Here is a 52,880-nt window from a genome sequence, read left to right as displayed (position 1 = left end):
ATCGTCTGTCCTTCCTTCAGGCCAGACTCTAATCGCTCGTGGAGGAAAATCAGGGGGTCACGTCACGACTTCGACGTCTTCAAGGCCCTCACCGCACTCCGGAATCACGAGGGTGACAGCTATAATCAGGTGCTTCGCCGCCTGCTCGCTCTGCCTGATAACCAAGAAAATGCCTTGAACGCATTGCTCAGCAACTCACAGGCCCACGAGATTGCGAAAGCTCTATCCAATTCGCCCGCACCTAAGAACGCCCTAGCCGCTTTCGCACATGGCGCTTGGTTCAATGGAGTCTTCTTTCCCGACGGAACGAAGCTTCGAGCAACTTACAAGGGCGCCGAGCATTTTGCGGAGATCCGAAACGGCCAATGGGTTGATGCGAATGGGGTCGTGAGGACTAGTCCATCAGATGCTGCAAGTGCGATTTCAGGGACCAACGTAAATGGCTGGCGATTCTGGCATGCATGGCAACCGACCCAAAAAATTTGGCGTCGTTTGGATGACTTCCAGTGATCCAGTCCTTCGCCTGCGCAGAAACCGAGCACATCTGGAACGGCAAGCGCAGCCGCAAGCTGCCCGCCGATATCCAGCAGCGCGCGCTGGCGAAGCTCAACATGATCGATGCGGCTGACACCCTCGACGACCTCAAACTCCCGCCGAGCAACCGTCTGCACGAGCTGGACCGTGACCGCGTCGGTCAGCATTCCGTTTCCATCAACATGAAATGGCGTATATGCTTCCGCTGGGACAACGGAAACGCATACGATGTCGAAATCGTCGACTACCACTGACACCTCGGACTGGCTGCACATCCCCCACGCGGGGGAGATGCTGGTCTCGGAGTTCATGGAGCCTCTGAAGCTCAACACCGCCGCCTTGGCCGATGCCATCGCGGTCGAACCCGCGCGCCTGCAAGCGATGATCGACGGCACCACCCGCATCGACGGTGAGCTGGACCTGCGCCTCTCGCGCTATTTCCGCATGTCGGAAGGCTTCTTCCTGCGACTTCAGACGATTGCCGAACTGCGCGCAGCAAAGCGAGCCCTGAACGGCGAGCTGGAACGGATCACTCCCCGCGCCGCCTGACAGCCTCACCAAGCTGGGCGCAACGCCCTCGCCCGCGCTTGACCCCCGCCCCGCAGGCCTGCCAATCCCCTGTCCCCATGAACACCCGACTCATTGCGCTGCTGGCCGCTGCCGGCACCTTCGCCCTTGCCGCCCCCTCCCTCGCGCAGGACGCGCCCAAGGCGGACAGCGCCGCCAAGTCCGCCGCGCCCTCGCCCGAGGCGCAGGTCCGCTCCCGCGATCTTGTCGGCACCTTCGGCGGGCAGCGCGTGCCCTACAAGGTGACGATGGCCGACACGATCCTTTCGGACGAGAGCGGCAAAGCCGAGGCGGTCATCCTGACCACCTCCTATGTGAAGACCCCCGCCGACCCCGCAAGGCCGGTGTTCTTCCTCTACAATGGCGGGCCCGGTTCGGGCTCGGTGTGGCTCCAGATGGGGGCTTTCGGGCCCAAGCGGGTCGCGATCCCCTCGGACGGCAAGGACGACGGCGCCCTGCCCTACCCGCTGCTCGACAATCCCGACAGCCTGCTCGACGTCGCCGACCTCGTGTTCATCGACCCGCCGGGGACGGGGTTCAGCTATCTGACCCCGGGCACCGATCCCAAGAAGTATTATGGCCTGAGGCAAGACGCGCGCGCGGTGGCACAGGTGATCCGGCGCTGGCTGGCCGACAATGGCCGCTGGTCCTCGCCGAAATACCTCGGCGGAGAGAGCTACGGCACCAGCCGCACCGCGATGGTGGTCGACGAGCTCGAGGGCTCGACCTACAACGACGTGGGATTGAACGGCCTCATCCTGATCTCGACGATCCTCGACTTCGCGGGCCGCGAGCCCACTCCCGGCAACGAGCTGGCCTATATCGTCACCCTGCCGAACATGGCGGCGGCCGCTTACTACCACGGCAAGGTTCAGGCGCCTTCGGTGGAGGCGATCGTCGCCGAGGCGCGCAAATTCGCGATCGGGCCCTTCGCCAGCACGCTCCTGAAGGGCGAGGAACTGCCCGCCGACGAGCGCGCCGCGGTGAGGAAGGAACTGGCGCGGCTCACCGGCCTTTCCGAAACCTATCTCGATGAGGCCAACCTGCGCGTCACCGACCAGCGCTTCTACAAGGAGCTGCTGCGCGACCGGGGGCTGACCATCGGCAGGCTCGACGCGCGCTATACCGGCAAGGACTACGACAACGCCGGCGAGACGCCGGACAATGACCCGAGCTTCTACGGGATCGATGCAGGCTATACCGCCGCGATCAACGTCTGGACGCGCGAGACGCTGGGCTACAAGACCGACCGGAATTACCAGGCGATCGGCAATGTCGGCGGGCAGTGGGACTGGACGCTGGGGAGCGGATGGGGGCGGCAGGCCTATCTCAACATCGCGCCGCTGATCGGGCAGGCGATGCGCCAGAACAGCGGATTGCGGCTGTTCAACGCGCAAGGGTACTACGATTTCGCCACGCCCTTCTTCGGCGCGGAATATTCGCTGAAGCGTTCGGGCGTGCCGCAGGACCGGATCACGTGGAGATATTACGACGCCGGGCACATGATGTATGTCCGCGACGAGGACCGCGCCAAGCTCAGCGCCGATATCCGCGAATTCATCCGCGCGCGATGATCCGGCGCCAGGTGCTGTGCACTGCGCTCGCGCTGGCGGGCGCGCTGGCGGGGTGCAAGCCGCCGCCGACCGATAGCGCGGCGGCGCGGGTCTCGCTGCTCGCGCCCGAGGGAGGGCCGTCCGAACCGATCGCCTCGCCCGATGTGACAGGGGCGGTCTGGGCATCCACTTCCAACCCCCTGCGCCTCGTCTACGGCATTCCCGGCCAGCCGGTGCTGCTCGCGATCGAATGCCGCGACGCGCAGGCCCCCGAGGCGCGGATCAGGATCACCCGTCATGCCCCGGCGGACCCGGGCGCGAGCGCGCTGCTGGCGCTGATCGGCAACGGCTATATCGGGCGCTTCCCCGTCGATGCGGCGAGCCTCGGGGGCCAGCGGGTGTGGGCGGGAGAGGCCCCGGCGCTCACGCCCGAATGGGACGCGCTGAAGCCCGCGCGCGAGGCGACGGTGACAGTGCCGGGCGCGGGCCTCCTGAAGCTCAACCCCAGCCCGCTGCCGATGGCGCTGGTGACCGCGTGCCGGGGCATTCCGCCGCTGGTGCCGCTGCCGGTGCCGTTGGAGGTGCCCAACGTCCCGATGACGCTTTCACCGATCCCCTGACGCCTTCCGCGCCAGCAGATCGGGGGTGAGCACCTGCGGCAATTGCGCGGGCGCGCCCGCGCCGGGCGCATACCACAGGTAAAGCGGCACGCCCGCCGCGCCCTGCGCAGTCAGGAACTGCGTGATCGCCGCATCGCGCCGCGTCCAGTCGCCGACCAGCACCGTGACGCCCGCCTTCTCGAAGGCCGCCCGGGTGCTCTCGCGCTCGATCGAACTCGCCTCGTTGACCTTGCAGGTCACGCACCAATCGGCGGTGAAATAGAGGAACACCGGCTTGCCCTCGCCCCGCGCCTTGGCCAGCGCCTCGGCGCTGAAGGGCTGGCTGGCAAGGATGCTCGCGCGCGCCGTGCCGGCCCTTGCCTCGTAGACATGGGGGAGCGCGATGGCGGCAAAGGCAAGGAAGGGCGCGGCCACCAGCCCGAAGGCGGGCCACGCCATCTTGCCTCCGCGCTGGAGCCTGCCGACCACGAACAGCGCCACCAGCACGCCCAGCACCAGCACCAGCGCGACAATCGCGAAGGGCCGTCCGCCCAGCTGCACCGTCAGCCACACCAGCGCCAGCGCGGTGAGGCCCATCGGGATCGCCATGATCCGCCGGAACCGCTCCATCCACGCGCCGGGCCTTGGCAGCATCCGCCGCAAGGGCGGCACGAAGCCCAGCGCCAGGAACGGCAGCGCCAGCCCCAGCCCCAGCAGCGCGAACAGCACCAGCGCCTGCGGGACCGGCAGCACCAGCGCCGCGCCCAAGGCTGCGGCCATGAAAGGCCCGGTGCACGGCGTCGCCACAAAGGCGGCAAGCAGCCCCGTGGCGAAGGCCCCGGTCTTCTCGCCGCCCATGCTGACCGAGATCGCAGGCAGCTCGAACAGCCCGGCAAAATTGGCGGTGATCGCAGCGGCGAGCACCAGCAGGCCGACCACCACGCCCGGCTGCTGCAACTGGAACGCCCAGCCGACCTGCTCGCCCGCCGCGCGCAGCGCCAGCAGCAATGCGCCGAGGCCCACGCAGGCGAGCACCACGCCCGCAGTATAGGCAAGCCCCTCGGCGCGCGCGCGCCCCTCATTGGCTGCCTCGCGCTCGCCGGCGCGGGCGAGCGCGATCGCCTTCAGGCTCAGGATCGGGAAAACGCAGGGCATGATGTTGAGGATGAGGCCGCCCAAGAGCGCGCCCAGCACCAGCGTCCAGACCGGCGGGGCGGCGCTATTCTGCGGCCCCGCGACCAGTTCGCCCCCCGTCGGCACCGCGCCGAGATCGGCCTTGAACGCGAAGCCGCCCGCATCGCTGTCGCCGAAAGCGAGGATGCCCGAGACGCTGGCGGCCTTGCCGGTCCCGAATTCGTCGAGCGGGATTTCCGCGACCAGCAGGTCGCCCCTGCGGCGGAAGGTCTGCGCCGCGCTGTAGGAGACGAGCCGGTCGTTGGCGATGAACACATGCGGCGCATCGAGCCCCATGGCCTCGGGCAGCGGGATCGCGAGGCGCAGGGTCTTGCCCGAAATCGCGAAGCGCGCGTTGGCATCGAGCAGCGGCGCCGCCGCGGCCCGCCAGCGGGCGAAGTCGCCGCCGGCCTGCGCAGACAGGCGCGCGAATTGCGGCACGCAGATCTGGTCGGTGCAGGCGAGGTAATCGAGCGTGCCCCCCACCGGCCCGCTCCAGCCCTTGACGCTCGGTCCCGGGGTGACCGGCACCAGCACCGTGTAGGGGCCGGCGTAGATGTGGTTCATCAGGCCGCTGACCACCAGCTGCCGGGGCACCGGATAGCGCGCCTCGCCCACCTCCCAATCGGGCGGCAGGTCGAGCTTCAATTGCATCCCCGCCCCCGCATCGCCAGGGTTCGACCAGTAGCCGTGCCATTCGGGGCCCCTGGGCACGAAATGGAGCGCGAGCAGCCATTCCCTGCCCTCGGCAGGCGCGCCCTCGGCGTGGAGCGTGACCGCGATATTGTCCGACCCGATCAGCGGATCGCCGCCTTGGCCGCCCTGCGCGATGGCGGGCGCGGCGAGCATCACGCTTGCGGCCAGCGCAAGCAGCCATGCAAGCAATTGACGCATCGGGGTCGTGAAGATTCTTGCGCGGTGCACTCGCTACCCTCTAGGCATGACAGGCCACATTCGCAATCGGAGCCGCCACGGTGACAGCAACTTCAGACAAGCCCCGCGACCTCGTCATCCTCGGCGGCGGCCTGGTGGGCATGACGCTGGCACTGGCGGCGGCGAAGAAGGGCCTGTCGAGCCACGTCATCGACCGCGCCGACCCGGCCGAACTGACCGCCGAAGGCTTCGATGACCGCGCCACCGCGATCTCGACCGCAAGCTGGCACCTGTTTGCCAATATCGGCATCGCCGAGGGCCTCGAACAATTCGCCTGCGACATCGCTGCCATCGCCGTGACCGACCAGCAGAAGCCCGGCCGCCTCGATTTCGTCCCCGGCGAGGGTGACGGCACCTTGGGCCGGATGTTCCCCAACCGCCGGCTGCGCCTCGCGCTGTTCGAGGCGGCGGCGAAGGAGCCGCTGATCGAATGGACCCCGCTCGCCACGGTCGTCGATCGCCAGCGCAGCGAATATGGCGTTGCCGCAGTGCTGGCCGACGGGCGCACATTCAAGGGCCGGTTGATGGTCGCTGCCGAAGGCCGCCAGTCGCCGACCCGCGATGCGGCCGGCATCTCCATCGCCAAGTGGGATTACAAGCACCGCGCGATCATCTGCGGGCTCACCCACGAACAGCCCCACGGCAATGTCGCCTGGGAAATCTTCTACCCCGCCGGCCCCTTCGCGCTGCTGCCGCTCAACGACGATGCCGACGGCACCCACCGCTGCTCGCTGGTGTGGACCGTGTCGGAGGATGACGCGGCGGGCGTTACCAAACTGGGCGACCGGGCCTTCCTCGCCGAGGTCGAGAAGCGCATGGGGGGCGTGTTGGGCCGCGTGCTCAGCGTCGGCCACCGCTCGTCCTATCCCTTGGGCTTCCACCACACCGCCAGGATCACCGCCGAACGCTTGGCGCTGATCGGGGATTCGGCGCATGGCATCCACCCCATCGCCGGGCAGGGCCTCAACCTCGGCCTCAGGGACGTGGGCGCGCTGGTGGAGGTGCTCGCCGAGGGCGCGCGGCTGGGGCTCGATCCGGGCGATCCAGAAACCTTGAAGCGCTATGAAAACTGGCGCGGGCTCGACAGCTTCATGGTCGCGCTGGCGACCGACGGGCTGACGCGGCTGTTCGGTGTCCCCGGCAAGACGGCCAGCGCAGTGCGCCGCCTCGGCATGGCGGCGGTGCAGCGGACGCCGCTCTTGAAGCAGTTCTTCATGGACGAGGCGCGCGGGGTCTCGGGCGATCTGCCGGAACTGCTGCGGGGGTAGAGTTGCGCATTCTCCGTCACTCCAGCGCAAGCTGGAGCCTAGGGCGGTCCGCACAACATTCCGTTGCTGACTCTGGTGTCGGGAGGACGGGAGAAATCCAACTGCTTCTCTCGAGGCCCAGCTGTTCCCCCCGCCAAGTCTTGCCTCCCGGCTTGGCTGAGAGCGCGATCAGTTTAGCGCAGTGCCTTGCGGTAACAAGTGTCGGCGCTGCGCCGCCCTAGGCCCCAGCGTTCAACCTTCGGTTGTGCTTCGCAACCGCTGGGGTGACGAGATGGGGGTCCGTCCACACTACAGACCATAAGAAAATCAGCGCTTTCCTACACGCCCCTGCCCTGACATGATCCGCCCATGACCCGCGCCGCGCGCCCTTCCTGCCCCGTCCAATCGCCGCCAGAAGGAGGGCAGCTCTTTCGCCCCAGGACAGTGTCTCATTGTCTCCTACACGCGCGGACGGGCCGGCCTAGGGCAGCACCAGCGGGCTCAGCGCGCGCACCGGATTGCCCGCTCCGTCGCGCACCCCGCGCTGGTCGAGCACGGTGGCGGTCTCGATCACTTCCAATGCGTCCATCGCCTTCTTGTAGCGTTCCGCGTCCCTGATCCAGGCTGCCGCCTTGGCCGCGCCGGGCATCCCGCGCACCTCGTCGATCGCGGCCTGGTACCGGCCCTGCTCCAGCGCCCAGCGCGCGCGTTCGAGGCGCTTGGCGGGCTGCGGCGAGGGGGTGGTCTGGCGGCGGAACACGAACAGCTCCTTCAATTCGCGCTTGAAGGCGCCCCACGAGGGGCCCTCGCTCGTCTGCTCGAGCTGCGGCCCGAGCCCCTCGAGCCGGGCGACGAGGCTGTCGAGCCGGACCGGGTTGCGCGCGAAGTCGATGATGGTGCCGACGGCGTTGGGCCACTGGTCGCCGAAGCGCAGGCGCAGCTGGTCGGCAAGGTATCCGAGCTCCGCACCGCGCTCGACCGCGCGGCGGGTGGCGAAGGCGATCAGCAGGCTCTCGGCGCGGGCCGCGTTGCCGGCCGCCGCTTGCGCCTGGAGGTCGAGCCGGGTGAGGCGCTGCTCGGCGGCGGCAAGGCGCTGGTCGATGCCGCCCTGCTGCTCGGCGACCTGTTCGACCTTGGCGGCAGCCGCAGCAAGCGGCGTGGGGCTCGGGCCAAGTGCAGGGACGGGTGCGGCAGCGGCGGCGGGCGAGGCGGCGGGGGCGAGGGGCTGCTGTGCAGGGGTTCCGGCGAGGTTGTACCACACCGCTCCGCCCGCCAGCCCCGCGCCGAGCGCGAAGGCAAGCAAGACGGCGACCAGCGCGCCGCGCATCGATCCGCCCGCGCGCGGCGGGGTGTTCAGCGATGGTTGTGGCTGCGATGCCATGGCGATCCGTTCTTGCGACCTGTGCTCTGCTGGCCCCAGCGCACGCTGCTACGGCTGCCGGGGCGGGATGGGGGGAATGGAGCGTGCCTCATCGCACAAGTCAAATGCCAATTGCAGCAAGGTGCCCTCGTCGGGCCGGGCGGCCGTGTGGACCCCGGCCCAGCCCTCGCCGGCGGCCGCCGCGATGCGCGGGCCGAGGGCGGCGAGGGTGATGCGGGCGCGGGCAAGGCCGAGCCGGTCGCACTCGGCGGCAAAGTGGCTGGCGGTAGCGGCCGAGTGCAGCAGCACCAGCGCCTCGCCCGACCCCAGCAGGGGGGCTGCCGGATCAAGCGGCAGGGGCGCGGAGCGGTAGGCGATCACCTCGGCGAAGGTGACGCCTGCGGGCGGCACGAGCGGCACATGCTCCTCGCCCGCGATGCGCAGCAGGTGGCGGGGGGGCGCGATGGCATCGAGCACGCCCTGGAGGCCGCCGCTGCCGGTCATGGCGACGCTCAGCCCGGCGGCCCGCGCGGCCGCCGCGGTCGCCTCGCCCACGGCGAAGACCGGCTTGGCGGCGAGGCGGGCGAGGTGCGGCCCGCCGTGGAGGATGGCGTTGGCGCTGCCGATCAGCAGGCCGTCGATGCCGGCAGGATCGGGGCAGTCCCAGGCGAGCGGGCGGATCGCCGAGAGCGGCAGGCCGGTGATCGCGGCGCCGCCGGTGCGGGCCTTGTCCAGCGTCGCGCTCAGCCCGGGCTCGGGCCGCACGGCGAGCAGGCGGAAGCTCAAACGCCCGCCCGGAAGTGGGCGGTGATGCTCTCGGGAGCGCGGGCGAGGAGGTCGGCGGCGAGCGCCCCGAGCGCGGCATGATCGCCACGGGCAAAGGCGGCGCTGCCCTCGATCCGCGCGGCCCCGTCGGGCGAGAACAGGGCGGCGCGCATGCGCAGGGTCTCGCCCGCACCCTCGCACAGCACCGCGACCGGCGAGTGGCAGGTGCCCCCGAGCGCTGCGAGCAGGGCGCGCTCGGCCTCCAGTTCGGCGCGGGTGGGGGCATGGTCGATGGCGGCGAGGAGCGCGGTGGTGGCAGCGTCATCGGCGCGGCACTCGATGGCGATGACGCCTTGGGCGGCGGCGGGGATCCACTCGTCCGGCGACAAGGGCGTGCCCACCGCGGACTGATCGAGCCGTTCGAGCCCGGCAGCCGCGAGGAAGGTCACATCGGCCTCGCCCTCGGCGAGCTTCCTGAGGCGCGTTGCGACGTTGCCGCGGAAGGTCACGACCTTGCAATCGGGCCTCAGGTTGAGGAGCTGGGCCGCCCGCCGCGGCGCGCTGGTGCCGACGGTGGCGCCGTGCGGGATCGCGGCGATGCTGGCCGCGCCCACCAGGCTGTCACGCCGGTCGGCGCGCGGCAGGAAGGCGGGGAAGTGGAAGGCCTGCGGGCGGATCGTCTCGACGTCCTTGGCCGAATGCACCGCGATGTCGATCCGCCCCTCGCCGAGCCACTGGTCGAGCTCCTTGGTCCACAGCGCCTTGCCGCCGATCTCGGCAAGCGGGCGGTCGAGCACCTTGTCGCCGCTCGCCAGCACGGGGACAAGCTCGACCGCATCCTCGGCCCAGCCGTGGGCGGCGCACAGGCGTGCGCGGGTCTCGAAGGCTTGCGCCATCGCCAGCGGGGAATTGCGGGTGCCGAGGCGGATGATGGGTGCGGTTCGTTGAGGTTCAGTCATGGCCGCGCTTGCTCTAGCCCGCACAAGGACTAGATGGAAGCCGGATGGGCTCAGCAGCACACACATCTGACACCGCAGCACCCGGGCGCCTTGTTCTGGGGATCGAATCGAGCTGCGACGAGACCGCGGTCGCGCTGGTGCGCGGCGACGGGACGATCGTGGCGCAGGCGATCGCCAGCCAGGAGGCCGAACATGCCCCCTATGGCGGCGTCGTGCCCGAGATCGCCGCGCGCGCCCATGCCGAGCGGCTGGCGCCCATGCTCGCGAAGGTGATGGGCGATGCGGGCATCGCCCTCGACAAGGTCGACGCCATCGCCGCGACCGCCGGGCCGGGGCTGATCGGCGGGGTCATGGTCGGGCTGGTGAGCGCCAAGGCACTGGCGATGGCATCGGGCAAGCCGCTGCTGGCGGTCAACCATCTGGAGGGCCACGCGCTCTCGCCCCGGCTCGCCGATGCCGGGCTGGCCTTTCCCTATCTGCTGCTGCTCGTCTCGGGCGGGCATTGCCAGATCCTCGCCGTCACGGGCGTCGGCCAATACCGCCGCCTTGCCACCACCATCGACGACGCGCTGGGCGAGGCCTTCGACAAGACCGCCAAGATCTTGGCGCTCGGCTATCCCGGAGGCCCCGCAGTGGAACGGCTGGCGCTGGAGGGCGATCCCAAGGCCGTGCCCCTGCCCCGCCCCCTCAAGGGCTCGGCCGAACCGCACTTCTCCTTCGCCGGGCTCAAGAGCGCGGTGCTGCGCGCGGTGGAGAGCGGCGCGCACCGCCCTGCCGATATCGCGGCGAGCTTCCAGCAGGCGGCGGTGGAATGCCTGATCGACCGGCTGGAACTGGCGCTCGGGCGCGCGGGCCCCTTCCCGGCGCTGGTGGTTGCGGGCGGCGTGGCCGCCAACAAGACGGTGCGCGCGGCGCTCGAAGCCCTTGCAGCGAGGCACGCGATGCGCTTCACCGCCCCGCCGCTGGCCCTGTGCACCGATAACGCGGCGATGATCGCCTGGGCGGGGATCGAACGCCTCGCGCAGGAGGGCGAGGGCTTTGCCGGCGACCCGCTCGATTTCGTCGCCCGCCCGCGCTGGCCGCTCGATCCGGCTGCCGAGGCGGTGCGCGGGGCAGGATACAAGGCATGAGCGGCGTGGGCACGACCGGCGTGGGCATGAGCGACCTCGAAACCATCGGCGTCATCGGCGCGGGCGCATGGGGCACGGCGCTGGCCCAGATGCTGAGCTGCGACGGGCGCGAGGTGATCCTGTGGGCCTATGAGCCCGAGGTGGTCGAAGCGGTCAACGCCGGACACCGCAACCCGCTCTACCTGCCCTCGGCGACCCTTGCCCCGACCATCCGCGCGACAGCGGAGCTGGCGGACCTCGCGCAACTCGACACCGTGCTGGTCGTGACCCCTGCGCAGGTGCTCGGCCGCGTGCTGGCGAGCCTTCCCGCCTACCCCCGCGATCTGGTGCTGTGCTCCAAGGGCATCGAGGCAGGGACCGGCAGGCTGATGAACGACGTCGCCCGCGAGGCGGCGCCGGGCAGCGCGGTCGCGGTCCTTTCCGGCCCGACCTTCGCGCACGAGGTCGCCGCTGGCCTCCCCACCGCCGTCACCCTCGCCTGCTCGGGAGGCCGCGAACAGTGGGAGCGCCTCGCCCCCGCGCTCGCGCGGCCCGCCTTCCGGCCCTATTACTCCGACGATGTCGCGGGCGCCGAGATCGGCGGCGCGGTCAAGAATGTGCTCGCCATCGCCTGCGGTGTGGTCGAAGGCCTCGGCCTCGGCCAGAACGCGCGCGCGGCACTGATTGCGCGCGGCTATGCCGAGATGCTGCGCTTCGGCGAGGCGCTGGGCGCGCGGGCCGAGACGCTCTCGGGCCTGTGCGGGCTGGGCGATCTGGTGCTGACCTGTTCCTCGACCTCGAGCCGCAACTTCAGCCTCGGCAAGGCGCTGGGAGAATCGGGGGGCGAAGGCGCTTCGGCTGCCGGCCTCATGGCCGACCGCCGCACCGTTGCCGAGGGCGCGCATACCGCCCCCGTGCTCGCCGGACTGGCGCAAGAACGCGGCATCCCGATGCCGATCGTCGCCGCAGTCGATGCGATCCTCAAGGGCGAGGATGCGCGCGCCGTGGTTGCCGGCTTGCTCGCCCGCCCGCTGAAAGCCGAGCGCGACGGGGCCGAACGGGACCAGCGCGCTTGACCACGCTTCCCGCCGCCTCCCCTGCCGCCCCTCCCGCCGCAGACGACACCGACGATCTCGCCAGGCTCGCCAAGGGCGGGCGCACCAATACGCTGGGCTTCGTGATCCGGCTGATCGCGCGCATCCCCTTCCTCGTCATCGCCACCCGCCTTTACGGTGCCGAGGCGCTGGGCCGCTTCGCTTCGGCGCTGGTGCTGATCGAGATCATCGCGCTGGTGTGCTCGCTGGGCGAGAAGCGCGGCCTTGCGCAGCGCCTGTCCGAGGGCGCGGGCGAGGACCGCGGGGCCGAGACCAATCTCGTCTACGATGGCATCCTGCTGGCGCTCGGCTATTCGGCGGTGGCGGCGGGGGTGCTGCTGGTTTTCCCCGAGCCGATGTTCCCCAACGGGATGAACTCAGCCTGGGACATCTGGCTGGTCGCCACCATCCCCGCCTTTGCCGTCACCGAGATCCTGCTCGCAGCGCAAGCCTACCGCTTCGATATCGCGACCACGGTGCGCGCCCGCGCGATCATCGAGCCGTGGACGATCTCGATCGGCGCAGGGGTGTTCTTCACCCTGCCCGCCACGCGCGAGAGCGGGCTGGCGCTGGCCTATATCGTCTCGATCTTCGCCGCCTTGCTGACCACCGCCTGGCCGTTCCTGCGCACCTATGGCCTGCCGCGCGGCTGGCAGCCGCGCCCGCGGGCGATGGCGGCGATGGCGGCGCGCGCCTTCCCGCTGGTCGGCGCCGACGCGATCGAGCGCGGCACGCGGCTGCTCGACATCTTCATCCTCGGCCTGTTCGCGCCGCCGCAGGCGGTGGGCATCTATTATGCCGCCCAGCAGATCGCGTCCCTTCCGCAGAAGCTCAAGACCAGCTTCGAGCCGATCCTCTCGCCGGTCATCACCAAGAACCTGCGCACCGGCAACATGGCGGCGATCGCCGCGCAGGTGCGGCAGGTGGGGTTCTGGATCATCGCCGTGCAGCTGGGCATCGCGCTGATGCTCGGCGTGCCGGGCGAGGCGGTGATGGGGCTGTGGGGGCCGGACTATGTCGCGGGCACCGCCGCGCTCGCCCTGCTGCTCGCCGCCGAGGTCGCCGCCTCGATGGCGGTCGTCTCGGAAAGCGTGCTGGTCTATATCGCCAGGAAGCGCAATCTGGCGATCTCGGTCGCGATCATCGGCTTGCAGGCGGGCCTGACGATCGCGCTGATCGAGGCGGCGGACCGCCTCGGGCTCGGCAACGGCTTCGAGGCGGCAGGCGCGGCCGGCGCGCTGATGGTGGCGCTGGCGGTTTCGAGCCTGGTGAAGGCGCTGCTCTTGAAGCGGCTGCTGGGCGCTCCGGTCTCCAACTGGCGCTGGGCGCTGGTCCACGCCGCTGCCCCTGCGGTGGTGGTAGGCTATGCCTTCACCTGGGCGCCCGAATGGGCCGAGCTCGTCCTCGGCATCCCCGCAGTGCTCGGCGTCTATGCGCTGGTGGTGTGGCGGCGCGGCTTCGGCGAGGACGACAAGGTCTTGTTCCGCAAGCAGGTTGTCCCCGATCCGGCGACCGACCTCGCCTGAAGCCTTGCACCAACCTGGTGCATGGGCGAAGCGCGCGCAGACTGCTAAAGCGCCCGACTTCTTAGCGATTCCCACCGGAGACCCCCGCCCCCATGTCCGCCGATCTGACCGCCTATCTCCCGCTGATCCTCATCGCGCTGGCCCTTCTGGCGGTGCTGGTGTGGATCATCAGCCGCACCAGTCGCCGCGCCCGGGTGACGGGCGAGGAGGGCGCGCCCGGCATTTTCCGCGACGTGCTGGAGGACGGCGCGGCCCCTGCCCAGCGCAACCAGGCGCTGATCGACGCGCCGCGCGGGATCGAGATCATCCAGGGCGAGCTGTCGGCGATGGCCAATGCGCAGGTCACCTCCGCCGCGCCGCTCGGCACCGACGAGGAGGCCGGACCCGCCCCCGACCCCGCGCCCGCGCCCGCGCCGGCCGCCGCGGGTCCGGCCGACGACCTCACCCGCATCAAGGGCCTCGGCCCCAAGCTTGCTGCCTTGCTCGGCGAATTCGGCATCACCACCTTCGCCCAGATCGCCGCCTGGACCCCCGAGGAGATCGAGCGCATCGACGCCAGGCTCGGCCGTTTCTCGGGCCGTATCAACCGCGACCAGTGGGTCGAGCAGGCGCGATTTCTCGCTGCGGGAGACGAGGCGGGCTTCACCGCAAGATTCGGCAATAATGGATGAGATTCCGCGCAGTTTGACGTCCAAACCGTGATACAGTCCCGCTCATGGGATTCGTTAACACGGGAGAGAACCGATGACTTTGCGAATCTTGGTGGCCGAAGACGAGTACATAACCGGCTTCGATCTGTGCGATACCTTCGAAGAAGCGGGTTACGAGGTGGAAGGGCCGCATGCCGGGATTTCCTCGGCGATGCTCGCCTGCCAGAAGGAACGCCCCGATGTGGCGCTGCTCGATATCGAGCTGGCTGACGGGCTGAGCCTGGAACTGGCGCAGAAGCTCATCGACGAGAATGTGCCGGTGATCCTCCATTCCGATCCCGAGGACACGCGCGCGCTGGCGATGCGCTTTCCCACGGCGACGACGCTGGTGAAGCCCTGCCCGCCGGCCGAACTGCTCGGCGCGGTGAGCCGCGCGCTGACCCCGGCCTGAGCGGCAACCACGCTCCGCCCCTTGCTCCCCCGCCTGAACCCTGCAATGGCTGGGACGAGCAAGACAGGCAGGAGCAATTGCGTGTGGCTGTAAGGCAAGCAGGCGCCCCCATGCCGGGATTTGCCGTCACGGGCCTCGGGCCGATTGGCCCGCAAGGCTGGACGGCCGCCCGCAGCGGAAGCGAAGCTGAACCGCGCCAGGCGGGACACCGGGCCGAAAGGCCGCGTGAGCGAGGATGTCGCGCGCCGGATGGGGTGCGGAAAGCAAAAGCATGAAACTCTACGGCTACTTCCGCTCGTCCACCTCCTACCGCCTGCGCATTGCCCTTAACCTCAAGGGCCTCGCCTACGAGAACATCCCTGTCGATCTGCGCACCGGCGAAAACAAGGATGCCGCCTTCACGCAGCGCAATCCCTTCGGCTCGCTTCCGATGCTCGAAGCGGGCGGGCGTGACCGCGCGCAATCGATGGCGCTGCTCGAATGGCTTGACGAGGCCTATCCGGCTCCGCCCTTCCTGCCTGCCGATATCGAGGCGCGCTACACGGCACGCGAACTCGCCTACGGGATCGCGACCGAAATCCACGCGGTGAACAACCTGCCGGTGCTCAAATATCTGAAAGACCCGCTCGGCCATACCCAGGACGAGATCGACATCTGGTACCGCACCTGGCTGAAGCGCACGCTCGATCCGGTCGAAGCCCGCCTCACACAGCTGGGGACGGGGGATTTCCTCCACGCCGGCGCGCCGGGGCTGTTCGAGATCGTGCTGGTCCCGCAGCTCGCCAACGCGCGGCGCTTTGCCTACGACCTGTCGGCAAGCCCCCACATGACCCGCATCGAGGCCGCCTGCCTCGCGCTCCCCGCCTTTGCAGCGGCGCACCCCGACAGGCAGATCGACGCGGTATAAATACATAGGTCTCGGGAGGACAAGACATGAAACTCGCAACCCTCGACAACGGCACGCGCGACGGGATGCTGGTGGTGGTCAGCAAGGACCTCACCCGCTGCTGTGCGGCAGGCTACATCGCGCCGACCATGCAGGCCGCGCTCGACAACTGGGAGCGGGTCGCGCCCGAGCTCGAAGTGCTCGCCCGCGATGTCGAGCACGAGGCGGTGCCGTGCGAGCGCTTCCACGAACGCCAGGCGCACTCGCCCCTGCCGCGCGCCTACCAGTGGGCCGATGGCAGCGCCTATATCAACCACGTGGAGCTCGTCCGGCAGGCGCGCGGGGCCAAGGTGCCCGAGCGTTTCTACCACGACCCGCTGATGTATCAGGGCGGATCGGACAGCTTCCTGCGTCCGCGTCAGGACATCCCGCTTAGCGACCCTGCCTGGGGCTGCGACATGGAGGGCGAGATCGCCTGCATCACCGGCGATGTGCCGATGGGGGTGACGCCGGAGGAGGCTGCCGCGCATATCCGCCTGCTGATGCTGGTCAACGACGTTTCCTTGCGCGGCCTGATCCCGGCCGAGCTGGAAAAGGGCTTCGGCTTCTTCCAGTCCAAGCCCGCCAGCGCCTTCTCGCCGGTCGCGGTGACGCCCGACGAGCTGGGCGATGCCTGGGCGGACTGCCTGATCCACCTGCCGCTGAGGGTTGAACTGAACGGTGCGCCCTTCGGCCGGGCAAATGCCGGGGCGGACGCGACCTTCAACCTCGCGCAGCTGGTGGCGCACGCGGCCAGGACCCGCAATCTTGCTGCGGGCACGATCATCGGCACCGGCACGGTCTCGAACAAGGGCGCCGATGGCGGGCCGGGCAAGCCGGTCAGCGAAGGCGGCGCGGGCTATTCGTGCATCGCCGAAATCCGCATGATCGAGACCATCGAGGACGGCGCGCCCAGGACCCCCTTCATGCAAGCGGGCGACGCGGTGCGGATCGAGATGCGCGATCGCGACAATCATTCGATCTTCGGCGCGATCGAACAGCACGTTGTCGCCGTATAGGGGCTTGTCCCGATCCCGCCCGACCCCACCTAGGCCTCCTGCCCATCCCCCCTGAAGGAACGCTCCATGACCGCCGCCTACCCGACCCTCAAGATGTTCATTGCCGGCCAGTGGGTGGAAAACGGCGATGCGGGGGTGATGGATGTCGTGAACCCGGCGACCGGTGCCGCCATCGCGCAGTGCCCCAAGGCGGGCCCCGCCCAGCTCGATGCCGCATTGAAGGCGGCAGGCTATGCCTTCCCGGCGTGGAGCGCGACCTCGGGGGCGGAGCGTCACGCCATCCTGCGCCGCGCTGCCGATCTGCTGCGCGAGCGGGCGCCGGAGATCGCAAGGGTTGTCACGGCCGAAATGGGCAAGCCGCGCGCGCAGGCGCTGGGCGAGATCACCGGCTCGGTCGATGTGCTCCACTTCCTCGGCGAGGAAGCCAAGCGCCGCGGCGGCCGGCTGATCCCGACGCGCGGGACCCAGCTGATCGCGCAGATGGTGACGCATGAGCCGATTGGCCCGGCGGTGCTGCTCACCCCGTGGAACTTCCCGGTGAACCTGCCTGCCAAGAAGATCGCGGGCGCGCTCGCGGCCGGGTGCACCGCGATCCTGAAACCGGCCGAAAACACGCCGGGCAGCGCACAGCTGCTGGTCCAGTGCTTCGTCGATGCAGGCGTGCCGGCGGGCGTGCTCAATCTCGTCCATGGCGATCCCGGTCCGATTGCCGAGCGCCTCGTCGCCTCGCCCGTCACCCGCAAGGTGAGCTTCACCGGATCGACCGCGATCGGCAAGCAGCTGGGCGCGCTCGCGGCGACCCACATGAAGCGGTTTGCGCCCGAACTGGGCGGGCACGCGCCGGTGATCGTCAGCAAGCACGCCGATGTCGCGCGTGCGGCGGTGATGTGCGCGCTGACCAAGTTCCGCAATGCAGGGCAGGTGTGCGTCTCGCCGACCCGTTTTCTGGTGGCGCGCGAGATCTACGACAGCTTCGTCGCCGATTTTGCCGCGGTCGCGAGCAAGCTCAAGGTCGGCGATCCGGGCGCGGACGATAGCGTCGACATGGGCCCGCTCGCCCACGCAAGGCGCATTGCCGCGATGCAGCAGGTGGTCGCCGATACGGGCGGGACCCGCGGCGAGGTGGTGACCGGCGGCGCGGCGATCGAGGGCAGCGGGTTCTTCTTCCAGCCCACCGTCATCGCCAACCCCGCGCCCGACAGCCGCTTCATGACCGAAGAGCCGTTCGGCCCCATCGCCGGGATCGTCCCCTTCGACACGATCGAGGATGCGGTCGGCATCGCCAACAGCCTGCGCTACGGCCTTGCCGCTTATGCCTTCTCGGGCAATCTCGACGAGGCGCATTACCTCGGCCGCAGCCTGCGGGCCGGGATGGTGGGGATCAACCAGCTTATCGTCTCTTCACCCGAAACCCCGTTCGGCGGGGTCGGCGACAGCGGCTTCGGATCGGAAGGCGGAGAGGAAGGTTACCTCGCCTTCACCGACACCAAGCTGGTGATGCTGGCGAAATCTGGCGGTTAGCCGAGAAAGCGCGAGAGCAGGGACCGGGGCTGCTGTTCCATCGGCTGGATGCGGCCATAGCGCGCCTGGCGCGATGCCTCGTCGTAAAAACAGACAGTGCGGCGCATCGGATCTGGCCGGCTCGACCAGAAAGTCGGTTTTTCCATCAGTCGCGTCCCCGAATCGCGTATTTTTAAGTTGCAGTAGCTAACACCAAAGCTGTGGATAAACGAGTCGTATCGTGCGCCTGCGCAAATTTCCTTAGGCGGGCGTCAATATCCTGAAGCATGTCCATCCGGGTTTGTTCCCGGGGTGTGGCAAAAAACCCCCTAGGGCCCGGTGCGACGGGCTCCGGCGGCGCGCACTTCGGCCAGCGTGGGGTAGCCGTTGACCGCCATCAGCAGGTCCGCCTCGGCAAGGATCGAGCGGAGCACCCACGCCGCGCCCTCGGCCCCGCCAAGCGCGAGACCATAGGTGTAGGGCCGCCCGACACCGACCGCGCGGGCACCCAGCGCGAGCGCCTTGACAGCATCGGTGCCCGATCGGATTCCGCTGTCAAACAGCACCGGGGTGTCGCCTGATGCCGCGACCACATCGGCCAGGAGGTCGATGGTCGCGATCCCGCCATTGGCCTGCCGCCCGCCATGGTTCGAGCAATAGACCGCGTCCGCCCCGCAATCGACCGCGCGGCGCGCGTCGTCGGGGTGGCAGATGCCCTTCAGCACGATGGGGAGCCTGGTCACGGACTTGAACCACGCCATGTCCTCCCACGTCAGCACCTGGCCGAAGGTGGCCGCCCAGGTGAAGATCGCGGCGGCCGGGTCTTCCTCGGGCGGGCGCGCCAGGAGCGAGCGGAACACGGGGTCGGTGAAGTAGTTCTGGAGCACCTTGCCCCGCAGCTGCGGGAAATTCGAGGCGTTGAGATCGCGCGGCCGCCAGCCGGTCACCCAGGTATCGAGCGTCACCACCAGCGCCGTGTAGCCGGCGTCCTCGGCGCGGCGGATCAGGCTTGTCGCCAGTTCGCGGTTCTTGGGCGTATAGAGCTGGAACCACGCAGGCGTCTCCCCGCAGGCCGCCTTCACCTCCTCGAGCGGATCATTGGCGAGGGTCGAGGCGCAGAAGGGCACCCCCGTCAGCGCCGAGGCGCGCGCGGCGGCGAGGTCGCCATGGCGGTCCTGCGAGGCTTCTCCGTTCAAACCGATGGGGGCCATGAACAGCGGCGTCGGGTAGCGGTGACCGAAGAGTTCGATCGAAAGGTCGCGCGTCGAACAATCGACCATCATGCGCGGCACCATGCCCCAATGGTGGAAGGCGGCCGCGTTCTGGTCCTGCGTATGCTCGTCCCCGCATCCGCCGGCGACATAATTGGTGAGCATCGGCCCCAGAGCCTGATGCGCGCGCTTTTCGAGGCCGGCGAAATCGACCGGCCAGGTGGGCAGGATGCCGCGCAGTCCGGCGTTGTAGATCTCGTTCTGCATCGCGCCGTAATTGGTCATGGCGGTTGGTCTCTCCCTGTGTCTTTGCACGGAAGATCAGCCGATGCGGTGCGTCAGGGCAAGGGGTTTTCGGGAGCATCGCGCGGAAAAGTGGGCACCGGTTTTCCGCTCAAGCGATGCGACAGCCAAAGCCTAGAACAGGCGTTGCAGGCGCGGGCGCAGGCGCAGGAAGCGCAAGTACAGCGCTTCGAGCAGACGCAGCACGAGGGGGTTGCTCGCCGCCAGCCCCAGCGGGCGCAGCACCGGGATCGCGCGCCACATCGCGGCGAAGGCCGCCGCGCCATCATGGATCACCCCGTCCTCTTCGGCATGGAAGCGCGCCAGCAGCTGCGCGCGGTCGACGGGGCAGGAGGGGTCCGCGCCGCTCGCGACATCGACGAAGGCGATGGCCCCGCGCCGGTCCAATCGCCGCATCAGCGCGATCTCGCGCAGGCACAGCGGGCAGGCGCCGTCATACCAGACCTTGACCGGGCCGCTCATGGCGCGATCCACAGGCGGATGATCCAGGCAACCGCGCCCAGCACCGCGACGCTGGCGGCCCAGATGCCGATCATCCACAGGAAGCGTTGCCAGAAGGGGGCGTCCTTGTGCGTTACCGCGTCGCTACTTGAGCGCGGGGGCTGTTCCGGCTCCGGCTCCAAGCTCGTGGGCGCCAGCATCAGTGATACCCCTCGTCCGCCACCTTGCCGCGGAACACCCAATAGGCCCAGGCGGTGTAGGCGAGGATCAGCGGCAGGGTCAGCGCGACGCCCACCAGCATGAAGGCTTGGCTGCGGTAGGGCGCGGCCGCTTCCCAGATGGTGACGCTTTCAGGCACGGCATAGGGCCAGATCGTGACGCCAAGCCCGCTCATGCCGAGGAAAAACAGGGCGATCCCCAGCCAGAAGGGCTTGGAATTGCGGTCCTTGAGGATCGCGCGCAGCATCGAGAGTGCGACGATCGCGGTCAGGATCGGCACCGGGGCGACGTAATAGACCTCCGGCGCCGACAGCCAGCGCGCGGCGTAATCGGCGTTCAAGGCGATGTTGTAGAGGCTCACCGCGCCCATCAGCACGATCGTCGCCGCGCCCCAGCGGATCGCGAGCTTGCGGGCGTGCGCCTGCTCCTCCCCGTCGAGCTTCCAGATCAGCCAGGTGCTCCCCAGCAAGGCATAGCCCGCCACCGTGCCGAGGCCGGTGAGGAGCGTGTAGGGCGTGAGCCAGTCCCACCAGCTGCCCGCATAGGCGCGGCCCTCCACCTCGATGCCTTGCAGCAGCGCGCCCAGCGTCATCCCCTGCGCCAGCGCCGCGACGAGGCTGCCACCCGAAAAGGCCATGTCCCAGAACGCCTGATGCGCAGGATCGCGCCAGCGGTATTCGAAGGCGACCCCGCGAAACACGAGGCCGAGCAGCATCGCGATGATCAGCGGATAGGTCGCCGGAAGGATCACCGCATAGGCGAGCGGGAAGGCCGCGAAGAGGCCCCCTCCCCCCAGCACCAGCCAGGTCTCGTTCCCGTCCCACACCGGCGCGATCGAGTTCATCGCCCGGTCCCGCTCGCGCCCGGCCTTGAAGGTGGGAAAGAGGATGCCGATGCCGAGATCGAACCCGTCCATCACCACATAGGCGAAGACCGCAAAGGCGATGATGAAGGCCCAGACGACGGTGAGGTCCATCACACCGGCTCCTTCTCGTCAGGCGCCTGCGTGGGCAGGGTTTCCGCGCCGCCCGGGTTCTGCGTCGGCCCCGGGGTGATGCCGGCAGTGCGGATCGGGCCGACATCGCCGCGCTTGACCCCGTATTCGCCCGGGTGCGGCGCCTTGCCCATCAGCTTGAGGATATACCACACGCCGATCCCGAAGACGGTGAAGTAGACGAGAATGAAGGCAAGCAGCGATGCGGCGACTGCGGGCGCATCCAGCGGGCTGGCCGCATCGGCAGTCCGCAAGAGCCCGTAGATGACGAAAGGCTGGCGGCCGACCTCGGTGGTGATCCATCCGGCGAGCACCGCGGCAAAGCCCGATGGGCCCATCAGCACGGCGGCGCGGTGCAGCCACGGCATGTCGTAGAGCCGTCCGCGCGCTCTGCCCAACAGGCTCCACAGCCCGATCCCGAGCATGGCAAAGCCGATGCCGACCATGATGCGGAAGCTCCAGAACAGGATGCCGACCGGCGGCTCGCGGTCATCGGGCACGGTGTCGAGGCCCTTCAGGGGCGCGTCCAGCTCGTGCTTGAGGATCAGCGAGGACAGCTTGGGGATCTCGATGGCGTAGCGCACGGTTTTCGCCTCGCTGTCGGGAATGCCGAACAGGATCAGCGGCGCGCCATCGGGGTGGGACTGGTAGTGCCCCTCCATCGCCATCACCTTGGCGGGCTGGTGCTCGAGGGTATTCAATCCGTGCATGTCGCCCGCGAAGATCTGCGCCGGGGTGACGATCGCCGCCATCCACATCGCCATCGAGAACATCTTGCGGGCATGCGGGTTGGCGCGGTCCTTGAGCAGGTGCCATGCGCCCACGGCTCCGACCACGAAGGCGGTGGTCAGATAGGCCGCCATCACCGTGTGGACGAGGCGGTAGGGAAAGCTCAGGTTGAAGATGATCGCGGTCCAGCTCTCGCCGGGCAGGAACTGGCCGTTCTCGCCGATCAGATAGCCGGTCGGCGTCTGCATCCAGCTGTTGACGCTGAGGATCCAGAAGGCCGAAACGAAGGTGCCCAGAGCCACCATGAAGGTCGCGAAGAAGTGCAGCTTCTTGCCGACCTTCTGCATCCCGAACAGCATCACGCCGAGAAAGCCGGCTTCAAGGAAGAAGGCGGTCAGCACCTCGTAGGCCATCAATGGCCCGATCACCGGCCCGGCCTTGTCGGAGAACACCGACCAGTTGGTGCCGAACTGGTAGGACATGACGATCCCCGAGACGACGCCCATCGCAAAGGCGATCGCGAAGATCTTGAGCCAGTATTTGAAGAGGTCGAGATAGACCGGCTTGCCCGTCTTCAGCCACAGCCCCTCGAGCACCATGAGGTAGCTTGCCAGGCCGATCGAGAACGAGGGGAAGAAGAAGTGGAAGCTCACCGTGAAGGCAAACTGGATCCGCGCGAGCAGCAGGGCGTCAAGGTTCTCGAACATGATCGGCAGGTAATCCCATGGCCTCGGCGATCAATTGCAATCGCTGCATGAGCTATACGGTTGGACAGGCAAAGGGTTGCAAACCGTCTCAGCCGCGCGCTTCGAAGGGTCGCGCTATCGCCATTCCGGCGAGCATCGCGGCAAGGAAGATCGCCGCCGCAAGCGGGTCTATGGCGAGCGCGGCAAAGGCCGGGCCGGGGCACAGGCCGGCAATCGCCCAGCCCACGCCGAACAGCGCCGAACCGGCTATCAGAGGCACGGTGATGTCGGAGCGGTCGGGAAGGGAGAAGGCCTCGGCCAAGGCGGGGCGCTGCATCCGGCGCTGGATCGCCCAGGCGATCGCCATCACGGCCACCGCACCGCCCATCACGAAGGCGAGCGTCGGGTCCCAATCACCGAACAGGTCGAGAAAGCCGCGCACCCGTGCCGGATCGGTCATGCCGCCGATGGTGAGCCCTGCTCCGAAAATGGTACCCGAGACCAGCGGGACGACCAGCGCGCGGATCATGGCAGCACCGCAATGCCGAGGGCATTCATCGCCGCCACGGTCGCAAAGCCGGTCGCCATGAAGGTCGCGACCGCCACCAGCGAGCGCTGCGAGAGACGGCTCATCCCGCATACCCCGTGCCCGCTGGTGCAGCCGCTGCCGAGACGGGTGCCGATGCCGACAAGGAGCCCTGCGACAATCAGCGGCAGCGGCCCGGCAAAGGCAGGCGCGGGGTCGCCCGTCAGACGCATCACGACCAGCGTGCCGAGCGGAAGCCCGACGAGAAAGGCGAAGGCCTGCGCACGCGGCAAGGCGCTGTCGGCGATCCCGAAAGCGCGCGCGGCAATCCCCAAGACCCCCGCGATCCGCCCCGCGCCAAGCAGCATCAGCGCAGCGGCAAGGCCGATCAGCACGCCGCCGCCAAGCCCTGCGACCGGCGCGGCATCGGGAAAGCCCGGCAAGGTCATACCGCGTTCACCGGCAGCTTGAGGTAGACGATGCCGTTCTCGTCCGGCGGCGGCAGGTGGCCGGCACGCATGTTGACCTGCACGCTCGGCAGGATCAGGCGCGGCATGGCAAGCCCGGCATCGCGGGCCTCGCGCATCGCGACGAATTCGTCCTCGCTGATCGCGTCATGGGCGTGCACATTGCCCGCGCGCTCGGCGGCAACGGTGGTCTCCCACACATAGTCGCTGCGGCCCTCGGGCAGGTAGTCGTGGCACAGGAACAGCCGCGTGGCAGGCGGGAGCGCGAGGATGCGGCGCAACGAACGGTAGAGGGTGCGCGCGTCGCCGCCCGGGAAATCGGCGCGCGCGGTCCCGTAGTCGGGCATGAACATGGTGTCGCCCACGAACACCGCATCCCCCACCGCATAGGCGATGCAGGCAGGCGTGTGGCCGGGGACGTGGAGGACCGTGACCGTCAGATTGCCGATGGCAAAGCTGTCGCCGTCCTCGAACAGTGCATCGAATTGCGATCCGTCGCAGGCAAATTCGGTGCCGGCGTTGAACAGCTTGCCGAACACCTGCTGGACCCGGGTGATCGCGGCGCCGATAGCGATTTTCCCGCCGAGCTTCTCTTGCAGGTAGGGCGCGGCCGAGAAGTGATCGGCATGGGCATGGGTTTCGAGCAGCCATGTCACTTTCAGATTTTGCAAAGTGACATGCGCAACCACCGCATCGGCAGAGGTGGTGGCGGTGCGGCCCGAGGCCGGATCGAAATCGAGCACCGAGTCGATAATCGCCGCCTCGCGCGTGGCGGGATCGTGGACGACGTGGGTGACAGTGAAGGTGACGGGATCGAAAAAGCTCGCGATTTCGGGACGCAAGGCGGGTTCGGCGAAAGCGCGTTCGGCATTTGCACTGGCCTGATCGAGCGCCGGATCATGTCTGTCCATCGCCGTTCCTCCATTCACTTTCATAAATCGTGTATATATATTGCAATGAGGCCGGTCAAGGACTATGCCCCCGGCATGGATCATCCCGCCCCGCCCCCGCGCATCGGCGACCTCGCCCCCGATTTCGAGGCGCGCAGCACCATCGGCCCGGTCAGGCTCTCCGCCCATCGCGGCCGCTGGCTGGTGCTGTTCTCGCACCCGGCGGACTTCACCCCGGTGTGCACCACCGAGTTTGTCGCCCTCGCCCGCGAGGCCCCGGCCTTCGCGCAGCGCGGCTGCGACCTCATGGCGCTCTCGGTCGACAGCCTCTTTGCCCACTTCGCCTGGCTGCGCATGATCCGCGACCGGTTCGGCGTCGAGGTGCGCTTCCCGATCATCGAGGATCCGACGATGGTCATCGCCCGCGCCTTCGGCATGGTCTGCGCCGCCGACCGCGACAGCGGCGCAGTGAGATCGTCCTTCTTCATCGACCCCCACGGGGTGATCCGGGCGATGACCTGCTATCCGGCCAACCTCGGCCGCTCGATCCCCGAGATGCTGCGCATGCTTGACGGGCTCAGGGCGGTCGATGCGCAAGGCGCGCTCGCGCCCGCCAACTGGCAACCGGGCGACCCGCTGCTCGAGGCGCCCGGCCACGATCTCGACGCGGTGTTCGACGCCGAAGAGGCGACCGCGTGGTTCCTGCGCCAGACGGGGCCTTCGGCGTGAGCATCGCCGAGCCGGCCCTTGTCGAGGCGCTGAAGGCGCTCGCCCACCCGCTGCGCTGGCGCATCCTCGCCGCGCTGGCGGCGGGCGAGCGCAATGTCGGCGAGATCGAGCAGGCGACCGGCATCGGACAGCCCGCGCTCTCGCAGCAATTGGGCGTGCTGCGCAAGGCCGGGCTGGTGGTCACGCGCAAGGATGCCAAGCTGGTGTTCTATGCATTGGCAAGCACCGCCATCGGCGAGGTGACAGGCGCGCTATCCGGCCTCGCGCCGGGCGGTCAGACCGCCGCAATCACCCCCGCCCCGCAACGTATCACCGCCCCCGGGGTCGCAAATTTCGCGCGGCTTTCCTGAGGTCTAGGCCGGCGGCGGGCCGGCCAGCGCGGCACGCAGGCGCCGCCGCACGAGGAAGGGTTCGAGCCGGCGGCCGAACAGATAGACCGCCGCAAAGATGCCCGCGAGCACATAGCCCTCGTCAGGCGAATGACGGCCCTCCTTGTCCTTGGCGTCCTTCTTCTTGTCCTTCTTCTTCTTGCTCGGATCTTCGGGCGCGGGCGCGCCGAGGAATTCGTCGACCGGATTGAGGGTCTTTGCCGCAGGCGGCTTCTTCTCGTCCTTCTTCTCGGCCTTAGCACCGGCCTCGGTGTCGGCAGCTTCCCAGGCTTTGATGGTGATCGCCAGCTGCGAAAAGCCAAGGAACAGCAGCGGCGCAAGGAAGCACAGCAGCAGCGCATGGCTGAACAGGTCGAAGCGCAGCACCGCGCCCGCGCCCGCCTGCTCGATCCACATCCGCCCGCGGGTGAAGGTCGCCAGCTTGTCCTGCGCCTGCGGGTTGCGCTTGGTGTAGGTCAGCACCCCGCCCTCTTCCGACACATCGGTGCCGGGGATTCGCAGCAGCGGATCGATCCGCGCAAAGGCTTCGGCCGCGGGCATCCCGGGATCGATCGGCACCTCGCCGCGCACGCGCCAGATATTGTCGATGAGCGGGAGCTTGAGCCCCGTGACCGCCCGCCGCGGCGCTTCGAGCGTTCCGGCGGTCCCGGTCACTCGGCAGGTTCCAGCGCGGGCTGCATCGCGCCCCCGCTACCGCCGCGAAGGCGCTTGGCAAACCACGCCTTCGTGTCGCGCCAGCCTTCGCGGAAGGGGAACACCATCGTCTCGCCGATATCCATGCGGCGTCCGCCTTCCATGCCCAGCTGTTCCGCCTCGCCATCGACGCAGGTGCCGAAAATGCGGTCCCAGATGATCCACGTCCCCGAATAGTTGCTGCGGGTCGCCTCGTAATCCTGCGAGTGGTGCACCGAGTGGTGTTCGGTGGTGTTGAAGATGAAGCGCCACCAGCGCGGTGTGTTGAAGCGCACGTTGATGTGCTGGTAGACGCCCACGGTCATGCCGATCGCGCCCGCCAGCAGGAAGGCGCGGGGCAGGAAGTCGAAGAAGCCGCCGATCCCCAGTCCGATCAGGAACAGCTCGACCGGATTGCCGACCGCGCCCTTCTGGACATTCAATTGGGTGATGTAGTGGTGCGGCGCATGGGTCAGCCATAGCGGGTGCCAGTTGTGCATCGCGCGGTGCATCCAGTACTGGCCGAAGTCGAAGATCATCGAGATCAGCACGGCCTGCACCAGCAGCGGCAGGCCGGTGAACCAGTCGAACTTCTTCCAGTCAAACGCGCCCTGCACCGCCTCGATTATCGCGCCGTCGCCGATGTAGGCATCGACCATGCGCAGGAAGGTCATGCCGAGCGCGACATAGAACAGATCGGTGGCAAACTCCTTCCACGTCAGCTGCCAGCTGTTGTAGCGCGGATTGACCCATTCGAGCGCCAGCAGCAGCACCGTCCAGCCGAGCCGGATGGCAATCGCGGTCGAAGCGACGGCAAGCCAGTTGGGCGCGTAATACCAGAAGGCAATCGCCGCAAAGAGCATGACGGGCTGGAAATATGTGAAGACGAACTGCTTGACCGGTCCGCCTTCGACCCTGCCGGTATTCTCCCAGCCGACGGTCACGGGCGCATCGGCCCCGATGATCCGCTTGCCAACCTGAACTCCGGCCATGACGCACCCCTGCTGAAAAAACGTTCAAATCCTGCGCCACCAGCCATGACAACCTCGCGCGCGCGAGGAAGTGGGCAAATGACGTAGACCTGTGCGAACCCGAAGCAAGTAACTGAGTTATAACACTGTAGCCGGTCAGTCAGACATGAGTCTGACAGCAATCGCTGTCGCCGCCGCACGGGTTTCTACCCCCAGTTTGCGGAACACCTGTTCGAGGTGCTTGTTGACCGTTCGCGGGCTTATACCAAGAATTTCGCTGATCGTCTTGTTGGTTTTGCCATAGCTCACCCACAGCAGCACTTCGGCCTCGCGGCGGGTGAGGCCGGCCTGCTTCTGAAGCGCGGCGATCTTGCCGTCCTCGCGCACTTCGGTGAGCTTGAGGAGCACCTCGCCCGGCCGGTCGCTGCCAAGCAGCACGAGGTCGATCTCCATGCCGCGCACGCTGGCGCGGATGCTTGCGGCCGGCTGCACCGGCTCGCCCGCAACCAGCGCGGCGACCGCTTCGCCGAGCGCTTCGGGAAGAGCCGCGTTTTCGGGGGTCCAGGCCGGATCGATGGCGACGAACAGGCTCTCTGCCTGCGGGGTCGACCAGGTCAGTACGCCGCCCTCGCCGAGCGCTGCAAGGCTGCGCCCGGCAAAGCCCAGCGCCAGACGCGACCGGTAGGCGCCGCGCGCATTGGCAAGGTGGACGCGGATGCGCGCCAGCAGTTCCTCGACGATGATCGGCTTGCGCACATAATCGACCCCGCCCGTGCCGAGCGCGGCGACGACATGTTCGGGATCGTTGAGGCCGGTGAGGAAGATCACCGGGATATGGGCGGTCCCGGGCGCGCGCTTGATTGCCGTGGTGGTCTCGATCCCGCTCAGCCCGGGCATCACCGCGTCCATCAGGATGAGATCGGGCTGGACCTCGCCGAGCAGTTCGAGCGTCGCCTCGCCGCTGCGCGCGATCAGCACCGTCATGCCTTCGGCATCGAGGGTGTCGACCAGGAACCGGAGCGATTCCGGGTTGTCGTCGACGACGAGGATCGTGTCCCTATGCGGCATCGGCCTGCACCGCTCTGGCAAGATTGGCGAGCGCTTTCAGATCGAAGCTGTCGAGCGCCGCGCGCATCCTTTCGGCGATCTCGCCGGTTTCGGGGGCGAGCGCGGCGAGGCGGTCGATCTCGGCCTCGATCGCGCGGACATGGCCGATGCGCACCAGCCGCTCGATCTCGGCGCAGTGCGCGGCGGCGGCCGGCGCGATGACCCGCGCAAGCGCGCGGGCGGCCGGCATTTCGGGAGCAGCGGCACGCGGCTCTCCGGCGGCGCGCACCCATTCGATGCCGAGCTGGCCCGCGACACAATCGAGCAGGGTCTCGAAGGCGAAGGGCTTCATGACGAAGCTGTCGTGATCGGCTCCTTCGCCCTCGGCGAGCGGGGCCTCGCCCGAGAGCATCACGATCCTGAGCGCCGCGCCGTGGCGGCGGCGCAGCTGTGCGGCGAGCGCCCAGCCGTTCTCGGCCCCCAAGGCCACATCGCACAGTACCAGATCGGGCTGGAACTGTGCGGCCAGCGCCAGCGCGGTTTCGCTGTCGCTGGCGGTGCAGACCTGGAAGCCCAGCGGCTCGAGCAGTCCGCGGACCATGGCAAGGTGCGCCGCGTCATCATCGATCAGCAGCACCCAGCGCTCGCGCCCGATATAGCCGGTGACAGCACCGGCTTGCGGAGCCGGTTCGCACGGCGGCGTGTGCGGCTGCGAGAGCATCAGCCGCACGGTGAAGCGCGATCCTTCGCCCGGCACGCTGTCGAGCCGGATCTCGCCGCCCATGATGTGCACCAGCGCCTGGGTGATGGCGAGACCGAGACCCACGCCGGGCCGCTCGGCCGCCGGGCCCCCGACCCGCTCGAAAGGGGCGAAGATGCGCTGCGCATCGCCGGGCGCGATACCGATGCCGGTGCCGATCACGGTGAAGGTCGCCAGCTCGTTGCGGTAGTCGACCTTGAGCGTCACTGTCCCGTGGTCGGTGAACTTGATCGCGTTGGCGATGAGGTTGATCAGCACCTGGCGCAGCCGCTTGGGATCGGCGTGAACGAACTCGGGCAGGCGTTCCGGCCGCTCCAGCACCAGCGCGAGACCCTTGGCCTGCGCTTGCAGATCGAGCATCGCGATCAGCTGGTCGAGGAACTCGGGGAAGCGGATCGCCTCGCGCGCAAGGGACATCGCCCCGCCTTCGACCTGCGCGATATCGAGCAGCCCTTCGACAAGGTGCGCGAGATGCTCGGCGCTGCGGCGGATCACGCGGGTGGCGGCAAGCGCGTCCCGGCCCTCGGCGCGTTCGATCAGCTGGGCATAGCCGTAGATGGCGTTGAGCGGGGAGCGGATCTCGTGGGCGACGCTGGCGAGGAAGCGGGTCTTGGCCTCGTTGGCAGCCTCGGCGGCATCCTTCGCGGCGGCAAGGCGGGCGAGCGCATCGGCCTCGGGGGATGCGGGATCGCCCCCCTCGCGTTTCAGCCAGTCGAGGATCCGCCCCGCCATGTCGCTACCGCGATGCGATGTAGGCGCGCCAGCCGCCCAGATGGGTGATGTCCTCAGCCCCCGTCAGCGCGCGCGGCTCGGCGACGAAGCCCTTGACGCTGCTGCCGTCGGCAAGCGTCACGGTGCCGATGGCGAGCGGCGGGGGGACCTCGGCGGTGAAGCTGCCGAAGCTGGCAAGGTCGAGCTCGTAGACCTCGAGCGCGATTTCCGCCCCGCCCTCGCCGACATGCACCAGCGCGGGCTTGGGGGGCACGCTATCGGCCATCGCATAGAGCCGGTAGGCGGGCGCAGTGGTGGCCGCGCCAACGAAGTTCGCATTGCGGCTGGTGAGCTGCCAGTGCAGCGGCATGCCTTCGAGGTGGGCGCCGACGACGGCGAGTTTGACGGTGTCCATGCGGTCTCCAAGGTCGAGTGGCGGGAGGGGCTTCAGGTCGGCTACGGACAGATAGGCACCCGCAAGTTCGATCAGGGCCTTGTCGGTATGGGCCGGGCCGATCAGGGTGATGCCGAAGCCGGTGCTGTTGGATTTCGTCCCCGCCGCGACGGCGATGGCGGCCATATCCAACAAATTGACGAAATTGGTGTAGCGCCCGAGGTTGCTGTTCAAGGCCACTGGCGCTTCGAGCAGTTCGGCCACCCGGTAGGTCGTGCCGGTGGTCGGGAAGGCGAGCGCATCGACCCCCTCCCACATGCCCTCGGCGGCCCGGGCGAGCTCGGCGAGGCGATAGATGCCGTTCCACAATTCGGTCGCCTTCATCGCCGAGCCCGGTGCGATCACCTCGCGCACCACGGGGTCGATGGCGAGCGGGTTGCTTTCGAGCAGCGCCGCCACGGCTGCGGTGCGCTCGGCCACCCACGGACCGCCGTAAAGCAGCTGCGCGGCCTCGAGCAGCGGGTCGATGTCGATTGCGACCAGCTCGCCGACCTGCGCCAGCGCCGCGAGCGCGCGGTCATAGAGGAACTCGGCCTCGACATCGCCGAAAAACTGGCGCTGACCCGCAAGCGGCACGCCGATGCGCCGGCCGCCGAGCGCCACATCGGCACGCGGGCGCGAGAAGGCGTCTTGCGCGTCGAACCCGGCGATCACGTCATCGACCAGCGCGGCATCGGCGAGCGCATCGGTGAACACCGTGATGCAATCGAGGCTCCGACAGGCAGGCACCAGCCCGCGCGTGCTCCAGCGGCCCTTGCTGGGCTTGAAACCGACGAGATGGTTGAATGCCGCCGGCACCCGCCCCGATCCCGCCGTGTCGGTGCCCAGCGCAAAGGCCACCAGCCCCGCCGCCGTCGCCACCGCCGAGCCCGAGGAGGACCCGCCGCTCACATAGTCGCGGTTATAGGCGTTTCTCGGAATGCCATAGGGACTGCGCGTGCCGACAAGGCCCGTGGCGAACTGGTCGAGATTGGTCTTGCCGACACAGATCGCGCCTGCCGCCTCGAGCCGCGCGATCACCGTTGCCGAGCGCGCAGGCGCATAGGCGAAGGCCGGACAGGCGGCGGTGGTCTCGAGACCTGCAACGTCGATATTGTCCTTTGCCGCATAGGGCACGCCCGCCAGCGGCAGGCGCTCGCCCGCTGCCACGCGCGCGTCGACGGTGGCGGCGGCCGCGCGCAAGGCGGCAGGATCGGCGCGGGCAATCCACACCTGCGGCTGATGCGCGTCATAGGCGGCAAGGCGCGCGACGGTCTCTTCCATCACGGCGAGTGCCGTCGTCGCACCGCTGTTGACGCCTTGCGCAATCGCGCCGGCGCTGAGGCGGGCAAAGGCGCTCACGAGGCCCTCCGCAATGCCAGCATCGGCGCGCCGGGGTGCACCGACTGGCTCTCGGCAATATAGACCGCCTCGACTGTACCGCTCGCCGGAGCCTCAAAGGGGCATTCCATCTTCATCGCCTCGATCACCGCGATCACCTCGCCTTCGGCCACTTCGTCCCCCGGGCTGACGAGCAGTTTCCACACGCTCCCGCCGAACGGCGCCTCGATGAGGTCCGCGCCCTCGGGGACCTCGATCGCCGCGGCATCCCCCGCGCCGCTGTCCGCGCCGAGCAGCGCGCTGACGCGGTCGAACTCGCCACTCGCTTCCCATGCCGCGCGTTCGGCATCGAAGGCCGCCTGGCGGGCGCCTTCGAAGGCGGCGATGCTGGCGGCGTTGTCCTTGAGGAACTGACGGTAATCGGCGAGGCGGAAGGTGGCCTCCTCGATGCGGATCGAGCGCCGCCCGTGGGGGAAGTCGCGCCGCCACTCGGCAAGCTCCCCGGCGCTGACGGGGAAGAAGCGGATCTGGTCGAAGAACCTGAGCAGCCACGGCTTGCCTTCGGTGAAAGCACCCTCCTGCCGATGCGTGTTCCACACCTGGATGGTGCGCCCGAACAGCTGGTAGCCGCCCGGCCCTTCCATCCCGTAGATGCACATATAGGCCCCGCCGATCCCCACCACATTGGGCGGGGTCCAGGTGCGCGCAGGGTTGTATTTGGTGGTCACCAGCCGGTGACGCGGATCGAGTGGCGTGGCGACGGGCGCGCCCAGATAAACGTCGCCCAAGCCCAGAACCAGATAGCTCGCATCGAAGATCAACTCCTCGACCGCCTTGGCGTCGGGCAGGCCGTTGATGCGGCGGATGAATTCGATGTTGTCGGGGCACCACGGCGCATCGTCGCGCACGGCGGCGATGTATTTGTCGATGGTCTCCTGCGTCGCCGGATCGCGCCAGCTCAGCGGCAGGTGGACGATGCGCGAGGGGGCCTCGAAACCGGCAAGATCGCCCATCGCCTCCTCGGCAGACATCAGCGCCGCGAGCGCGCCGGCCTGGTCGAGCCGCTCGCCATCGAAATGCAGTTGCAGCGAGCGGATGCCGGGGGTGATGTCGATCACGCCGGGAAGCGCTTGTCGCTCCAGCGCCTGCATCAGCGCATGGATGCGGATGCGCAGTTCGATATCGAGCACGATCTCGCCATATTCGACGAGGATGTTGCGGTCGCCCTGCTGGCGATAGGTGGTGCGCGGGCGGGTGGGGCTCGCGGGCAGTTCGGCAAGGATCGGCGAAAGCCCGGCGCGCGCGCGCGGCGCGGCGGTATCGGCGATGCTGACGGGAACGAAGCGCACGCGGTCATCGGGGCTCAGCTGCCCGATCTTCCAGCGATCCTCGGCGATCACCGTGAAGGGGCACACGAAGCCGCCCAATGAACGGCCATCGGGGCCGAGGATGATCGGCATGTCGCCGGTGAAATCGACCGCGCCGATGGCGTAGGGATTGTCGTGGATGTTCGACGGGTGCAGCCCCGCCTCGCCCCCGTCGCGCCGCGCCCATTCGGGCTTGGGGCCGACCAGCCGGACGCCGGTGCGGTTGGAGTTGTAGTGGACCTGCCAATCGGCGGCGAGGAAGGCGTCGATATCGGCAGGCGTGAAGAAATCGGGCGCACCGTGGGGGCCGTAGAGGACGCGCAGCTGCCATTCCCGCCCCAGTTCGGGGAGCGCCGCAGGGGCGGGCTCGCCTCTCGCCCCCTCGCCCAGATGCAGCACATCGCCCGCCACCAGCGCGCGCGCGGCAGGGCCGCCGAACTGGCCGAGGGTGAAGGTTGCAGCCGAGCCGAGATAGGGCACCACATCGAGCCCGCCCGCGACCAGGATATAGCCGCGCATCCCCCCGCCGCTCGCGCGGCCCATGGCAAGGGTCTGGCCTGCGGCAATGGCAATCGGCTCGCCGCGCGGGGCTGGCTCGCCGTCGATGGTCGCACCGAAATCCGCGCCGGTGAGGCAGATCGTGGCCGGAGCCTCGAACAGCAGGGTCGGGCCGCTTGCCGTGACTTCGAGCCCCGCGGCACCCTCGGGATTGCCGAGGATGCGGTTGCCGAGCCGGAAGCTCTTGTCATCCATCGGGCCGCTGGGGGGCACGCCGACGTTCCACAGCCCCAGCCGCCCGGGCCAGTCCTGCACCGAACTCGCCGTCCCCCCGCCGATCACGCGGATCGCGCGGCGCTGGTAGGCGACGCCTTCGAGGAGCCGAGTGGAGACATTGCCGCTGGTGAAGCCTTCATGCCGCACCACCTCGCGCAGCCACCTGAGGTTGGTCTCGATCCCGTCCACGCGGCTGGCACCAAGCGCGGCCTGCATCTTCGCGATGGCCTCCTTGCGGGTTGCCCCCCGCGTGATCAGCTTCGCCAGCATCGGATCGTAGAAGGCGCTGACCTCGCTGCCCGCCATCACCCAGGTCTCGGCGCGGATATCGGCAGGGAAGGCGACATTGGTGAGCGTGCCCACGGTCGGGCGGTAATCCTGTCCCGGGTCCTCGGCGTAGAGGCGGACCTGGACCGAGTGGCCGCAGGTCTGCGGCGCGGGCGCATCCAGCATCGCGAAATCGCCCGCTGCGCCGCGGATCATCCATTCCACAAGGTCGATGCCGGTCACCTCCTCGGTGACGCCGTGTTCGACCTGGAGGCGGGTGTTCATTTCGAGGAAGAAGAAATCGTCGCGCGCCGCGTCGTAAAGGAACTCGACCGTCCCCGCGCTCAGGTATCCGGCCGCCTCCCCGAGCCGCACGGCGGCGGCGATCAGTTCCTCGCGCGTGGCATCGGAGAGGCACGGCGCGGGCGCCTCCTCGACGACCTTCTGGTTGCGCCGCTGGAGCGAGCAATCGCGCTCGCCCAGCGCCATCACGCGGCCCTGCCCGTCCCCGAAAATCTGCACCTCGAGGTGGCGCGCGCGCGGGACATAGCGTTCGAGGAACACGCCGGCATCGCCGAAGCTCGCCTCGCCCTGGCGGACCACGGCGGCAAAGCCTTCGCGCAGCTGCGCTGCGGTCTCGCAGATGCGCATGCCGATGCCGCCGCCGCCGGCAGTGGCCTTGAGGATGACAGGATAGCCGATCCGCGCCGCAGCCTCAGCCGCCTCGTCCGCGCCGGTCAGCAGCCCGGTGCCGGGGGCGAGCGGCAGGCCGTGGGCCGCAGCCAGCGCGCGGGCGGAGTGCTTGAGCCCGAAGGTGCGGATGTTGTCCGGGGTCGGCCCGATGAAGGCGATTCCCGCAGCGGCGCATTGCTCGGCGAAGTCGGCGTTCTCGGCAAGGAAGCCGTAGCCCGGGTGGATCGCGCCTGCGCCCGTCTGCTCGGCCGCAGCCAGGATCGCCGCGACGTTCAGGTAGGAAAGCGCCGCCGGCCCCGGCCCGATGTACACCGCCTCGTCCGCCCCGCTGACGTGGAGCGAGCCTGCGTCCGCGTCCGAATAGACCGCCACCGTCCGCAAGCCCATGCGCTTCGCCGTGCGGATGATCCGCGTCGCGATCGCGCCCCGGTTGGCGATGAGGATGGTGCCCAACGTCACGCTGCGGGCATCTGGGCGACGATCATGCGCACCGGCGTCGGGTTGAAGCCGTTGCAGGGATTGTTGATCTGCGGGCAGTTGGAGACGACGACGATCACGTCCATCTCGGCCCTGAGGTCCACCGTCAGCCCCGGCGCGGAGATGCCGTCGACGATGCCGAGGGTGCCGTCATCCTCCACCGGAACGTTCATGAAGAAGTTGATGTTGGAGACGATGTCGCGCTTGCCGCGCCCCTCGCGCAAGTTCGCCTCGAGGAAATTGTCGACGCAGGCGTGCTGGTGCCTGGTGTGATGCCCGTAGCGCAAGGTGTTGGATTCGCACGAGCACGCGCCGCCGATGGTGTCGTGATATTCGACCGCGCTGGCGATGATGGTCATCAGCGGATTGCCCTCGTTCGAGAGCAGCACGCTGCCGGTCCTGAGGAACAGGTTGCCTTGCGCCGCCACGGTATCCTGCGCCGAGTAACGCTCGGCATCGTCGGCGGCGGCGTAGATCAGGAAATCGACCGCCTGGTTGCCCTCCAGATCGACGATCCGCAGCACCTCGCCCTCCCGCACATGGTGCAGCCACGGGGCGCGCGCGGGCACGATCTCGTCGTGAAGAATGGAGCCTGAGAGGCCGGAGAGGGCCGGGTCTGCGGTCATTTTTATCGTGCATCCAGTCGAAGTTAGCGGCGGTAGTAGTCCTCGGTGTTGAGGTAGGCGCGCAGGCCCTCTGGCGTGGCGGTGCGCACAGGATCATCTTCCGGCGTCACGCCTGCGCGCCATGCGGTGAGGCGCAGCGGGGTCGAGGCATATTCGGGACGCTGGTCGAGCACGTGGGGGCAGTTGGCGATCACCACGATCACCTCCATCTCGGCGCGCAGCACCACCGTGCGGCCGGGCGCGAAGGGGCCGACGAGGGGCGTGATGCTGCCGTCAGCCTCGATCCGCGTGCCCTTGAACAGGTTCACGCAAGGGTGGACATCGCGCCGGGTCAGCCCGTGCTTGGCCGCGCCCAGGATCAGGCGGTCGCGCCCGTTGGGGAAAGCGCCCGAATTGCGGCCTTCGCCGTATTTCCTGAGGTTAGCGGCCGCATTGGAGGCACCGCAGAAGGTGTCATGCCTCCCCGCGCCGTCTTCCACGATGCTCGCCAGCACGCGGCCCATGTCCGACAGCAGCAGCTTGCCCGCGCCCAGATAGGCATTCCACTGGACCTTGACCGTGTCGGCAACATTCAATCGCTCGGTCGGCATCTCGGCGTTGAAGATGTTGAGGCTCGCGCAGGCATCGCCCGCCTTGTCGATCAGCCGCAGCCGGGTGCCCCTTGCGATGCGGCGCGAGGTGTAGCCGCCGGGCGCGACGGTTTCTTCCCACACCAGATCGGCCGCCGCCACGCCCTCGGGCAGATCGTCGACCACGGGGGGCAGGACCGGCATGGTCTCGACCCGCGTGTTCCCTTGTGCGCGGGCGTGTTCGCGGGCGGCTTTCGGATCGGCGGTCGCGCTCATTCGGCCGCCTCCCGAGGAGAAATGGCGCCAGGGAGCACGTCCTGCTCGTGCAGCGGCGGGAGCAGCGCGGTGGTGGTGACCAGCTGCAATTGCTGCACGCCGCGGATCGCCCGCAAGGCATCGCACAGCTGCTTCAGCCGCACCGCCGGGCCCTGCACCAGCAGCACTTCGAGCGACTGGTCTTCCTCGAGGAAGACGTGCTGCGAGGAGATCACCTCCTTGAGGTAATCCCCCTGCGTCTCGGCAAGCTGCTGGCGGACTCGCCCGCCGCCGCCCTGGTAGACGATCGTCACCGTCCCCGCGAGCGTCTCGTCGGGCCGCGTCAGCGCCTCGTGCTCGGCGAGCGCATGGCGGATCAGTTCGGCGATCAGCTGCGAGCGCGACGGGAGCCCGCGCTCTTCGACCATCATGTCGAGCTGGCGGAACAGGTTTGCCGGCAGGCTCATGGACAGGCGCGCCAATCCTGCTGATACGGGCCCGGTGGGTTCGGAGGAGCTCATAGGACCGGCATCTCAATTATTACCTAATGTGTCAATCGTAATACCGACCTCTTCCGCCGCTGCGGCCAGCGGGACGGCTCCGGCCTGTTTGCGGGTCAGTTCGAGGTCATAGACCACGCCGGCCCCGTAGCGCTGCGGGGCGTGCGGATCGTGGCGGCGCTTGTCGAGCGTGAGCACCCGGGTGCCGAGCCCGAAGGCCTCCTTGATGTCGTGGGTGACCATGATGACGGTCAGGCCATTTTCGCGCCACAGGCGGGTGATGAGCGTGTGCATGTCGCCCCGGATGCCCGGATCGAGCGCGCCGAAAGGCTCGTCGAGCAACAGGTTGCGCGGCCGCTTGATCAGCGCCTGCGCGATGGCCAGGCGCTGCTGCATCCCGCCCGACATCTGTGCGGGATAAAGGTGGCGGCTGTCGGCAAGGCCCACTTGCTCGAGCATCGCCTCGGCCTCGGCAATGGCCGCGCGCCTTGCGCTGCCGAACAGCCGCGCGGCAATCGGCGAGGCGGCAAATTCGAGCCCCAGCAGGGTGTTGCCCAGCACCGTCAGATGCGGGAAGACCGAATAGCGCTGGAACACCACGCCGCGGTCCGGTCCGCATTCGGTCGGCAGCGGCGCATCGTCCAATGTGATCCGCCCGCGGCTCGGTTTTTCCTGCCCGAGAATGACGCGCAAGAGGCTGCTCTTGCCCGCGCCCGACGGGCCGATGATCGAGACGAAGCTCTTCTCGGCAATGTCGAGCGAGACGCGTTCGAGCACGACCTTATCGCCATATTCGACCCAGATGTTGCGCAGCGACAGCATCGCTCAGCGCCCTCCCGCGTGGGCCCAGCCGAACAGCCGGCGGCTGCCGTGGAACAGCGCGAGGTCCATCACCACCGCCAGCAGCGCGATCCATGCGACATAGGGGATGATGACGTCCATCGCGAGATAGCGGCGCACGAGGAAGATGCGGTAGCCGAGGCCGACATCGGCGGCGATCGCCTCGGCCGAGATCAGGAACACCCAGGCAGGGCCCAATGACAGCCGCAGCGCCTCGAACAGGCGGGGCAGCGATTGCGGCAGGGCAACGCGCAGGATCACGCCCCAGGAATTCGCGCCGAGGGTGAGCGCCTTGACCACCTGTTCGCGCGGCAGGGCGCCGATATGGCCCGCGACATCGCGGATCATGAAAGGTGCAACGCCGATGACGATCAGCGCCACCTTGGCGGTCTCGCCAAGCCCGAAGACGATGAACAGGATCGGGAGGAGCGCGATCGGCGGGATCACCGCGATGGCGGTCACCAGCGGGCCGAGCGTCGCCCTTACCGGCGGCAGCGCGCCCAGCAAGAGGCCGACCAGCAGCGCACAAAGCGTCGCGATCCCCAGCCCCGCGCCGAGCCGCCACAGGCTGGCGAGGGTGTCGGCCCAGAACAGATACTGGCCGGACAACTGGTCAGGCTCGAACAATAGCCCCGCCATCGCCGCGGCCATGGCGCCGGGAAGCGGCAGGATCTTGTCGGCGGGGTTATCGGCATGGCGCGCGGCGGCGGCGATGACATAGCCCAGTGCCAGCACCAGCAGCGGCGCCGCGCCAAGCAGCAAAGCGCCGCGCCGCCCCGGATTGGCGGTCACCCAGCGCACGGGCCTAGAGCTTTCCGTCCGCGGCGAGCTTCATGTAGGTGTCGTCGAAGCGCAGCGTGACCGCGGCCTTGTCGCCCAGCGTCTTGCCGCCCGGAAATTCCATCCCGACCGCATCGGCCGACTGCGCCCCCTGCCCGAACAACCCTTGCGCGAAGCTGAAATCGCGCACGCGGGTCATGGTGGTGAGCAGATCGCCCGATTGCATGGCGGCCACCGCCGCCTTGGGATCGGTGTAGAGGAAAGTGGTCGCAAGCTGGCCCTCGAAGGCTTCCGGCGTGGTGCCTGCAAGCTTCGCCATCGCGGCGCGCGCGGCGGCGCCTTCGGCATCCTGCCTCGCCATCAGCGCCATCGTCTCGAACCAGATCCCCGCAAGCGCCTTGCCCAAGTTGGGGTTGGCCTTGAGCGTGGCGGTATCGACCACCATCAGATCGAGAATCTCGCCCGGAATGTCGGCGCTGGTGAACACCGTTTTGGTGCCCGCCACGCCCTTCATGGTGGTGACCTGCGGGTTCCAGGCGACCGCGGCGGTGACCTCCGGCGAGGCGAAGGCGGCGGCAATGTCTGCATCCGAGGTGTTGACGGTCTTCACGTCGGCGAGCTTGAGGCCGCTGGTCTCGAGCGCGCGGGCGAGCAGGTAGTGCGAAACCGAGAGTTCGGCGAGATAGACCTGCCGGCCCTTGATCCCCGCAAGCGTTTCCGCGCCCTTCAGGAGCACCGCGTCATTGCCGTTCGAATAGTCGCCGAGGATGATCGCGCTGGTATCCTTGCCGCCCGCGGCCGGGATGGTCAGCGCGTCCATGTTGGCGACCGTCACCCCGTCGATCTTGCCGGCGGTGTACTGGTTGACGCTCTCGATATAGTCGTTGACCTGCACGAACCTGATCGTGATGCCGTATTTGTCGCCCCACTTCTTCACGATCCCGGCCTGCTGCGCATAGGGCCACGGCATCCACCCGGCATAGATCGACCAGCCGATGGCGAATTCGGTCTTGGGCGCGGCGGCCTCTTCTTCCCCGCCGGAACATGCTGTCACCAGCAGCGCGGCGAGGCCGAGGAGGAGGAAGCGGGCTGCCCGGGAGAGGTGGTGGAGCATGATTCGTCCCCTATGTTGCGCCTGCGAACATCCGCCTTGTCGGATCGTTTGTCCACCATGAATTATTACGATCGATTGCAAACGTAATATGGGTGAGATTGGTTCCACGATGGCAGGCATCGCGCCTTCATGCGGCGCGCTCCTCTCCCTCCCCTACCCTCGCATGGAGGCCGATTAGCCATGACCAAAAACGTCGCCCGCCCGCTCGCCGCGATCATCGCCGCGGTGCTCGCCACCTCGGCCTGCGCCGATGACAGCCCGCCCCCGAACGATGCCGTGGGGCCGGTGCCGGACCTTGCCGAAAACGCGCTGAAGGTGCCCGGCTTTGCCGATTTCCTCGCCATCGACGGCGATGCCGTGTGGGTCACCAATGACGGGCGCGTCGAGAAGTGGACACCCGCAGGGCTCGCCGCGAGCACCCCGGTGCCGCGCCCCTGCGGCGCGATGACGACCGCGGCGGGATCGCTGTGGGTCGCCAATTGCAAGGACGGCGATGTCTACCGCATCAACCTTGCCACGGCCGAGGTCGAGGCGAAGATCGCCACCGGCCTCGGCAATCCCAAGGGCGAGACCAATGTGGTCTCCGGCGCGGGGTCGGTGTGGGTGCCGAGCGACCCGGCAGGCAAGGTCGCGCGGATCGATCCGGCGACCAACACCGTGATCGCCACCATCCCGGTCACCGCCGAAACCTGGTACCTCGCCTTCGGCTTCGATGCCGTCTGGGCGGTGTCGAGCGAGGGCGCGTCGCTCGAACGCATCGACCCTGCCACAAACACCGTCACCGGCAAGGTGACGATGGGCAACACTCCGGGCTTCCTCGCGGCGGGCGAAGGCGCGGTGTGGGTGCAGGAACAGGGTGACGGCACGGTCGCCAAGGTCGATCCGGCGGCGCTCGCGATTGTCGGGCGCACCAAGGTGGGGCCGAAACTCAAATGGGGCGATATCGATACTGGCGCTGGCGCGGTGTGGCTGCGCACCACCGAGGACCAGACGATGGTGGTGATCGACGCCGAAAGCCTCGCCATCCGCGCCCGCATGGGGCCAAGCGTGGGCAGCGGCGCGCTGCGCTGGACGCCTGAGGGCGTGTGGACCTCGGCGCATGACAACCAGACGCTGTCATGGTGGAGCAAGCCTGCGCCGAAGTGACAAAAGAAAGCGCGCGGGGATCGGGTCGCTAGAAACCCCGCGCGCTTTCCCTTCTTCTGTCCTCGTGGCGTTGTACCCGAAGGGCCCGAAGATCAGAACTTGTAACCCAGCTCCACCCCGAAGCGCTGGCGGCCGCCGGGCGAGATGAACGAGCCGCCGAATTCGACCGCGGTGATGACCTCGTTCAGATATTTCTCGTTGAACAGGTTCTCGGCATAGGCCGTGACCGACCAGTTCGCTCCCTCGATCCCGACGCGCAGGTCCATCACCCCGAAGGTGTCGCGCCGCGAGATCGAATAGTCGGCATTGCCCACCACCGCCGGCAGCTGGAGCGCCGAGATCGGCAGCAGCCCGCTGAACAGCGTCGGGTTGGTATCGTCCTGCAAGGTGTGGAACCACGTCGGCCCGGTGATGCGGTAATCGGCGCGGGTGATGAAATCGATGCTGTCGGTCACCGGCAGATCGACCTGGGTGCCCAGGTTGATGGTGTAATCTGCGGTATAGGGCGACTTGTTGCCGACCGTCACCGGACGCGAGGCATTGGCCTTGATCTCGCTTTCGGTGACGTTGGCCGAACCGTAGAGCGTCCAGCCCTTGACCGGCTCGACCGTCAGGTTGAGCTCGCCCCCGTAGACCTCGACTTCGTCGATGTTCGAGACCACGCGCAACAGGCCAAAGGCCCCCACGAAGAACTCGAAGAACTGCATGTCGTCGATCTTGGTGTAGTAACCGGCCAGATCGAAGGTGACGACGCCATCGAGCGCCTTGCCCTTGATCCCGGCCTCGAAGGCGCTCGAGGTTTCCTTGCGGTACTGGTCGTTGATCTGGACGTTGGTGCCGATGAACTGGTTGAACGCCGAATTGACGATCGCCGCCGAGCCCTGGTTGTTGAAGCCCCCGGATTTGAAGCCGATCCCCCAGTTGCCGTAGAGGTTGATATCGGGGGTCACTTCGTAACGCAGCGAGATCTTGGGCTGGAACTGGCGGAAGGTTTCCGATTGCGGAGCGATCGGCTGGACCACGCCGCCCACCACCGCCTGACCGGGGTTGATCGGCCCGCCGGTGAAGGGATCGCGCACGGCCGGCACCAGGCTCGCAACATTGCGGTCCTCGATATCGTAACGCCCCGCGACGGTCACGTTGAGGCGATCGGTCAGGTCACCCTCGAGAGAGGCGAACACCGCGTAGACATCGGTCTTGAACGCGTCGTTGTAGAGCTGGGTGGTGGGGTTGGTGGTGTTGGGCGCATTGTAGAGCTGGCGCGTCACCCCCGCCCCCAGATCCGCGCCGAGGCTGACGCCCACCTCGCGGTCGATGTGGAGATAATAGGCGCCCACCTGCCAGTTGAACGGCCCGTCGCCGTTCGATGCCAGCCGGATTTCGCCGCTCACATCCTTCTGGTCGCGGATCTGGAACTGGGTGCCGTCGCAGGTCGTGGGGCTGTAGGGCCCGAAGGTCGATCCGGTCGCGGGGTTGAAGATGAACGGGACCGGGCTGGTGCCGATGAAGGTCGGCGCATTGAGCGGGTAGCCGGCGAGCGCGGTGGTCGAGGCCGCGCAGGCATTGGCCGCCGCGACCGATGCGGGGGTGGCGCCGGGGAAGGTGAAGCGCGCGAAATCGGCCGAGGTGCCGTCGGCGGTCAGCGACTGTTCGACATTGCTGTAGAGCATCCACGCCGTCAGCGTCGCTGCCTCGAACTTGTGCTCGATCTTGGCCGAAGCCTCGAAGGTGGTCTGGTCGTTGGTCGGACGGATGTTCGAATAGAAGTCGAACGGGTGATCGTTGACGTCTTCGAAGAATGCCGGATTCACGCCCGCGAAGTTGGGCAGGTGGAAGGCCGCGTTGAAGTTGATCGAGGCGCCCGACAGGTCGGCAAAGCGCGCCTTCACGTCAAGCTCGGTATCCGGGCCGAGATCGGCGACGAAACGCCCGTCAATGCCCCACACCTCCTGATCGTCGATGGTCGGCGAATTATTGAGGAAGCGGTTGCGGAAGAAGCCGTCGGTGGTGGAGTAATTGCCCGAGATCACCAGCCCGGCACCCTCGCCCACGGGGGCCGCGATATAGGCGCTGGCGAGATAGGTGTTGTCCTGCGCCGCGCGCACCAGCACGCCGCCTTCCAGCGTGTCGCCGGGCTTGAGGGTCTGGAGCACGATCGCGCCGGCGGCCGCGTTGCGACCATAGAGCGCGCCCTGCGGGCCTTTCAGGATTTCGACCTGCCGCAGCGTGCCCTGGTTCTGGTTCAGCTGCGCGGTGTTGGTCTTGAGGATCCCGTCGACCACCAGCGCGACCGAGCTTTCCGCGTCGCGCGCGCCGTTGATGCCGCGGATGTTGATCTGGGTATCGCCCGCTTCGGCGGTGCCGGTGACGATGGTGACGCCGGGCGTCAGCTGGACGAAATCATCGGCGCGCTGGACGCCGCTTTTCTGGAGGGTTTCGGCAGTCAGCACGGTGACCGAAGCGGGCACGTCGGCCAGCGTTTCGGACTGGCGGCGCGCGGTAACGATGATCGCGCCCTCTTCTTCGGCGGCCGGAGCGGCCTCGGGCGCGTCTTGCGCCATGGCGGGCGCGGCAAGGGCAATGGCGCCAAGAGCCGCGCCGGAGGCAAGAGTGAGACGGATATTCATAAGGCGGCTCTCCTGAGAGGGATGCGAGAGGTGGCAGACAAGATCAAACGAGCGGGTTGGCCCCGCTCATGTAGACGTAGACTTCCTGGAATTTGGGCCCGTCGGCACCGGTCCGCAGACGCCAGAAATTGGTGTTGTAGAGCAGCGTCACGCCGCCCTCGTGATCGTGAAGCTCGGCGGTGAAGCAGGCGGTGATGCGCCCGTTCGCCTCATCCACGGTGCAGGTGAAATCGCGGTGGATGATGGTTTTGTAGGCCGCGAAGAAATCCTCGAACATCCGCGCGATCTCGGCCTTGCCGCTGTGGCGGGTGAAGGCGGTCTGCACGCAGAACAGCGCGGTATCGTGGAAGCACGACAGCGCGGCATCGAGGTCCTTGGCATCGACCCGCGCGAAATACTTGTTCAGCGCGAAATCGATCAGCTCGGACCGCGACAAGGTGGGCTCGTACTGCATCAGGCGTCCCCTTCCTTCAGCAGGTTGTCACCCGACATGTAGACATAGACGCGGTGGAACAGCCGGTCCTTGAGGTAGAAGCGGTTGCAGTTCTCGTAGCGCAGCTCATCGCCGCTATTGGGGGTGATGAGCACGGTGAACTGCGAGCAGACCGCGTTGGTCGCAGGGTCCGCAGTATGGACGAAGTTGCCGTGCCAGATGCTCTCGAAATCGGCGAACAGCTTGACGAACATTGCCCGGATCGCCTCACGGCCCTGGTGGACGGTGTTGCTGGTGACTTCGGTCAGCACCGCATCGGCGGTGAAGCAGTCGAGGACCTGGTCCATCACCTTGTTGTCGACCCCGTCGAAATACCGCTTGGTGACGATATCGATATAGAAGGGATAGGGCAGCGGCGTCTGGCCCGCTGCGCCCTCTTGCCAGTCGCTCATCAGTACCAGCCCTTTCGGATATTGGCGTGCATCGGCACTTCGGGTGCAGGGAAGGCCTTCTTCGAGTGGGTGAGGCCCAGTTCGATCAGCGTCTCGAGGTTCTTGTAGGCGACCTGCCCGGGGTTGATGACCGGGACCGGCAGCTCGCTTTGAAGGTAGGCGGCGGACTGATGCATGGTGGTCGATCCCAGGACGATCACGTCCGCGCCGTCCTCCTCGATCGCGCGCAGGGCTTCGGCCTTCAGCTTGGCGAAGACAACTTCCTCCTTGCCCTCGAGCAGTTCGGTGACATCGGGGCGCGTGTCGATCGAGCGCACGCTTGCGCAGCGGCGCTCCCAACCGTGCTGATTCAGCACCTTCTGGTAGAGCGGGAACCACTGCGGCCACATCGTGATGACCGAGAATGTCTTGCCGAGCATCTGCGCGGCGGCAAAGCTTGCCTCGCCCGGGCCGACCACGGGGATGCTGAGCACCGAGCGCAGCGGCCACAGCCCGGAATCGCTGACGGTGTCGATGAGGACGCCGGAATAGCCTTCCTCCTCGGCCGTGACCCCGGCCTGGAAAACCGTCCAGTCCATCAGCAAGGTGTCGTGGTAGGAATCCCCCAGCGCCGCGCCCCAGCGCACCGCCTCGAAGGTGGGGACGAAGCCCGGATGCACGAAATCGGCGGGAAGCTGCTGCGCCCGGTTGGCGACGCCAGCTTCATCCATTGCGATCGGCACGATGACCTTGATGCGCTTCACGGCACTCCCCCGTTGCCTAGGGGTGCCTCGTTATTGTATACAAAACCTATCCGTCAAGTGGATATGTCGAATTCGGTTCTTGCAAGCTTCGAGGTGTGATTTTGTCGCCGCACGGTCTTGCAGGGTGCTGTTAGGCAACACACAAGGAAAGGGATGAACGTGCAGGATTTCCCCGACCAGCCGCCCCTCCCTCGGCAGACTCCCAAGCCATGAGCCGCGCCTCCGAACGCGCCTATGCCAAGATCCGCGCGCATGTACTGAGCGGATCGGTGGCGGCGGGAGAACAGCTCACCGAGGACCAGCTTGCGCAGATCACCGGCGTCAGCCGCACCCCCGTGCGCGAGGCGGTGCGCCGGCTGGAGGACGAGCTGCTGCTGGTACGCTCGGATACCAAGCGCCTGTTCGTCGCCGACTGGAGCCGTGACGACATCGAGGAGATGTTCGTGCTGCGCCAGATGCTCGAATGCCACGCCGCCGAACGCGCGGCCAAGCGCCTCTCGCGCGGGCAGATCGCCGAGCTGGAAGCCTTGAACCGCGACCTCACCGCCGCAGTCGATCAGACCCCGCCCGATGTGGCGCGCTTCCTCGAGGCCAATCGCGCCTTTCACGAAGCGATCATCGATGCCGCGCATTCGCCGCGGCTGGGGCAGCTGCTCGCCCGGCTGGTCGAGGCCCCGGTGGTGCTGCGCACCGCGCGCACCTATTCGCAGAGCGACCTGCGCCAATCCGCGCGCGATCATGACGAACTCGTCGCCGCCTTTGCCGCGCGCGATGGCGACTGGGCGCGCGCGGTGATGGGAAGCCACCTGCGGCGCGCCTTCCACACCTTTGCAAGGGCGGTCGGCCCGGCCAATGATCAGGGCACCGCAGAGCCGTAACAACGCTAGCCGACGATTGCGGTTCCTGCATCTTTTGCGGCTTCAAGCATGATTGCAATTGTATACAAAGCGGGTAATTCAGCCTCCCGGGTTCCGGCAGCAGCAACAGGCGATTCACGATGTCACGCGACTCAATCGAACTGGTCGAGGTCGGCCCGCGCGACGGCTTGCAGAACGAGCCGGACATCATCCCGACCGGAACGAAGCTCGGCCTGATCGATCGCATGATCGGCTACGGCGCGCGCCGGCTGGAGGTGGCGAGCTTCGTCCACCCGCAGCGCGTGCCGCAGATGGCGGATGCCGAAGCGGTGATCGCCGGACTTTCGGACCGCGCCGACTGCACATATGTCGGCCTCGTCCTCAACAAGCGCGGTGTTCTGCGCGCGCTTGCCACCCGCGAGAATGGCGCGCGCGGGATCGATCAGGTCGGCTGCGTGGTGGTCGCCAGCGATACCTTCGGCCAGAAGAACCAGGGACAGACCATTCAGCAGGGCATCGCCGAGACCCGCGAGATGCTGCGCTTCGCCCGCGCAGAAGGCATCCGCGCGCAGGTCACCATCAGCGCCGCCTTCGGCTGCCCCTTCGAGGGCGAGGTGAAGCACGAGACCGTCCTCGCCATCGCCGAGGCCATCGCGCAAGACGCTCCCGAGGAAATCGCGCTCGCCGACACCATCGGGGTCGGCACGCCGCGGGAGGCGGGGGAACTGTTCGGGAAGCTGGGCGCGTTGCTCGGCAGCAAAATCCCGATGCGCGCGCACTTCCACAACACCCGGGGCACCGGCATCGCCAATGCCTGGGAGGCCTACCAGGCCGGCGTGCGCATCTTCGACGCATCCTTGGGCGGGCTCGGCGGCTGCCCCTTCGCCCCGCGCGCGACGGGAAACATCGCGACCGAGGACCTCGTCTACATGATGCAGCGTTCGGGCGTGGACACAGGCATCGATCTCGACGCGGCAATCGCCGCCAACAAGTGGTTTGCGGGTGTGCTGGGGCGGGAACTCCCCTCGGCAGTCGCGCGTGCAGCATAGGCAAGAGGACAGGGCATGACATACAGGCTGGGTGTGGATGTGGGCGGGACTTTCACCGACCTCTTGCTGTTCGATGAGGCGAGCGGCGCTTTCTGGCGGCACAAGACCCCCTCGACCCCGCACGATTCCTCCGAAGGCATCCTCAACGGGGTCAAGGCGATCATGGCGACCGCCGGGATCACGGCGGCCGAGATCAGCTATTTCCTCCATGGCACGACCGTGGCGACCAATGCGGTGCTGGAGGGCAAGGGCGCGAAGGTCGGGCTGGTGACGACGCAGGGTTACCGCGACATCATGCAGATCGCGCGCTCTTATGTGCCCGGCGGCCTTGCCGCGTGGATCGTGTGGCCCAAGCCGCAGCCTTTGGCACGGCTCGAACACACCGTCGAGGTTCCGGGCCGCATGGACGCAGCTGGCCGCGAGGTCGCCCCGCTCGATGAAGACGCGGTGCGCGCGGCGCTGCGCAAATTGAAGGGTGACGGGATCGAGGCGCTGACCGTCAGCCTGATGAACGCCTACCTCAACGGCGCGCACGAGGCCCGCATCGGCCAGATCGCGGCCGAGGAACTCCCCGGCATCCCCGTCTCGCTCTCCCACGAGGTCCTGCCCGAAATGCAGGAATACGAGCGCACCTTGTCGACTGTCGCCAACGCGGCAGTGCGGCCGGTGGTGAGCAAATATGTCTCCAACCTGCGCACCAAGCTGGAAGCCGAGGGGCTGAAGGGCCGCCTCTCGCTGCTCCGTTCCGATGGCGGGTTGATGAGCAGCCAGAAGGCCGAAGAGCACCCGGTCAACATCCTCATGTCCGGCCCCGCCGGCGGGGTGACAGGCGCGCTGTGGGTGGCCAAGAACGCGGGCTTTGAAAACATCCTGACGCTCGATGTCGGCGGCACCTCGACCGATGTGGCGCTGATCCAGGGCCTCGAGCCACGCCGGCAGCGCACCACCGAAGTCGGGCACCTCTCGGTCCGCGCCTCGGCGCTCGACGTGAAGACGGTGGGCGCAGGCGGGGGCTCGATCGCCCACGTGCCGCAGCTCACCGGCGCGCTGCGGGTCGGGCCGGAGAGCGCGGGCGCGGTTCCCGGACCCGTCGCCTACAACAAGGGCGGCACGCTCCCGACGGTGACAGACGCCAATGTGGTGCTCGGCTACCTTCCCGAAGACCTCCTCGGCGGCAGCTTCAAGCTCGACCGCGAGGGCGCCAAGGCGGCGGTGCAGACCATCGCCGATGCGCTCGGCGTCAGCCTGATGGAGGCCGCGCGCGGGATCATCGATATCGTCAATGAAAACATGTTCGGCGCCTTGCGGATGATCAGCGTGCAGCAGGGTTACGACCCGCGCGAATTCGCGCTGATGGGCTTCGGCGGGGCGGGCCCGCTCCATGTCAACGCGGTCGCCCGCCTGATGGGAAGCTGGCCTGCGATCTCGCCCGTCTCCCCCGGCGTGCTGTGCGCCCTGGGCGATGCGACCACCCGCATGCGCACCGAGACCGCGCGCAGTTTTTCGCGCCTTGCCAGGGACACCAGCATCGCCGACCTCGTCACCGTGCTCGATGACATGGCCGAGCAGACCCGCGGCGAGCTGGTCGCGGACGGCATCCCAGACAATCAGATCACCTCGCTGTTCGAGATCGACGTTCGCTACGCGGGCCAGGCCTTCGAAGTGCCGCTGACGATCACGCAGGACATCCTCGAGAAGGACGGGATCGAAGGCATCCTCGCCCGCTTCGACGAGGAGCACTTGAGGCTCTTCACCTTCAACATGGATACCCCGCACGAGATCGTGAACCTGCGCGCGGTGGCACAAGGGCAGGCCCCTGCCCTCCCCGCCGCCGAGCTCCCCAAGGGCGACGGCGATCCTTCGGCGGCGAAAATCCGCGACCACCTCATGTGGATCGGCGGCGAGGAGCGCCCCGCAGTGATCTACGACCGTGCCCGCTTGCGTCAGGGCGACGTGATCGAAGGCCCGGCGATCATCACCGAGATGGATTCGACCACGCTGGTCGAACACGATTGCCGCGCGGCTGTGGACGCTGTCGGAAACATCCTCATCACTCTGAAGACGGAAGGCTAGGACCATGCCGGCTCGCATCATCGAAACCAACCCCATCCCGTTCCAGACGGTCGCCATCGATCCCGTCACGCTCGACATCATCGAGAACGCGCTGCGCAACGCGCGCATCGAGATGGACGCGACTCTCGTGCGCACCGCGATGAGCCCCGGCATCCGCGAACAGGGCGACGCCTTCCCGCTGATCTCCGACCCCGCCGGCAAAATGATCGTCGGCCAGTTCGGCAGCTTCATCGACGGCTTTCTGAAGCAGTATGACGGCACGATCGAGGACGGGGACATGATCTTCCTCTCCGATCCCTATTCCTGCGGCGGCGCGGTCAGCCACTCGAACGACTGGCTGGTGCTCCTGCCCGTATTCAAGGATGGCCGCCTGCTCGCCTACACCGCGATGTTCGGGCACCAGAGCGACATCGGCGGCAGCGTGCCGGGCTCGATGCCGATCGGCGCGTCCTCGATCTTCGAAGAGGGCGTGCGCATCCCGCCGGTGAAGATCTGGAAGCGCGGCGAATATAACGAAGACCTGATGAAGCTGGTGATGCACCAGACCAGGAAGCCCGACTGGTGTCAGGCCGATCTCAACGCCCTGATCGCCAGCTGCCGCGTCGCCGCGCGCCGCGTGATCGAGATGGCCGACCGCTTCGGTGACGATGTCTATGTCTCGGCCACGCAGGAGCTTCTGGCGCGCAACCACCGCGCGATGAAGGCGCTGCTGGCGATGGCGGTCGCCGAGGAGCCGGTCAGCTTCGAGGATTACATCTGCGACGACGGCAAGGGCTACGGCCCCTACAAGATCCGCTGCACCATGTGGCGCGACGGGGACAAGGTGATCCTCGATTTCGCCGGAACGGACCCGCAAAGCGCCGCCTCGATCAACTTTTTCCTCAATGAAAACATGTTCAAGATGTTCTTCGGCATCTACATGATCATGGTCTTCGATCCGCAGATCCTGTTCAATGACGGGTTCTACGATTTGATCGAGGTGCGCATCCCGGAAGGCTCGCTCTTGAAGCCGCACTTTCCCGCCGCGCTGTCGGGCCGCACGCACGCGCTGGGGCGGATCTTCGACATTCTCGGCGGGCTGCTTGGGCAGAAGACGCCGGAATTCCTCAATGCCGCCGGGTTCTCCTCCAGCCCCCACCTGTTCTATTCGGGCTGGGACGCGCGCGAGGACGGGACGCGCGACTGGTTCCAGCTGTTCCAGATCGGCTTTGGCGGCATTCCGGGCAGGCCGCTTGGCGACGGGCCGGACGGGCACTCGCTGTGGCCGGGCTTTACCAATGTTCCCAACGAGTTTCTGGAGCGCTATTTCCCGCTGCGCATCGAGCGATACTCCACCGCGCCTGACAGCGGTGGGGCGGGCCTGCATCGCGGCGGCAACGGCATCCACATGACCTACCGCTTCCTCGCCGATGGCGAGATCGCGATCCATGACGACCGCTGGTTCGTGCCGCCCTGGGGCGTCAACGGCGGGCATCCCGGCGCGCGGGCGCGCAAGGTGCTCGAACGCGCCGACGGGACGCAGGAAATCGTCGGCAACAAGGTCGAGAGCGTCAAGGTGAAGGCGGGCGACCTTCTCCACTTCATCACCTGGGGCGGCGGCGGCTGGGGTGACCCGCTGGCGCGCGATCCCGCGCTGGTGGGCCTCGAAATCCGCCAGGGCCTCGTCACTCCCGAAGGCGCGCGCGCCTATGGCGTGGTCGTGGATAGCGAAGGCGCGGTCGATTATGTCGCCACCGAAGCCCTACGCGCCGAGATCGAGGCCGGGCGCGGCGAACTCCCGCTGTTCGACTATGGCCCCGGCATCGCGGCGCTGCGCGCCAATTGCGAGGCCGAAACGGGCCTTGCCCCCCCCGTCCAGCCGGTGTGGACCACCTTGCGGGAGGCGGCGGAATGAGCGGCGCCCTTGCAGGGATCAGGGTCGTCGAAATGGGCCAGCTGCTGGCGGGCCCCTTCTGCGGGCAATTGCTCGGCGACATGGGCGCAGACGTCGTCAAGATCGAGCCGCCGGGCGCGGGCGATCCGATGCGCAACTGGGGCCAGGGCGACGAGAAGGTGCAATGGGAAGTGATCGCGCGCAACAAGCGCTCGGTCACCTGCAACCTGCGCGTCCCCGAAGGCCAGGCGCTCGCCAAGCGCCTGATTGCCGAAGCCGACGTGTTGATCGAGAACTTCAAGCCCGGCACGCTGGAACGCTGGGGCCTCTCGCCTGCGGAACTCCACGCGCTGAACCCCGGCCTCATCATCGCCCGCATGTCGGGCTACGGCCAGGACGGGCCCTATTCCGACCGCGCCGGCTTCGGCGGGATCGGCGAGGCGATGGGCGGCTGGCGCTACATCGTCGGCGAGCCCGACCGGCCGCCGAGCCGCATGGGCATTTCCATCGGCGATACCCTGTGCGCGACCTATGGCTGCATGGGCGTGCTCGCCGCGCTCCACCACCGCGAGAAGACCGGCGAAGGCCAGGTGGTCGACTCCGCGCTCTATGAAGCGGTGTTGCAGGTGATGGAGGGTCTCGTGCCCGAATATGACCGCAACGGGGTGATCCGCGAGCGTTCGGGCTCGGTGCTGAAGGGCATTGCGCCGTCGAACGTCTATACCTGCAAGGACGGCAGCTACATGATCGGCGCAAATGGCGATGCGATCTTCACGCGGCTGTGCCAGGCCATGGGCCGCCCCGAACTCGCGCAGGACGAACGCTACGCGACCCATATCGCCCGCGGCATCCATCAGGACGAGCTTGACGCGCTGGTCAACGCATGGACCGGCACGCTCACGGTGGATGAAGTCGATGCGCTGATGACCGAGCATTCGATCCCCGCCGGCCGGGTCTATCGTGCACCCGAAATGCTCGCCGATCCGCACTTCCGGGCGCGCGAGGCGATCGTCGAGGTCGAGACACAGAGCCGCGGGCGCATCAAGATGCAGAACGCCTTCCCCAAGCTCTCGAAGACCCCCAGCACCATCCGCCGCCCCGCGCCCGCGGTGCCCGGGCAGGACAATGCCGAGGTGTTTGCCGAGCGGCTCGGGATGGATGCCGCCGAACTCGGGCGGCTGGCGGCAGCCGGGATCATCTGATGGCAGGGCCCTCGGCATCCGACAATTATGCAGGGGTCTACGAGGGGCGGCTCCAGCCGGGAACGCGCCCTGCCCTGCTGATCGTCGACGTCGTGACGGCCTATCTCACCGAGGGCGCGGCGCTGTTCATGCAAGATGCAGCGGCGGCGCGCGACAGCAACGCGCGGCTCGCCGCAGCCGCGCGCGCGGCGGGCGTGCCAGTGGTCTTCACCAATGTCCGCTACAAGCCGGACGGATCTGATGGCGGGGTGTTCTATCGCAAGGTCCCGGTGCTTGCAGCCTTCGTCGAGGGCTCGCCGCTCGGTGCCTTTCCGCCCGAGCTGACCCCGCTTGCCAACGAGCGGGTGGTCACCAAGCAATATCCCAGCGCCTTTTTCGGCACCGGGCTTGCCGAGGCGCTGCACGCCGACGGCATCGATACCCTGCTGATAACCGGCTATTCCACCTCGGGCTGCGTGCGCGCCTCGGCGCTCGATGCGATGCAATACGGCTTCGTGCCGCTGGTGGTGCGCGAAGCCTGCGCCGACCGTCACCCTGGCCCGCACGAGGCGAACCTCTTTGACCTCCAGGCGAAATATGCCGAGGTCATCAGCGAGGCGGAGGCCATGGCCTACCTCGCCCGCTGGGCTGCCTGACGCGGCCGCCGGCCACCCTCAGGACCAGCGCCTGCCAACCCTTGA

52 protein-coding genes are annotated in these 52,880 nt (G+C 67.9%); 23 read left to right on the top strand and 29 right to left on the bottom strand.

Translation table 11 applies throughout. From position 1 onward, the window contains the following. The 5 genes from D620_RS16050 to D620_RS15845 all read left to right on the top strand — a co-directional run. A partial coding sequence (locus tag D620_RS16050) for a DUF4357 domain-containing protein (protein WP_233992059.1) occupies positions 1–510 on the top strand: 510 nt, incomplete at its 5' end. Beyond that, complete coding sequence (locus tag D620_RS0111005) at positions 507–788, top strand: type II toxin-antitoxin system RelE/ParE family toxin (RefSeq protein ID WP_017665865.1); 282 nt, start codon at positions 507–509, stop codon at positions 786–788. The genes D620_RS16050 and D620_RS0111005, both read left to right, overlap by 4 nt. Further along, entirely contained in the window at positions 763–1,083 is a 321-nt protein-coding gene (locus D620_RS0111000; protein ID WP_026092149.1) for a HigA family addiction module antitoxin, read from the top strand. Before D620_RS0111005 ends, D620_RS0111000 begins: the two co-directional genes overlap by 26 nt. Positions 1,084–1,160: 77 nt before the next feature. Continuing rightward, on the top strand, positions 1,161–2,675 hold the full coding sequence (locus tag D620_RS0110995; protein WP_017665863.1) for a S10 family peptidase: 1,515 nt from the start codon (positions 1,161–1,163) through the stop codon (positions 2,673–2,675). Beyond that, positions 2,672–3,274 carry a hypothetical protein gene (locus tag D620_RS15845; protein ID WP_017665862.1) on the top strand — a complete coding sequence of 201 codons (603 nt, stop codon included), beginning with the start codon at positions 2,672–2,674 and terminating at the stop codon, positions 3,272–3,274. Before D620_RS0110995 ends, D620_RS15845 begins: the two co-directional genes overlap by 4 nt. Here D620_RS15845 and D620_RS0110985 read toward each other — a convergent pair. Next, complete coding sequence (locus D620_RS0110985; protein ID WP_051020595.1) at positions 3,260–5,320, bottom strand: protein-disulfide reductase DsbD family protein; 2,061 nt, start codon at positions 5,318–5,320, stop codon at positions 3,260–3,262. The two genes, D620_RS15845 and D620_RS0110985, sit on opposite strands and share 15 nt — an antisense overlap. A gap of 140 nt (positions 5,321–5,460) precedes the next feature. Between D620_RS0110985 and D620_RS0110980 the strand changes: the two genes are divergently transcribed. Then, entirely contained in the window at positions 5,461–6,627 is a 1,167-nt protein-coding gene (locus D620_RS0110980) for an FAD-dependent monooxygenase (RefSeq protein ID WP_155800115.1), read from the top strand. Between the two features lie 460 nt (positions 6,628–7,087). Here D620_RS0110980 and D620_RS0110975 read toward each other — a convergent pair whose 3' ends face one another. From D620_RS0110975 to hemC, 3 genes are read right to left on the bottom strand one after another with little or no spacing between them, the layout of a single operon-like run. Further along, positions 7,088–7,987 (bottom strand): hypothetical protein, encoded by a 900-nt coding sequence (locus tag D620_RS0110975; protein WP_033376617.1) that lies wholly within the window; start codon positions 7,985–7,987, stop codon positions 7,088–7,090. A gap of 48 nt (positions 7,988–8,035) precedes the next feature. Then, on the bottom strand, positions 8,036–8,752 hold the full coding sequence (locus D620_RS15235) for a uroporphyrinogen-III synthase (protein WP_017665858.1): 717 nt from the start codon (positions 8,750–8,752) through the stop codon (positions 8,036–8,038). Then, on the bottom strand, positions 8,749–9,690 hold the full coding sequence (gene hemC, locus D620_RS0110965) for a hydroxymethylbilane synthase (protein ID WP_081596582.1): 942 nt from the start codon (positions 9,688–9,690) through the stop codon (positions 8,749–8,751). The genes D620_RS15235 and hemC overlap by 4 nt, the downstream gene beginning before the upstream one ends. A 44-nt stretch (positions 9,691–9,734) precedes the next feature. Between hemC and tsaD the strand changes: the two genes are divergently transcribed. The 8 genes from tsaD (at position 9,735) to D620_RS0110925 (ending at position 17,985) form a co-directional block, all read left to right on the top strand. Then, the gene (gene tsaD, locus D620_RS0110960) at positions 9,735–10,820 is read left to right on the top strand and encodes a tRNA (adenosine(37)-N6)-threonylcarbamoyltransferase complex transferase subunit TsaD (RefSeq protein WP_017665856.1); all 1,086 of its coding nucleotides are present in this window, start codon (positions 9,735–9,737) and stop codon (positions 10,818–10,820) included. After that, complete coding sequence (locus D620_RS0110955) at positions 10,817–11,875, top strand: NAD(P)H-dependent glycerol-3-phosphate dehydrogenase (protein WP_017665855.1); 1,059 nt, start codon at positions 10,817–10,819, stop codon at positions 11,873–11,875. The genes tsaD and D620_RS0110955 overlap by 4 nt, the downstream gene beginning before the upstream one ends. Further along, entirely contained in the window at positions 11,872–13,419 is a 1,548-nt protein-coding gene (locus D620_RS0110950; RefSeq protein WP_017665854.1) for a lipopolysaccharide biosynthesis protein, read from the top strand. The genes D620_RS0110955 and D620_RS0110950 overlap by 4 nt, the downstream gene beginning before the upstream one ends. A 92-nt stretch (positions 13,420–13,511) precedes the next feature. Continuing rightward, positions 13,512–14,090 (top strand): helix-hairpin-helix domain-containing protein, encoded by a 579-nt coding sequence (locus D620_RS0110945; RefSeq protein WP_017665853.1) that lies wholly within the window; start codon positions 13,512–13,514, stop codon positions 14,088–14,090. A gap of 73 nt (positions 14,091–14,163) precedes the next feature. Next, positions 14,164–14,520, top strand: coding sequence for a response regulator (locus D620_RS0110940; RefSeq protein WP_033376614.1), 357 nt, complete (start codon positions 14,164–14,166; stop codon positions 14,518–14,520). 271 nt (positions 14,521–14,791) lie between these two features. Beyond that, on the top strand, positions 14,792–15,427 hold the full coding sequence (maiA, locus tag D620_RS0110935) for a maleylacetoacetate isomerase (protein WP_026092145.1): 636 nt from the start codon (positions 14,792–14,794) through the stop codon (positions 15,425–15,427). Positions 15,428–15,453: 26 nt separating this feature from the next. Further along, positions 15,454–16,464 carry a fumarylacetoacetate hydrolase family protein gene (locus D620_RS0110930; protein WP_017665850.1) on the top strand — a complete coding sequence of 337 codons (1,011 nt, stop codon included), beginning with the start codon at positions 15,454–15,456 and terminating at the stop codon, positions 16,462–16,464. Positions 16,465–16,530: 66 nt separating this feature from the next. After that, positions 16,531–17,985, top strand: coding sequence for an NAD-dependent succinate-semialdehyde dehydrogenase (locus D620_RS0110925; protein ID WP_017665849.1), 1,455 nt, complete (start codon positions 16,531–16,533; stop codon positions 17,983–17,985). Here the strand turns inward: D620_RS0110925 and D620_RS16430 are convergent. The 9 genes from D620_RS16430 to D620_RS0110880 all read right to left on the bottom strand — a co-directional run bounded on the left by D620_RS16430 (position 17,982) and on the right by D620_RS0110880 (position 24,451). Next, on the bottom strand, positions 17,982–18,131 hold the full coding sequence (locus tag D620_RS16430) for a hypothetical protein (RefSeq protein ID WP_155800110.1): 150 nt from the start codon (positions 18,129–18,131) through the stop codon (positions 17,982–17,984). The genes D620_RS0110925 and D620_RS16430 overlap by 4 nt on opposite strands. Before the next feature lie 162 nt (positions 18,132–18,293). Beyond that, positions 18,294–19,460, bottom strand: coding sequence for an alpha-hydroxy-acid oxidizing protein (locus D620_RS0110915; protein WP_017665847.1), 1,167 nt, complete (start codon positions 19,458–19,460; stop codon positions 18,294–18,296). A 132-nt stretch (positions 19,461–19,592) separates the two neighbouring features. Next, positions 19,593–19,940 carry a thiol-disulfide oxidoreductase DCC family protein gene (locus D620_RS0110910; RefSeq protein WP_017665846.1) on the bottom strand — a complete coding sequence of 116 codons (348 nt, stop codon included), beginning with the start codon at positions 19,938–19,940 and terminating at the stop codon, positions 19,593–19,595. Then, positions 19,937–20,119: a DUF2474 domain-containing protein gene (locus D620_RS16920; protein ID WP_017665845.1), complete on the bottom strand. Its 183-nt coding sequence runs from the start codon at positions 20,117–20,119 to the stop codon at positions 19,937–19,939. The genes D620_RS0110910 and D620_RS16920 overlap by 4 nt, the downstream gene beginning before the upstream one ends. Then, positions 20,119–21,114, bottom strand: coding sequence for a cytochrome d ubiquinol oxidase subunit II (cydB, locus tag D620_RS0110900; RefSeq protein WP_017665844.1), 996 nt, complete (start codon positions 21,112–21,114; stop codon positions 20,119–20,121). Before cydB ends, D620_RS16920 begins: the two co-directional genes overlap by 1 nt. Continuing rightward, on the bottom strand, positions 21,114–22,568 hold the full coding sequence (locus D620_RS15225) for a cytochrome ubiquinol oxidase subunit I (RefSeq protein WP_017665843.1): 1,455 nt from the start codon (positions 22,566–22,568) through the stop codon (positions 21,114–21,116). The genes cydB and D620_RS15225 overlap by 1 nt, the downstream gene beginning before the upstream one ends. Before the next feature lie 88 nt (positions 22,569–22,656). After that, positions 22,657–23,076 carry a DUF6691 family protein gene (locus D620_RS0110890; RefSeq protein ID WP_017665842.1) on the bottom strand — a complete coding sequence of 140 codons (420 nt, stop codon included), beginning with the start codon at positions 23,074–23,076 and terminating at the stop codon, positions 22,657–22,659. Next, positions 23,073–23,522 carry a YeeE/YedE family protein gene (locus D620_RS0110885; RefSeq protein ID WP_017665841.1) on the bottom strand — a complete coding sequence of 150 codons (450 nt, stop codon included), beginning with the start codon at positions 23,520–23,522 and terminating at the stop codon, positions 23,073–23,075. Before D620_RS0110885 ends, D620_RS0110890 begins: the two co-directional genes overlap by 4 nt. Continuing rightward, a complete protein-coding gene (locus D620_RS0110880) occupies positions 23,519–24,451 on the bottom strand; it encodes an MBL fold metallo-hydrolase (protein ID WP_017665840.1) in 933 nt (310 codons plus the stop codon). The genes D620_RS0110885 and D620_RS0110880 overlap by 4 nt, the downstream gene beginning before the upstream one ends. A gap of 75 nt (positions 24,452–24,526) precedes the next feature. Here D620_RS0110880 and D620_RS0110875 point away from each other — a divergent pair, with 75 nt between their 5' ends. Then, positions 24,527–25,159 (top strand): peroxiredoxin, encoded by a 633-nt coding sequence (locus D620_RS0110875; RefSeq protein WP_033376694.1) that lies wholly within the window; start codon positions 24,527–24,529, stop codon positions 25,157–25,159. After that, positions 25,156–25,509, top strand: coding sequence for an ArsR/SmtB family transcription factor (locus D620_RS0110870; protein ID WP_017665838.1), 354 nt, complete (start codon positions 25,156–25,158; stop codon positions 25,507–25,509). The genes D620_RS0110875 and D620_RS0110870 overlap by 4 nt, the downstream gene beginning before the upstream one ends. Positions 25,510–25,512: 3 nt before the next feature. On the opposite strand, the gene D620_RS0110865 is transcribed toward D620_RS0110870, so the two are convergent. The 12 genes from D620_RS0110865 to D620_RS0110810 all read right to left on the bottom strand — a co-directional run bounded on the left by D620_RS0110865 (position 25,513) and on the right by D620_RS0110810 (position 39,745). Further along, positions 25,513–26,202: a hypothetical protein gene (locus D620_RS0110865; RefSeq protein ID WP_017665837.1), complete on the bottom strand. Its 690-nt coding sequence runs from the start codon at positions 26,200–26,202 to the stop codon at positions 25,513–25,515. Further along, positions 26,199–27,212, bottom strand: coding sequence for a sterol desaturase family protein (locus D620_RS0110860; RefSeq protein WP_017665836.1), 1,014 nt, complete (start codon positions 27,210–27,212; stop codon positions 26,199–26,201). The genes D620_RS0110865 and D620_RS0110860 overlap by 4 nt, the downstream gene beginning before the upstream one ends. A gap of 135 nt (positions 27,213–27,347) precedes the next feature. After that, positions 27,348–28,259: a DNA-binding response regulator gene (locus tag D620_RS0110855; protein ID WP_017665835.1), complete on the bottom strand. Its 912-nt coding sequence runs from the start codon at positions 28,257–28,259 to the stop codon at positions 27,348–27,350. Further along, a complete protein-coding gene (locus tag D620_RS15220; protein WP_017665834.1) occupies positions 28,249–29,730 on the bottom strand; it encodes a hybrid sensor histidine kinase/response regulator in 1,482 nt (493 codons plus the stop codon). Before D620_RS15220 ends, D620_RS0110855 begins: the two co-directional genes overlap by 11 nt. Before the next feature lie 4 nt (positions 29,731–29,734). Next, positions 29,735–31,504, bottom strand: coding sequence for an allophanate hydrolase (gene atzF, locus D620_RS0110845; protein ID WP_017665833.1), 1,770 nt, complete (start codon positions 31,502–31,504; stop codon positions 29,735–29,737). Beyond that, positions 31,501–35,043, bottom strand: a complete 3,543-nt coding sequence (gene uca, locus D620_RS0110840) for an urea carboxylase (protein WP_026092142.1) — start codon at positions 35,041–35,043, stop codon at positions 31,501–31,503. Before uca ends, atzF begins: the two co-directional genes overlap by 4 nt. Beyond that, positions 35,040–35,687, bottom strand: a complete 648-nt coding sequence (locus tag D620_RS0110835; protein ID WP_017665831.1) for an urea amidolyase associated protein UAAP2 — start codon at positions 35,685–35,687, stop codon at positions 35,040–35,042. Before D620_RS0110835 ends, uca begins: the two co-directional genes overlap by 4 nt. A 23-nt stretch (positions 35,688–35,710) precedes the next feature. Continuing rightward, a complete protein-coding gene (locus D620_RS0110830; protein WP_017665830.1) occupies positions 35,711–36,532 on the bottom strand; it encodes an urea amidolyase associated protein UAAP1 in 822 nt (273 codons plus the stop codon). After that, positions 36,529–36,978, bottom strand: coding sequence for a CopG family ribbon-helix-helix protein (locus D620_RS15215; RefSeq protein WP_017665829.1), 450 nt, complete (start codon positions 36,976–36,978; stop codon positions 36,529–36,531). Before D620_RS15215 ends, D620_RS0110830 begins: the two co-directional genes overlap by 4 nt. Before the next feature lie 66 nt (positions 36,979–37,044). Continuing rightward, positions 37,045–37,833, bottom strand: coding sequence for an ATP-binding cassette domain-containing protein (locus tag D620_RS0110820; RefSeq protein ID WP_017665828.1), 789 nt, complete (start codon positions 37,831–37,833; stop codon positions 37,045–37,047). Between the two features lie 3 nt (positions 37,834–37,836). Next, a complete protein-coding gene (locus D620_RS0110815; RefSeq protein WP_017665827.1) occupies positions 37,837–38,652 on the bottom strand; it encodes an ABC transporter permease in 816 nt (271 codons plus the stop codon). Positions 38,653–38,656: 4 nt separating this feature from the next. After that, positions 38,657–39,745, bottom strand: a complete 1,089-nt coding sequence (locus D620_RS0110810) for a putative urea ABC transporter substrate-binding protein (protein WP_017665826.1) — start codon at positions 39,743–39,745, stop codon at positions 38,657–38,659. A gap of 180 nt (positions 39,746–39,925) precedes the next feature. On the opposite strand from D620_RS0110810, the gene D620_RS0110805 reads away from it, so the two are divergent. Further along, positions 39,926–40,891: a YncE family protein gene (locus tag D620_RS0110805; protein WP_017665825.1), complete on the top strand. Its 966-nt coding sequence runs from the start codon at positions 39,926–39,928 to the stop codon at positions 40,889–40,891. Between the two features lie 92 nt (positions 40,892–40,983). On the opposite strand, the gene D620_RS0110800 is transcribed toward D620_RS0110805, so the two are convergent. Genes D620_RS0110800 through D620_RS0110785 form a run of 4 tightly spaced genes read right to left on the bottom strand, consistent with a single transcriptional unit; the run spans position 40,984 to position 45,146 of the window. After that, the gene (locus D620_RS0110800; protein ID WP_026092141.1) at positions 40,984–43,518 is read right to left on the bottom strand and encodes a TonB-dependent receptor; all 2,535 of its coding nucleotides are present in this window, start codon (positions 43,516–43,518) and stop codon (positions 40,984–40,986) included. Positions 43,519–43,561: 43 nt separating this feature from the next. Further along, on the bottom strand, positions 43,562–43,972 hold the full coding sequence (locus D620_RS0110795) for a nuclear transport factor 2 family protein (protein WP_017665823.1): 411 nt from the start codon (positions 43,970–43,972) through the stop codon (positions 43,562–43,564). After that, positions 43,972–44,403 (bottom strand): nuclear transport factor 2 family protein, encoded by a 432-nt coding sequence (locus D620_RS0110790; protein ID WP_017665822.1) that lies wholly within the window; start codon positions 44,401–44,403, stop codon positions 43,972–43,974. Before D620_RS0110790 ends, D620_RS0110795 begins: the two co-directional genes overlap by 1 nt. Then, complete coding sequence (locus D620_RS0110785) at positions 44,403–45,146, bottom strand: aspartate/glutamate racemase family protein (RefSeq protein WP_017665821.1); 744 nt, start codon at positions 45,144–45,146, stop codon at positions 44,403–44,405. Before D620_RS0110785 ends, D620_RS0110790 begins: the two co-directional genes overlap by 1 nt. A gap of 209 nt (positions 45,147–45,355) precedes the next feature. On the opposite strand from D620_RS0110785, the gene D620_RS0110780 reads away from it, so the two are divergent. The 6 genes from D620_RS0110780 to D620_RS0110755 all read left to right on the top strand — a co-directional run bounded on the left by D620_RS0110780 (position 45,356) and on the right by D620_RS0110755 (position 52,835). Continuing rightward, complete coding sequence (locus D620_RS0110780) at positions 45,356–46,024, top strand: GntR family transcriptional regulator (RefSeq protein WP_017665820.1); 669 nt, start codon at positions 45,356–45,358, stop codon at positions 46,022–46,024. Between the two features lie 119 nt (positions 46,025–46,143). Further along, a complete protein-coding gene (locus tag D620_RS0110775; protein ID WP_017665819.1) occupies positions 46,144–47,052 on the top strand; it encodes a hydroxymethylglutaryl-CoA lyase in 909 nt (302 codons plus the stop codon). A gap of 15 nt (positions 47,053–47,067) precedes the next feature. After that, positions 47,068–49,125, top strand: a complete 2,058-nt coding sequence (locus D620_RS0110770; protein WP_026092140.1) for a hydantoinase/oxoprolinase family protein — start codon at positions 47,068–47,070, stop codon at positions 49,123–49,125. A gap of 4 nt (positions 49,126–49,129) precedes the next feature. Continuing rightward, positions 49,130–51,019, top strand: coding sequence for a hydantoinase B/oxoprolinase family protein (locus tag D620_RS0110765; protein WP_017665817.1), 1,890 nt, complete (start codon positions 49,130–49,132; stop codon positions 51,017–51,019). Next, on the top strand, positions 51,016–52,200 hold the full coding sequence (locus D620_RS0110760; protein ID WP_017665816.1) for a CaiB/BaiF CoA transferase family protein: 1,185 nt from the start codon (positions 51,016–51,018) through the stop codon (positions 52,198–52,200). The genes D620_RS0110765 and D620_RS0110760 overlap by 4 nt, the downstream gene beginning before the upstream one ends. Further along, positions 52,200–52,835, top strand: a complete 636-nt coding sequence (locus tag D620_RS0110755) for an isochorismatase family protein (RefSeq protein WP_017665815.1) — start codon at positions 52,200–52,202, stop codon at positions 52,833–52,835. The genes D620_RS0110760 and D620_RS0110755 overlap by 1 nt, the downstream gene beginning before the upstream one ends. The last annotated feature ends 45 nt before the right edge of the window (positions 52,836–52,880 follow it).

Origin of the sequence: Porphyrobacter sp. AAP82 (assembly GCF_000331285.1) — a bacterium.
GTDB lineage: Bacteria > Pseudomonadota > Alphaproteobacteria > Sphingomonadales > Sphingomonadaceae > Erythrobacter.
This window is presented reverse-complemented; position numbering and strand designations above follow the sequence as displayed.

What these genes read in the sequence shown, in the direction of transcription:
- D620_RS0110830 (WP_017665830.1), bottom strand. Translation starts at nt 36,532, where the DNA reads ATGAGCGCGACCGCCGATCCGAAAGCCGCCCGCGAACACGCCCGCGCA.
- D620_RS0110875 (WP_033376694.1), top strand. Translation starts at nt 24,527, where the DNA reads ATGGATCATCCCGCCCCGCCCCCGCGCATCGGCGACCTCGCCCCCGAT.
- D620_RS0110885 (WP_017665841.1), bottom strand. Translation starts at nt 23,522, where the DNA reads ATGACCTTGCCGGGCTTTCCCGATGCCGCGCCGGTCGCAGGGCTTGGC.
- D620_RS15225 (WP_017665843.1), bottom strand. Translation starts at nt 22,568, where the DNA reads ATGTTCGAGAACCTTGACGCCCTGCTGCTCGCGCGGATCCAGTTTGCC.
- cydB (WP_017665844.1), bottom strand. Translation starts at nt 21,114, where the DNA reads ATGGACCTCACCGTCGTCTGGGCCTTCATCATCGCCTTTGCGGTCTTC.
- D620_RS0110955 (WP_017665855.1), top strand. Translation starts at nt 10,817, where the DNA reads ATGAGCGGCGTGGGCACGACCGGCGTGGGCATGAGCGACCTCGAAACC.
- D620_RS0110860 (WP_017665836.1), bottom strand. Translation starts at nt 27,212, where the DNA reads ATGGCCGGAGTTCAGGTTGGCAAGCGGATCATCGGGGCCGATGCGCCC.
- D620_RS0110980 (WP_155800115.1), top strand. Translation starts at nt 5,461, where the DNA reads ATGACGCTGGCACTGGCGGCGGCGAAGAAGGGCCTGTCGAGCCACGTC.
- D620_RS0110810 (WP_017665826.1), bottom strand. Translation starts at nt 39,745, where the DNA reads ATGCTCCACCACCTCTCCCGGGCAGCCCGCTTCCTCCTCCTCGGCCTC.
- D620_RS0111000 (WP_026092149.1), top strand. Translation starts at nt 763, where the DNA reads ATGTCGAAATCGTCGACTACCACTGACACCTCGGACTGGCTGCACATC.
- D620_RS0110975 (WP_033376617.1), bottom strand. Translation starts at nt 7,987, where the DNA reads ATGGCATCGCAGCCACAACCATCGCTGAACACCCCGCCGCGCGCGGGC.
- D620_RS16920 (WP_017665845.1), bottom strand. Translation starts at nt 20,119, where the DNA reads ATGCTGGCGCCCACGAGCTTGGAGCCGGAGCCGGAACAGCCCCCGCGC.
- D620_RS0110780 (WP_017665820.1), top strand. Translation starts at nt 45,356, where the DNA reads ATGAGCCGCGCCTCCGAACGCGCCTATGCCAAGATCCGCGCGCATGTA.
- D620_RS15220 (WP_017665834.1), bottom strand. Translation starts at nt 29,730, where the DNA reads ATGGCGGGGCGGATCCTCGACTGGCTGAAACGCGAGGGGGGCGATCCC.
- D620_RS0110985 (WP_051020595.1), bottom strand. Translation starts at nt 5,320, where the DNA reads ATGCGTCAATTGCTTGCATGGCTGCTTGCGCTGGCCGCAAGCGTGATG.
- D620_RS0110995 (WP_017665863.1), top strand. Translation starts at nt 1,161, where the DNA reads ATGAACACCCGACTCATTGCGCTGCTGGCCGCTGCCGGCACCTTCGCC.
- D620_RS0110800 (WP_026092141.1), bottom strand. Translation starts at nt 43,518, where the DNA reads ATGAATATCCGTCTCACTCTTGCCTCCGGCGCGGCTCTTGGCGCCATT.
- D620_RS0110855 (WP_017665835.1), bottom strand. Translation starts at nt 28,259, where the DNA reads ATGCCGCATAGGGACACGATCCTCGTCGTCGACGACAACCCGGAATCG.
- D620_RS0110820 (WP_017665828.1), bottom strand. Translation starts at nt 37,833, where the DNA reads ATGCTGTCGCTGCGCAACATCTGGGTCGAATATGGCGATAAGGTCGTG.
- D620_RS15215 (WP_017665829.1), bottom strand. Translation starts at nt 36,978, where the DNA reads ATGAGCCTGCCGGCAAACCTGTTCCGCCAGCTCGACATGATGGTCGAA.
- D620_RS0110835 (WP_017665831.1), bottom strand. Translation starts at nt 35,687, where the DNA reads ATGACCGCAGACCCGGCCCTCTCCGGCCTCTCAGGCTCCATTCTTCAC.
- D620_RS0110930 (WP_017665850.1), top strand. Translation starts at nt 15,454, where the DNA reads ATGAAACTCGCAACCCTCGACAACGGCACGCGCGACGGGATGCTGGTG.
- D620_RS0110880 (WP_017665840.1), bottom strand. Translation starts at nt 24,451, where the DNA reads ATGGACAGACATGATCCGGCGCTCGATCAGGCCAGTGCAAATGCCGAA.
- D620_RS0110795 (WP_017665823.1), bottom strand. Translation starts at nt 43,972, where the DNA reads ATGCAGTACGAGCCCACCTTGTCGCGGTCCGAGCTGATCGATTTCGCG.
- D620_RS15845 (WP_017665862.1), top strand. Translation starts at nt 2,672, where the DNA reads ATGATCCGGCGCCAGGTGCTGTGCACTGCGCTCGCGCTGGCGGGCGCG.
- maiA (WP_026092145.1), top strand. Translation starts at nt 14,792, where the DNA reads ATGAAACTCTACGGCTACTTCCGCTCGTCCACCTCCTACCGCCTGCGC.
- D620_RS0110805 (WP_017665825.1), top strand. Translation starts at nt 39,926, where the DNA reads ATGACCAAAAACGTCGCCCGCCCGCTCGCCGCGATCATCGCCGCGGTG.
- D620_RS0110915 (WP_017665847.1), bottom strand. Translation starts at nt 19,460, where the DNA reads ATGACCAATTACGGCGCGATGCAGAACGAGATCTACAACGCCGGACTG.
- D620_RS0110940 (WP_033376614.1), top strand. Translation starts at nt 14,164, where the DNA reads ATGACTTTGCGAATCTTGGTGGCCGAAGACGAGTACATAACCGGCTTC.
- D620_RS0110790 (WP_017665822.1), bottom strand. Translation starts at nt 44,403, where the DNA reads ATGAGCGACTGGCAAGAGGGCGCAGCGGGCCAGACGCCGCTGCCCTAT.
- D620_RS0110910 (WP_017665846.1), bottom strand. Translation starts at nt 19,940, where the DNA reads ATGAGCGGCCCGGTCAAGGTCTGGTATGACGGCGCCTGCCCGCTGTGC.
- D620_RS0110890 (WP_017665842.1), bottom strand. Translation starts at nt 23,076, where the DNA reads ATGATCCGCGCGCTGGTCGTCCCGCTGGTCTCGGGTACCATTTTCGGA.
- D620_RS0110760 (WP_017665816.1), top strand. Translation starts at nt 51,016, where the DNA reads ATGAGCGGCGCCCTTGCAGGGATCAGGGTCGTCGAAATGGGCCAGCTG.
- D620_RS0110945 (WP_017665853.1), top strand. Translation starts at nt 13,512, where the DNA reads ATGTCCGCCGATCTGACCGCCTATCTCCCGCTGATCCTCATCGCGCTG.
- D620_RS16430 (WP_155800110.1), bottom strand. Translation starts at nt 18,131, where the DNA reads ATGGAAAAACCGACTTTCTGGTCGAGCCGGCCAGATCCGATGCGCCGC.
- D620_RS0110755 (WP_017665815.1), top strand. Translation starts at nt 52,200, where the DNA reads ATGGCAGGGCCCTCGGCATCCGACAATTATGCAGGGGTCTACGAGGGG.
- D620_RS0110765 (WP_017665817.1), top strand. Translation starts at nt 49,130, where the DNA reads ATGCCGGCTCGCATCATCGAAACCAACCCCATCCCGTTCCAGACGGTC.
- D620_RS0110770 (WP_026092140.1), top strand. Translation starts at nt 47,068, where the DNA reads ATGACATACAGGCTGGGTGTGGATGTGGGCGGGACTTTCACCGACCTC.
- tsaD (WP_017665856.1), top strand. Translation starts at nt 9,735, where the DNA reads ATGGGCTCAGCAGCACACACATCTGACACCGCAGCACCCGGGCGCCTT.
- hemC (WP_081596582.1), bottom strand. Translation starts at nt 9,690, where the DNA reads ATGACTGAACCTCAACGAACCGCACCCATCATCCGCCTCGGCACCCGC.
- D620_RS0110775 (WP_017665819.1), top strand. Translation starts at nt 46,144, where the DNA reads ATGTCACGCGACTCAATCGAACTGGTCGAGGTCGGCCCGCGCGACGGC.
- D620_RS0110925 (WP_017665849.1), top strand. Translation starts at nt 16,531, where the DNA reads ATGACCGCCGCCTACCCGACCCTCAAGATGTTCATTGCCGGCCAGTGG.